Annotated in this window: 58 protein-coding genes and 1 pseudogene (2 of these 59 only partly in view); 30 read left to right on the forward strand and 29 right to left on the reverse strand. The window is 69.2% G+C overall.

What is annotated here, in order from left to right; all coding sequences use genetic code 11:
* From ACIQPR_RS08820 to ACIQPR_RS08835, 4 genes are all read right to left on the reverse strand, one after another.
* Positions 1-44: the start of a sirohydrochlorin chelatase gene (locus ACIQPR_RS08820; protein ID WP_403644087.1), read on the reverse strand. Its footprint begins 880 nt before the window's first position; 44 of the gene's 924 nt are visible here — the first part of the coding sequence; its start codon is at positions 42-44; its stop codon lies beyond the left edge, outside the window.
* Positions 45-139: 95 nt separating this feature from the next.
* Positions 140-1,168: an N-acetylglucosamine kinase gene (locus ACIQPR_RS08825; protein ID WP_403644090.1), complete on the reverse strand. Its 1,029-nt coding sequence runs from the start codon at positions 1,166-1,168 to the stop codon at positions 140-142.
* 83 nt (positions 1,169-1,251) lie between these two features.
* Complete coding sequence (locus ACIQPR_RS08830) at positions 1,252-1,929, reverse strand: uracil-DNA glycosylase (RefSeq protein WP_403644092.1); 678 nt, start codon at positions 1,927-1,929, stop codon at positions 1,252-1,254.
* Between the two features lie 175 nt (positions 1,930-2,104).
* Positions 2,105-3,220, reverse strand: a complete 1,116-nt coding sequence (locus tag ACIQPR_RS08835; protein ID WP_403644095.1) for a WD40/YVTN/BNR-like repeat-containing protein — start codon at positions 3,218-3,220, stop codon at positions 2,105-2,107.
* 250 nt (positions 3,221-3,470) lie between these two features.
* Here ACIQPR_RS08835 and ACIQPR_RS08840 point away from each other — a divergent pair, with 250 nt between their 5' ends.
* Positions 3,471-4,055: a hypothetical protein gene (locus tag ACIQPR_RS08840; protein ID WP_403644098.1), complete on the forward strand. Its 585-nt coding sequence runs from the start codon at positions 3,471-3,473 to the stop codon at positions 4,053-4,055.
* Between the two features lie 98 nt (positions 4,056-4,153).
* Here ACIQPR_RS08840 and ACIQPR_RS08845 read toward each other — a convergent pair whose 3' ends face one another.
* Both ACIQPR_RS08845 and ACIQPR_RS08850 read right to left on the reverse strand, forming a co-directional pair.
* A complete protein-coding gene (locus tag ACIQPR_RS08845) occupies positions 4,154-6,196 on the reverse strand; it encodes a HEAT repeat domain-containing protein (protein WP_403644101.1) in 2,043 nt (680 codons plus the stop codon).
* 86 nt (positions 6,197-6,282) lie between these two features.
* Complete coding sequence (locus ACIQPR_RS08850; protein WP_403644104.1) at positions 6,283-7,950, reverse strand: acyl-CoA dehydrogenase family protein; 1,668 nt, start codon at positions 7,948-7,950, stop codon at positions 6,283-6,285.
* Positions 7,951-8,023: 73 nt separating this feature from the next.
* Here ACIQPR_RS08850 and ACIQPR_RS08855 point away from each other — a divergent pair, with 73 nt between their 5' ends.
* The gene (locus tag ACIQPR_RS08855) at positions 8,024-8,779 is read left to right on the forward strand and encodes a PaaX family transcriptional regulator C-terminal domain-containing protein (protein ID WP_403644107.1); all 756 of its coding nucleotides are present in this window, start codon (positions 8,024-8,026) and stop codon (positions 8,777-8,779) included.
* Between the two features lie 40 nt (positions 8,780-8,819).
* Here the strand turns inward: ACIQPR_RS08855 and ACIQPR_RS08860 are convergent, their stop codons facing one another.
* On the reverse strand, positions 8,820-9,614 hold the full coding sequence (locus ACIQPR_RS08860; RefSeq protein ID WP_403644109.1) for a pectate lyase: 795 nt from the start codon (positions 9,612-9,614) through the stop codon (positions 8,820-8,822).
* Between the two features lie 32 nt (positions 9,615-9,646).
* On the reverse strand, positions 9,647-10,612 hold the full coding sequence (locus ACIQPR_RS08865) for a polysaccharide lyase family 1 protein (RefSeq protein WP_403644112.1): 966 nt from the start codon (positions 10,610-10,612) through the stop codon (positions 9,647-9,649).
* A 248-nt stretch (positions 10,613-10,860) separates the two neighbouring features.
* Here ACIQPR_RS08865 and ACIQPR_RS08870 point away from each other — a divergent pair, with 248 nt between their 5' ends.
* The gene (locus tag ACIQPR_RS08870; RefSeq protein ID WP_403644114.1) at positions 10,861-12,186 is read left to right on the forward strand and encodes a PHB depolymerase family esterase; all 1,326 of its coding nucleotides are present in this window, start codon (positions 10,861-10,863) and stop codon (positions 12,184-12,186) included.
* A 53-nt stretch (positions 12,187-12,239) separates the two neighbouring features.
* A complete protein-coding gene (locus ACIQPR_RS08875; protein ID WP_403644117.1) occupies positions 12,240-13,538 on the forward strand; it encodes an SGNH/GDSL hydrolase family protein in 1,299 nt (432 codons plus the stop codon).
* On the opposite strand, the pseudogene ACIQPR_RS08880 reads toward ACIQPR_RS08875, so the two are convergent.
* From ACIQPR_RS08880 to ACIQPR_RS08890, 3 genes and pseudogenes are all read right to left on the reverse strand, one after another.
* Positions 13,535-14,134 (reverse strand): annotated as a pseudogene (locus ACIQPR_RS08880) (solute carrier family 23 protein); the annotation flags it as partial. The gene ACIQPR_RS08875 and the pseudogene ACIQPR_RS08880 sit on opposite strands and share 4 nt — an antisense overlap.
* Entirely contained in the window at positions 14,119-16,167 is a 2,049-nt protein-coding gene (locus tag ACIQPR_RS08885) for a recombinase family protein (RefSeq protein WP_403644119.1), read from the reverse strand. The pseudogene ACIQPR_RS08880 and the gene ACIQPR_RS08885, both read right to left, overlap by 16 nt.
* Positions 16,168-16,179: 12 nt before the next feature.
* Positions 16,180-16,362, reverse strand: coding sequence for a hypothetical protein (locus tag ACIQPR_RS08890; RefSeq protein ID WP_403644121.1), 183 nt, complete (start codon positions 16,360-16,362; stop codon positions 16,180-16,182).
* 704 nt (positions 16,363-17,066) lie between these two features.
* On the opposite strand from ACIQPR_RS08890, the gene ACIQPR_RS08895 reads away from it, so the two are divergent.
* Together ACIQPR_RS08895 and ACIQPR_RS08900 are read left to right on the forward strand one after the other, a co-directional pair.
* Entirely contained in the window at positions 17,067-18,917 is a 1,851-nt protein-coding gene (locus ACIQPR_RS08895) for a transposase (protein WP_403644124.1), read from the forward strand.
* Positions 18,918-18,927: 10 nt separating this feature from the next.
* Positions 18,928-19,089: a hypothetical protein gene (locus tag ACIQPR_RS08900; RefSeq protein ID WP_403644127.1), complete on the forward strand. Its 162-nt coding sequence runs from the start codon at positions 18,928-18,930 to the stop codon at positions 19,087-19,089.
* A gap of 65 nt (positions 19,090-19,154) precedes the next feature.
* Here the strand turns inward: ACIQPR_RS08900 and ACIQPR_RS08905 are convergent, their stop codons facing one another.
* The 3 genes from ACIQPR_RS08905 to ACIQPR_RS08915 all read right to left on the reverse strand — a co-directional run bounded on the left by ACIQPR_RS08905 (position 19,155) and on the right by ACIQPR_RS08915 (position 20,632).
* On the reverse strand, positions 19,155-19,640 hold the full coding sequence (locus ACIQPR_RS08905; RefSeq protein WP_403644130.1) for a hypothetical protein: 486 nt from the start codon (positions 19,638-19,640) through the stop codon (positions 19,155-19,157).
* Between the two features lie 65 nt (positions 19,641-19,705).
* The gene (locus ACIQPR_RS08910; protein WP_403644132.1) at positions 19,706-19,885 is read right to left on the reverse strand and encodes a hypothetical protein; all 180 of its coding nucleotides are present in this window, start codon (positions 19,883-19,885) and stop codon (positions 19,706-19,708) included.
* Positions 19,886-19,951: 66 nt separating this feature from the next.
* On the reverse strand, positions 19,952-20,632 hold the full coding sequence (locus tag ACIQPR_RS08915; RefSeq protein WP_403644134.1) for a SpoIIE family protein phosphatase: 681 nt from the start codon (positions 20,630-20,632) through the stop codon (positions 19,952-19,954).
* Between the two features lie 46 nt (positions 20,633-20,678).
* Here ACIQPR_RS08915 and ACIQPR_RS08920 point away from each other — a divergent pair, with 46 nt between their 5' ends.
* From ACIQPR_RS08920 to ACIQPR_RS08970, 11 genes are all read left to right on the forward strand, one after another.
* The gene (locus ACIQPR_RS08920; RefSeq protein WP_403644136.1) at positions 20,679-20,861 is read left to right on the forward strand and encodes a hypothetical protein; all 183 of its coding nucleotides are present in this window, start codon (positions 20,679-20,681) and stop codon (positions 20,859-20,861) included.
* Positions 20,861-21,184 (forward strand): hypothetical protein, encoded by a 324-nt coding sequence (locus ACIQPR_RS08925; protein WP_403644139.1) that lies wholly within the window; start codon positions 20,861-20,863, stop codon positions 21,182-21,184. The genes ACIQPR_RS08920 and ACIQPR_RS08925 overlap by 1 nt, the downstream gene beginning before the upstream one ends.
* Positions 21,165-22,010 (forward strand): hypothetical protein, encoded by an 846-nt coding sequence (locus ACIQPR_RS08930; protein ID WP_403644142.1) that lies wholly within the window; start codon positions 21,165-21,167, stop codon positions 22,008-22,010. Before ACIQPR_RS08925 ends, ACIQPR_RS08930 begins: the two co-directional genes overlap by 20 nt.
* Before the next feature lie 312 nt (positions 22,011-22,322).
* The gene (locus ACIQPR_RS08935; protein ID WP_403644144.1) at positions 22,323-23,621 is read left to right on the forward strand and encodes a helix-turn-helix domain-containing protein; all 1,299 of its coding nucleotides are present in this window, start codon (positions 22,323-22,325) and stop codon (positions 23,619-23,621) included.
* 636 nt (positions 23,622-24,257) lie between these two features.
* Entirely contained in the window at positions 24,258-24,989 is a 732-nt protein-coding gene (locus tag ACIQPR_RS08940) for a hypothetical protein (protein ID WP_403644147.1), read from the forward strand.
* A 322-nt stretch (positions 24,990-25,311) separates the two neighbouring features.
* A complete protein-coding gene (locus ACIQPR_RS08945) occupies positions 25,312-25,494 on the forward strand; it encodes a hypothetical protein (protein ID WP_403644149.1) in 183 nt (60 codons plus the stop codon).
* Positions 25,484-25,993: an RNA polymerase sigma factor gene (locus ACIQPR_RS08950; protein ID WP_403644152.1), complete on the forward strand. Its 510-nt coding sequence runs from the start codon at positions 25,484-25,486 to the stop codon at positions 25,991-25,993. Before ACIQPR_RS08945 ends, ACIQPR_RS08950 begins: the two co-directional genes overlap by 11 nt.
* Complete coding sequence (locus ACIQPR_RS08955; protein WP_403644155.1) at positions 25,965-26,474, forward strand: DUF742 domain-containing protein; 510 nt, start codon at positions 25,965-25,967, stop codon at positions 26,472-26,474. The genes ACIQPR_RS08950 and ACIQPR_RS08955 overlap by 29 nt, the downstream gene beginning before the upstream one ends.
* Before the next feature lie 71 nt (positions 26,475-26,545).
* Positions 26,546-26,953, forward strand: a complete 408-nt coding sequence (locus tag ACIQPR_RS08960) for a hypothetical protein (RefSeq protein ID WP_403644158.1) — start codon at positions 26,546-26,548, stop codon at positions 26,951-26,953.
* A gap of 269 nt (positions 26,954-27,222) precedes the next feature.
* On the forward strand, positions 27,223-27,762 hold the full coding sequence (locus tag ACIQPR_RS08965; protein ID WP_403644160.1) for a hypothetical protein: 540 nt from the start codon (positions 27,223-27,225) through the stop codon (positions 27,760-27,762).
* Positions 27,763-27,897: 135 nt separating this feature from the next.
* On the forward strand, positions 27,898-29,301 hold the full coding sequence (locus ACIQPR_RS08970; protein ID WP_403644163.1) for a hypothetical protein: 1,404 nt from the start codon (positions 27,898-27,900) through the stop codon (positions 29,299-29,301).
* Positions 29,302-29,420: 119 nt separating this feature from the next.
* On the opposite strand, the gene ACIQPR_RS08975 is transcribed toward ACIQPR_RS08970, so the two are convergent.
* Positions 29,421-30,482, reverse strand: a complete 1,062-nt coding sequence (locus ACIQPR_RS08975; RefSeq protein ID WP_403644165.1) for a hypothetical protein — start codon at positions 30,480-30,482, stop codon at positions 29,421-29,423.
* Positions 30,483-30,721: 239 nt separating this feature from the next.
* Between ACIQPR_RS08975 and ACIQPR_RS08980 the strand changes: the two genes are divergently transcribed.
* The 4 genes from ACIQPR_RS08980 to ACIQPR_RS08995 all read left to right on the forward strand — a co-directional run bounded on the left by ACIQPR_RS08980 (position 30,722) and on the right by ACIQPR_RS08995 (position 33,390).
* Positions 30,722-31,558 (forward strand): hypothetical protein, encoded by an 837-nt coding sequence (locus ACIQPR_RS08980; protein WP_403644167.1) that lies wholly within the window; start codon positions 30,722-30,724, stop codon positions 31,556-31,558.
* 372 nt (positions 31,559-31,930) lie between these two features.
* Positions 31,931-32,287 carry a hypothetical protein gene (locus ACIQPR_RS08985; RefSeq protein ID WP_403644170.1) on the forward strand — a complete coding sequence of 119 codons (357 nt, stop codon included), beginning with the start codon at positions 31,931-31,933 and terminating at the stop codon, positions 32,285-32,287.
* Positions 32,288-32,290: 3 nt separating this feature from the next.
* Entirely contained in the window at positions 32,291-32,425 is a 135-nt protein-coding gene (locus ACIQPR_RS08990) for a hypothetical protein (protein WP_403644173.1), read from the forward strand.
* Positions 32,426-32,451: 26 nt separating this feature from the next.
* Positions 32,452-33,390 carry a hypothetical protein gene (locus ACIQPR_RS08995; RefSeq protein WP_403644176.1) on the forward strand — a complete coding sequence of 313 codons (939 nt, stop codon included), beginning with the start codon at positions 32,452-32,454 and terminating at the stop codon, positions 33,388-33,390.
* Positions 33,391-33,439: 49 nt separating this feature from the next.
* Here ACIQPR_RS08995 and ACIQPR_RS09000 read toward each other — a convergent pair whose 3' ends face one another.
* Positions 33,440-33,823 carry a hypothetical protein gene (locus ACIQPR_RS09000; RefSeq protein ID WP_403644178.1) on the reverse strand — a complete coding sequence of 128 codons (384 nt, stop codon included), beginning with the start codon at positions 33,821-33,823 and terminating at the stop codon, positions 33,440-33,442.
* A gap of 334 nt (positions 33,824-34,157) precedes the next feature.
* Here ACIQPR_RS09000 and ACIQPR_RS09005 point away from each other — a divergent pair, with 334 nt between their 5' ends.
* Positions 34,158-34,793, forward strand: coding sequence for a hypothetical protein (locus ACIQPR_RS09005; protein ID WP_403644181.1), 636 nt, complete (start codon positions 34,158-34,160; stop codon positions 34,791-34,793).
* Between the two features lie 531 nt (positions 34,794-35,324).
* On the opposite strand, the gene ACIQPR_RS09010 is transcribed toward ACIQPR_RS09005, so the two are convergent.
* Complete coding sequence (locus tag ACIQPR_RS09010; RefSeq protein ID WP_403644184.1) at positions 35,325-36,095, reverse strand: IS5 family transposase; 771 nt, start codon at positions 36,093-36,095, stop codon at positions 35,325-35,327.
* 136 nt (positions 36,096-36,231) lie between these two features.
* Complete coding sequence (locus ACIQPR_RS09015; RefSeq protein WP_403644779.1) at positions 36,232-36,558, reverse strand: hypothetical protein; 327 nt, start codon at positions 36,556-36,558, stop codon at positions 36,232-36,234.
* Positions 36,559-37,148: 590 nt separating this feature from the next.
* Here ACIQPR_RS09015 and ACIQPR_RS09020 point away from each other — a divergent pair.
* Positions 37,149-39,293 (forward strand): hypothetical protein, encoded by a 2,145-nt coding sequence (locus ACIQPR_RS09020; RefSeq protein ID WP_403644186.1) that lies wholly within the window; start codon positions 37,149-37,151, stop codon positions 39,291-39,293.
* A 291-nt stretch (positions 39,294-39,584) separates the two neighbouring features.
* Positions 39,585-39,842 carry a PhzF family phenazine biosynthesis protein gene (locus ACIQPR_RS09025; protein WP_403644188.1) on the forward strand — a complete coding sequence of 86 codons (258 nt, stop codon included), beginning with the start codon at positions 39,585-39,587 and terminating at the stop codon, positions 39,840-39,842.
* 58 nt (positions 39,843-39,900) lie between these two features.
* Here ACIQPR_RS09025 and ACIQPR_RS09030 read toward each other — a convergent pair whose 3' ends face one another.
* From ACIQPR_RS09030 to ACIQPR_RS09045, 4 genes are all read right to left on the reverse strand, one after another.
* Positions 39,901-40,035 (reverse strand): hypothetical protein, encoded by a 135-nt coding sequence (locus tag ACIQPR_RS09030; RefSeq protein ID WP_403644190.1) that lies wholly within the window; start codon positions 40,033-40,035, stop codon positions 39,901-39,903.
* 53 nt (positions 40,036-40,088) lie between these two features.
* A complete protein-coding gene (locus tag ACIQPR_RS09035; protein WP_403644193.1) occupies positions 40,089-40,625 on the reverse strand; it encodes a hypothetical protein in 537 nt (178 codons plus the stop codon).
* A 336-nt stretch (positions 40,626-40,961) separates the two neighbouring features.
* Entirely contained in the window at positions 40,962-41,258 is a 297-nt protein-coding gene (locus ACIQPR_RS09040) for a hypothetical protein (RefSeq protein ID WP_403644196.1), read from the reverse strand.
* Positions 41,259-41,288: 30 nt separating this feature from the next.
* A complete protein-coding gene (locus ACIQPR_RS09045) occupies positions 41,289-42,047 on the reverse strand; it encodes a hypothetical protein (protein WP_403644198.1) in 759 nt (252 codons plus the stop codon).
* Positions 42,048-42,357: 310 nt separating this feature from the next.
* On the opposite strand from ACIQPR_RS09045, the gene ACIQPR_RS09050 reads away from it, so the two are divergent.
* From ACIQPR_RS09050 to ACIQPR_RS09060, 3 genes are all read left to right on the forward strand, one after another.
* A complete protein-coding gene (locus tag ACIQPR_RS09050) occupies positions 42,358-43,092 on the forward strand; it encodes a DUF6417 family protein (protein WP_403644201.1) in 735 nt (244 codons plus the stop codon).
* A 776-nt stretch (positions 43,093-43,868) separates the two neighbouring features.
* Positions 43,869-44,291: a hypothetical protein gene (locus tag ACIQPR_RS09055; protein ID WP_403644202.1), complete on the forward strand. Its 423-nt coding sequence runs from the start codon at positions 43,869-43,871 to the stop codon at positions 44,289-44,291.
* Positions 44,292-44,412: 121 nt separating this feature from the next.
* Positions 44,413-44,559 carry a hypothetical protein gene (locus ACIQPR_RS09060; RefSeq protein WP_403644205.1) on the forward strand — a complete coding sequence of 49 codons (147 nt, stop codon included), beginning with the start codon at positions 44,413-44,415 and terminating at the stop codon, positions 44,557-44,559.
* A 305-nt stretch (positions 44,560-44,864) separates the two neighbouring features.
* On the opposite strand, the gene ACIQPR_RS09065 is transcribed toward ACIQPR_RS09060, so the two are convergent.
* Positions 44,865-46,682, reverse strand: coding sequence for an RNA-binding domain-containing protein (locus ACIQPR_RS09065; protein WP_403644208.1), 1,818 nt, complete (start codon positions 46,680-46,682; stop codon positions 44,865-44,867).
* A 470-nt stretch (positions 46,683-47,152) separates the two neighbouring features.
* Complete coding sequence (locus ACIQPR_RS09070) at positions 47,153-48,553, reverse strand: serine/threonine protein kinase (protein ID WP_403644210.1); 1,401 nt, start codon at positions 48,551-48,553, stop codon at positions 47,153-47,155.
* A gap of 708 nt (positions 48,554-49,261) precedes the next feature.
* Between ACIQPR_RS09070 and ACIQPR_RS09075 the strand changes: the two genes are divergently transcribed.
* Entirely contained in the window at positions 49,262-49,537 is a 276-nt protein-coding gene (locus ACIQPR_RS09075) for a hypothetical protein (RefSeq protein ID WP_403644213.1), read from the forward strand.
* Between the two features lie 69 nt (positions 49,538-49,606).
* On the opposite strand, the gene ACIQPR_RS09080 is transcribed toward ACIQPR_RS09075, so the two are convergent.
* On the reverse strand, positions 49,607-50,182 hold the full coding sequence (locus tag ACIQPR_RS09080; RefSeq protein ID WP_403644215.1) for a hypothetical protein: 576 nt from the start codon (positions 50,180-50,182) through the stop codon (positions 49,607-49,609).
* Positions 50,183-50,463: 281 nt separating this feature from the next.
* On the opposite strand from ACIQPR_RS09080, the gene ACIQPR_RS09085 reads away from it, so the two are divergent.
* Together ACIQPR_RS09085 and ACIQPR_RS09090 are read left to right on the forward strand one after the other, a co-directional pair.
* Positions 50,464-50,634, forward strand: coding sequence for a hypothetical protein (locus ACIQPR_RS09085; protein ID WP_403644218.1), 171 nt, complete (start codon positions 50,464-50,466; stop codon positions 50,632-50,634).
* A gap of 242 nt (positions 50,635-50,876) precedes the next feature.
* The gene (locus ACIQPR_RS09090; RefSeq protein ID WP_403644221.1) at positions 50,877-52,040 is read left to right on the forward strand and encodes a hypothetical protein; all 1,164 of its coding nucleotides are present in this window, start codon (positions 50,877-50,879) and stop codon (positions 52,038-52,040) included.
* 60 nt (positions 52,041-52,100) lie between these two features.
* Here the strand turns inward: ACIQPR_RS09090 and ACIQPR_RS09095 are convergent, their stop codons facing one another.
* From ACIQPR_RS09095 to ACIQPR_RS09110, 4 genes are all read right to left on the reverse strand, one after another.
* Positions 52,101-52,412 carry a hypothetical protein gene (locus ACIQPR_RS09095; protein ID WP_403644224.1) on the reverse strand — a complete coding sequence of 104 codons (312 nt, stop codon included), beginning with the start codon at positions 52,410-52,412 and terminating at the stop codon, positions 52,101-52,103.
* 77 nt (positions 52,413-52,489) lie between these two features.
* Positions 52,490-52,846: a hypothetical protein gene (locus ACIQPR_RS09100; RefSeq protein ID WP_403644226.1), complete on the reverse strand. Its 357-nt coding sequence runs from the start codon at positions 52,844-52,846 to the stop codon at positions 52,490-52,492.
* A 200-nt stretch (positions 52,847-53,046) separates the two neighbouring features.
* A complete protein-coding gene (locus ACIQPR_RS09105; RefSeq protein WP_403644229.1) occupies positions 53,047-53,739 on the reverse strand; it encodes a hypothetical protein in 693 nt (230 codons plus the stop codon).
* Between the two features lie 1,244 nt (positions 53,740-54,983).
* On the reverse strand, positions 54,984-55,573 hold the end of the coding sequence (locus ACIQPR_RS09110) for a HEAT repeat domain-containing protein (protein WP_403644231.1). It continues 1,231 nt past the right edge of the window; the window shows 590 of its 1,821 coding nt (coding positions 1,232-1,821); the start codon falls outside the window, past its right edge — the gene reads right to left on this strand; the stop codon is at positions 54,984-54,986.

Raw genomic sequence — 55,573 nt, forward strand, 5'->3', positions numbered from 1 at the left:
ATTCGTACTGGCAGGCCGGACGCGGGCCCAGTGGGGGAGCTCATGGCGACGCATGTTACTGGCTTCTTGGGCTCCCCTGTTCGGGGAGGGTGCAGGTGAGCGGTATCCGTCCTGTTTTGTCTGATGAGTTACGTACGGATCAGAAGTGATCACCTGGCCCCGTCGAGCCCACCACGTGCATCATCACGCCGTCGGCCGGCAGAGCGAGCGCCCCCGCCGCGAGGTCGCGCGCGATCCGCACCGCACCGTCGAGCGGATCGCCCGCCGCCGTGACCAGGCGGGCCTGCGGCAGCCGTTCGGCCAACTCCTCGTACACCGGTACCAGGAGCGGGTCGCCCATCCGCAACAGCCCACCGGTGAGGGCGATCTGAGGCTCGCCGGTCGCCGGACAGACCGCGGCGGCCGACTCGGCCAGGTGCCGGGCCGCGGCACGCAGAATGCCCGCCGCCACCGGATCGTCCGGGGCGCACTCGCCGACGCGGGGCGCGAAGGAGGCGAGCACGGCGGGACGGTCCGGCCGTGGATACAGCTTGCCGGGCAGCCCCGGCATCGGCCCGAACTGCGCCTCGGCGCACGCCAGCAGCGCCCCGGAACCGCCGTCCCGCCCGTCATGGGCCCGCAGCGCCGCCTCCAGCCCCGCCCGCCCGATCCACGCCCCGCCGCCGCAGTCGCCCAGCAGATGTCCCCAACCGTCCGCCCGCCGCCACCCGGTGAGGTCGGTGCCGATCGCGATGAGTCCCGTACCGGCCGCCACCACCGCACCGGGCCGCGCCCCGAGAGCACCGACATAGGCGGTGACGGCATCGGCGACGAGCGCGACCGTCCGCACCCCGAACTCCCTTGCCAGCGCACCCGGCAACTCGTCCCGCAACCCGTCCCCGAGCGTCGCGAGCCCGGCCGCCCCGACCACGGCCGTACCCCACTCGCCGCCCCCGGCCTCCTCGGCCAACGCCCGCACCATGGGCACCAGTTGCTCCATGAAATGCCCGGCGTCGATCCCCCGGACCCCGGTCCGAACCGGCTCCTTGCACTCCAGAGGCGCGGACGCCCGACGCCCCACTTCCCCTACGACGACCCGCAGCCCGGACCCTCCGGAGTCCACGGCGAGGAACCCGAGTCCGGCCTCCCGCGCGGCGGGTGTCGTGGAGGGAACCGGCCGACGGAGCACACCCGGCACTTCCGCCGCCGTGCCCGGACCGTCGTCCCCCGGCCCTGGCTCCAGCCCTGGCTTGGGTCGCGGCCCCGGACCGGTCACGGCAGGCGCCAGTCCACCGGTTGTCCCCCCTGCTTGACCAGCAGGTCGTTGGCGCGGCTGAAGGGGCGGGAGCCGAAGAAGCCGCGGTCGGCCGACATCGGGGACGGGTGGGAGGACTCCACGGCCGGCAGGTCGCCCAGGAGAGGGCGCAGATTGCGGGCGTCGCGGCCCCACAGGATCGACACCAGCGGCTTGCCGCGTCCGGCCAGCGCCCGTATCGCCTGCTCGGTGACCTCCTCCCAGCCCTTGCCGCGATGCGCGGCCGGACTGCGCGGAGCGGTGGTCAGCGCCCTGTTGAGCAACAGCACCCCTTGCCGGCTCCACGGCGTCAGATCGCCGTTGGACGGCTGGGGCAGCCCCAGGTCGGTGTTCAGCTCCCGGTAGATGTTGAGCAGGCTCGGCGGGAGTGGACGCACCTCGGGGGCCACCGAGAACGACAGTCCCACGGCATGTCCCGGGGTCGGGTACGGATCCTGTCCGACGATCAGGACGCGGACGTCGTCGAAGGGCTGCTGGAAGGCCCGCAGGACATTCGGCCCGGCCGGTAGATAGGTGCGCCCGGCGGCGATCTCCGCGCGCAGGAACTCCCCCATTCCGGCGACGCGTCCGGCCACGGGTTCCAGGGCTTTCGCCCAGCCCGGTTCGACAATCTCGTGCAACGGTCGTGGTGCCACGGGCGTCACCCTACTGCCGTACACGGCTCGACGATCAACCGGTGGCCCGAGCCCGACCGAGAACGACCGGACTGTGCGCCCGCGTGAACGAAGCCTCCCCACAAGGCAGTTGCCCGCGGAGCGGTCCAGGGCCCCTGGGCCGCCGTCGCCGGCGGGCGCGACGGAGTCGTCGTCCTCACGCGACCACCGCCGCGCGCACGCACAGCACATCGGGGAGATGGGACGCCAACTGCCGCCAGCTGTCCCCGTCGTCGTCCGACGCGTACACCTCGCCGTTGCGATTGCCGAAGTACACGCCCGCCGGGTCCGCGCCGTCCGTGCACATCGCGTCGCGCAACACCGTGCCGTAGTGGTCCCCGGCCGGCAGCCCCGCCGACAGCGGCTCCCAGCTTCGGCCCGCGTCGGCCGTGCGGAAGACCCGGCACCGGCGCCCGGCCGGCACCCGGTCCGCGTCCGCGTTGATCGGGAACACATAGGCGGTGTCGCCGCGATGGGGATGGGCGACCGCCGCGAAGCCGAACGTGGACGGCAGCCCCTCGCCGATGTCCGTCCAGTGCGCGCCCGCGTCGTCGCTGCGGTACACCCCCCAGTGGTTCTGCAAGTACAGCCGGTCCGGGGTCGCCGCGTCCTGCGCGATCTTGTGCACGCACTGGCCGAACTCCGGGTTCGGATCCGGCAGGAACACCGCGGACACACCGGAGTTGGACGGCTCCCAGCTCGCGCCCCCGTCCCCGGTGCGGAACACCCCGGCCGTGGAGACGGCGACCGTCACGGCCTTCGGATCGCGCTCGTCGGTCAGGACGGTGTGCAGGCCCTCCCCGCCGCCGCCCGGCACCCAGCGCGAGCGGGTGGGATGCTCCCAGAGGGGACGGACGAGGTCGAAGCTCTCGCCGCGGTCCTCGGAGCGGTACAGCGCCGCCGGTTCCGTACCCGCGTACACCACCTCCGGTTCCGCAGCGGCCGGGTGCAGCTGCCACACCCGCTCCAGCGAAGCCCCCGTGTCCTTGGGGAACTTGACGGCCGGCCGCTCCGGCTCGACCCAGGTGCGCCCGAGGTCGTCGGAGTGGAAGACGGACGGACCCCAGTGGGCGCTGTCGCCACCGGCCAGCAGTCTCGGCATGTGGCCACGTGTGTCGACGGCGACCGAATACAGCGCCTGCGCGTTGAAGTACGGGCTCTCGTCGAACTCCCAGACACCACCCCGCCTGCGCCCGATGAACAGGCCTTTTCGCGTGCCCACCGCGAGCAGCACCTCGGTCATGACGATCACCTCCACCGCGATTTTGGCCATTTCGCCCCTTCACCCGCCAGTCTGCACCCCGCCACTGACAGTCACCCCTGGAATGCGCGTCGCCGCAGGTCAGGCCCATGATCCAGGCCCGTTGAGCAGATCTCTGGGACGCCTCTCGCGAAAAGCCCGCGAACACCTCCTCAGCCATGGGACCGTCGAGTCGGGGTATTCGTCGTGAGCATCGAGGAGGCGTCTCCCGTATGGGAGGGCGGTTCGGCATGTCAGTGCGTTCATGAGGAGGATGCCTTCGATGGCGTTCCGAGGTCCGAAGGTGTGGCTGTGGCGGTGGCGGCGCAATCCGCTCAAGCGCCGCGCCGATGCGGTGGAGTCGTGGATCGTGCTCGGTGCCTGGCTGATCACCGTCCTGGCAGGCGTGCTGGCCGGTCTGACGGCGACCCGGTCCGTCGAACACGAACTGGCCCAGGAGCGCGTGGAGTGGAAACCGGTGGTGGCACTGGTGACCCAGGACGCGCCCGGCCCCGCCCAGACGAACGCCGGCAGAACGAACAGCGAGCTCGTCTGGGCCAAGGTCCGCTGGACGGCCGTGGACGGCTCCTCGCACACCGGCCAGATCCGCGTCCCCTCCGGCAGCGGCATCGGCACTCCGGTGACCATCTGGACCGACCCGCAGGGCCATCTGGTCACCAAGCCCGCCACCGCGTCCCAGGCGCAGTTGCGGGCCGCGCTGATCGGCATCCTGCTGGGAACGGGCGCGGCGGCCGTCCCCTTCATCAGCGCCCGCGCCCTCCGCATCCGGCTGGAACGCCGACGCATGGAACAGTGGGACGTGGAGTGGGCCCGGTTCGGCCCGCTGTGGAGCCGTAAGACGGGCTGAGCGGACGGGCCGACCGGCCCGGCACGACATGAGGGCCGTCGGCACGACGTGAGCGCCCCCCCGGCACGCAGGCCGCTGCGGGGGCGCTGGTCCTGCCGTCACCTCTCCTCGTCGCCCGTGGCACCACCACCCGCCGTCTCCCCGCCACAGGTGTCACCGCCGCCCGCCAGCACCTCCCGGCACACCGCCAACAACTGCTCGTCCGCCAGTACGTCCCGGCTCCCGTGTCCGCCGCTCCGCGCCAAGTGGCGTCGCGGGGCGGCGAGTTCGGTCTCCACCAGGTCGCGCAGGGATGCCCCGGCGGTCCCCATGTCGACCAGGCACGCGGCGACCGCGCCCCGTACGCGCGGCTGCCCGGTCCACGCGGACCGCAGCACCGGAAGCACCCTCGGCACATCCCCGGTGACCCGCCACAGCGCCCGCGCCCCCGCGACCCGCTCCTGGGCGCACTCCGCCCCCGCCATGCGCGCCAGCCCGTCCGACGCGACCCGCGCGGGCGCCCCCACCCGCGCCAGCACGTCCGCCGCGACCTGGCGAAGTCGCCCGTCCGGACTCTCCAACTCCCGCAGCAGGGACGGCAGTACGGCCGACGCGTCCCCCTCCACCGACCACAGGGCACCCGCCGCGACACCCGCGTAGTCGGACTCCAACAACCCCCGCAGCACCGGTACGACCCCTTCCGCGTCGACCCCGAACACGTCGAGCGCCCGTAGCGCCGACTCCACGACCCGCTGCCCGGACCGCGTCCCGTCCGGCATCCCGCGCACCAGCCGCAGCACCTCCGGCACCGCCTCCCGGTCCCCGAGCGCGGACAGGGCGGACAGCAGGGGTACGGCACGGTCGGCCGTCCCGGGGGAGTTGAGGGGCACACGGCCGAGCCGGTACCGCAACGCCGGGGCGAGCGGTGCGGCCGAGCGGCCCAGGTGGACGATCACCCGTCCCAGGTCGTCGGGTACGACGGGCCGCGCGAGCACGTCGGCCAGTACCGGTGCCGCCCGTGGATCACCGCTGTGGGCAAGGGCCTTGAGCGCGCTCCCCAGGGTCGGTGCGCCGCGCTCCCAGCGCTGTGTCCACAGGTCGGAACGCGTGATCACCAGCGCGTACAGGTGATCGGCGGCCGGTGCGGCCAGGTGGAAGAGTTCCCCCAGGACCGATGACGCGGCGTCGCGCAACCGGCCGGAGTCCGTGCCCAGTTGCTCGCCGACCAGCGCGACGAGCGCCGTGTGGTCGCCCCGCCACTCGCGGAACAGTCCGGCCGCCATCCACACCCCGTTGCACCGGTCGGTGGCGTCCGGACAGGTCAACTGCCCTTCCAGCAGGGTGATCCGCTCGCTCGGCCGGCCGCCGAGCGCGGTGTGCAGGGTGCGCACCAGCCGCGCGCCCTCCTCGTCCGAGGGGCGCAGTCGCCGTAACCGCCCGGTGAGCGTGTCCGGGCAGTCGACGCCGTCCCGCGCGCGGACGTCCGACCGGCGCCGCTCGGACCGCTCCCCGAGCAGTCCGACGACGGTGGGGACCAGGTCGGCGGGGAGCAGCTCCGGTGCGCAGCCGGCGAGTTGACCGAGTGCGGCGAGCCGCAGCCCCGGGTCGTACGGCGGAGTGCCCAGCGTCAGCAGGAGGTCCAGTGCCTCGGTGGAGTGGTCCGGGTGCCAGCGGACGAACAGGCCGAGGCCCTCGGTGAGGGCGAGCAGCACCCGGTCGTCGCGCTCCACCGCGATCCGCTGCCGCAGCAGCCGCGACACGCGCGCGGGTGGGCCGAGGAAGAGGACCGCAGCCTCGGCCGCGGCCCGGCGTACGTCGCGGTCCTGGTCCCCGACGAGCGCGGCGAACACCTCGGCCCCGGCACGCACCGCCGCTTCCCCGGGGCCGCCGTCCCGGCCGACGCTGATCAGCAGCTCCAGCAGTCCGCCGCGCTCGGCCACCTCCTCGCGGGCCGCCAGCGCGAGCAGAAACGGAACGCAGGCGAGTGTCGCGTCGTACACCCGCCCCTGGTGGTGCACCGCGCCGTACATCCCGTCGAGCGCGCCCGCCCGCACGGCGGGGTCTTCGGCGGCCAGTCCCCTGAGCAGTTCCGGCACGTCCGCCGCACTGCCGTACGCATGGCGCAGTGAGGCCCAGTCGACCTCGTCGATCCCCGTGAACACGTTGCCCTCCCCAGACGAAGTGCCAACCGATCGCGAGTCTGCACCACGCCACTGACAACGAAGCGGAATCGGGAGGTGACCGAGGGTCAGCCCTCGGCGGGCAGGGCGCGGGAGAGGATCGCGCCGAGGTCGGCGGAGTCGGGGAGGGTGCCGAAGGCGTGCCCCCAGTCGCCGCCCAGCCGGGTCGCGCAGAAGGCGTCGGCGACGGCGGCCGGGGCGTGCCGTACCAGGAGGGACGCCTGGAGGGTGAGCGCCATCTGCTCGACGAGACGGCGCGCGCCCGTCTCCGTCGCCTCGCTCAACGTCTTCTTCAGCCGGTTCACCGCCGCGTCCAGGCGGGCGTCCGCGCCCCGCGCCAGGGCGAGTTCGGCGAACAACGCCTGGGCCGGGCCGGGGTCGCGGCCCAACGCCCGCAGTACGTCGAGGGCGTTGACGTTGCCCGAGCCCTCCCAGATGGAGAGGAGGGGGGCCTCGCGATAGTGCCGGGGCATGCCCGAGTCCTCGACGTAGCCGTTGCCGCCGAAGCACTCCAGGGCCTCCGCCGTGAAGGCCGGACCGCGCTTGGTCACCCAGTACTTGCCGACTGCGGTGGCGATCCGACGGAACGCCACCTCGGCGTCGTCCCCGCGCACCGCGCGGTCCGCCGCGCCCGCCAGCCGCAGGGTGAGGGTCGTCGCGGCCTCCGACTCCAGGGCGAGATCGGCCAACACGTTCCGCATCAGCGGCTGTTCGAGCAGCCGCGCGCCGAACGCGCCGCGGTGGCGCGCATGGTGGCCCGCCTCGACGAGCGTCTTGCGCATCAGCGTGGCCGACATCATCACGCAGTCCAGACGCGTGCAGTTGACCATCTCGATGATGGTCTTGACGCCCCGCCCCTCGGGCCCGACCAGCCAGGCCACGGTCTGGTCGAACTCCGGTTCCGAGGACGCGTTGGAGCGGTTGCCCAGCTTGTCCTTCAGCCGCTGGATCCGGAACACGTTGCGGCTGCCGTCGGGCAGTACGCGGGGCACCAGGAAGCAGGACAGGCCGCCCGGAGCCTGGGCCAGCACGAGGAACACGTCGCACATCGGCGCCGACGTGAACCACTTGTGGCCGCGCAGTGTGTACACGCCCGGTTCGGCGGTGGGGGTGGCCGCCGTGGTGTTCGTGCGGACGTCCGAGCCGCCCTGCTTCTCGGTCATCCCCATTCCGGCCAGCAGCCCGCGCTTCCCGGTCGGCACGCGCAGGACCGGGTCGTAGACCCGGCTGGTGAGCAACGGCTCGTAGACCGCGGCCAGTTCGGGCTGGGCGCGCAGGGCGGGGACGGCGGCGTACGTCATCGACGTCGGACAGCCGTGCCCGGCGTCGGTGTGTCCCCACGCCAACCCCTTTGCCGTACGGGCCACATGGGCGCCGGGGCGCTCGTCCGCCCAGGGCGCGCCGGCCAGCCCCTCGGCGACGGCGGTGTCCATCAGCCGGTGCCAGCTCGGGTGGAACTCGACCTCGTCGATCCGGTTGCCGTAGCGGTCGTGCGTGCGCAGCTCCGGCTCGTGCCGGTTGGCCAGTTCGCCCCACTCCTGTGCCTCCGCGCCACCGGCCGCCCGGCCGAGCCGCCGTACGTCCTCCTCGGCCCAGCCGGCGCCCTCCCTGCGCAGCCCCTCCAGCAGGGCCGTGTCCTCGGAGGCGTCGTACGGGATCAGGGGCGGGGGCTGGTTGGTGACGTCGTGCGTGGCGTTCCGCGGCGGCTGCGGTATGTGCGCGAGTGTCTGGGCCATACGAGCAGTGTTGCACTATTCCTGCGGTCGCATCAATGATGTAACACGAGGATGGTGCGTAGAGTACGAGGTCATGCGGACGAACGTGTCGGAAGGGCCCGGTGAGGTGGATCTGCGCCCGTTGTCCGCGCGGTCGGTCGTCCTCAGTCTGCTGCTGGGCGCGCAGCCGCCCGAGCTGCCCGTACGGGATCTGCTGCGGGCCGTGGAACCGCTCGGCGTAGCCGGATCCACCCTGCGGGCCGCGCTCAGCCGGATGGTCGCGGCCGGAGATCTGCGCAGCGCGGACGCCGTCTACCGGCTCAGCGACCGGCTGCTGGAACGCCGGCGCCGCCAGGACGCCGCCGTCCACCCCGAGACCCGGCCCTGGGACGGCGACTGGGAGATGACCGTCGTCACCGCCACCGGCCGCGGCCCCGCCGAACGCGCCGAACTGCGCGCCGAGTTGACCGCGCTACGGCTCGCCGAACTCCGCGAGGGGGTCTGGCTCCGCCCGGCCAATCTGCTACGGCCCCGACCGGACGAACTCGGCGCGGTCGCCCGGCACTTCATCACCCGCCCGGAGGAGCCCGCCCGCCGACTGGCCGCCGAACTCTGGCCACTTGGGACCTGGGCCGGGACGGCCGAGGCGCTGCTCGCCCGGATCGCCGCCACCGCCGACCGCCCGGCCGAGCGCTTCACCGTACTGGCCGCCGTCGTACGCCACTTGCTCGCCGACCCGGTGCTGCCGCCCGAACTCCTGCCCGCCGACTGGCCGGGACCCGTCCTGCGCGCCGCGTACACCCGCCACCGCGCGGAGTTGGTCGCGGCCGTGCTGGGCAACCCGGCGTGACCCGAGGAGACCCGGCACGGTCGCCCTCACCGTCGGCGGCTCACTTGTAGGTGATGTCCGATGACGAGTACTTGCAGTAAGTGCCGTCCGCGCCTGTGCCGTTGGTGGTCGGCTCCGCGCCCGTGTTGTTCCCGATGTACTTCTGGCAGGGGATCATCTTCTTGCCGGTGTCCCCGACGATCGTGATCGCCTTCAGGGTCGCGCTGTCGCCGTAGTTGGTGTTGATGCCGACGATCCGGCTGCCCTTGTAGGTCGCCTCGATGGTGTTGAGGTTGATCGTGCGCTTGTACTGCGTCTTGCAGTTGCCGCACGAGCGGACGAACGTGCCGAAAGTCTGCGCCGCGAAGTTGGAGACGTTGAGCGTGCCGGCGCCGTTGAACTGGAACACCTTGTCGCTGGCCTCCTTCGCGCCGCCGCCGTTCACGGTGTACACGTTGGACGACGAGGAGCCCAGGAAGGTCGCCGCGTCCTCGCCGACGTCCTCCCACCACACGTTCTGAAGCGTGCAGGCGCCCAGGCAGTGGATGCCGTCGGCGGCGGGCGAGCCGATGATGACGTTCTTGACCACCGCGCCCGGGGCCAGTTCCAGGATGGGGCCCTGGTCCTCGTCCTGGCTGCCGGTGCCCAGGTCTCCGCTGCCGTACAGCCGCAGCATCCCGTAGTCCTTGGTGCCCGAGACCGAGATGGTCGAGGTGACGGCCTTGCTGCCGCTCGCGGTGGGCCAGGTGGCGGCACTCGCCGGTGAGAGCGCACCTGTTGCCATGATCATGCCAAGCGAGAGTCCGAAGGCCGTCGCCGCGCCGGTGAGCACGCGTGGCCGTAGGGAAGAAGTCATGTCCCGATTCCTTCTCCGAGGTGGGGGAGTGGTCAGAGCTTTCCGGTGCCCGCGCCCGCGGTCACCGAGGCGACGACGGTCGAGGCGGGCTCGGCGGTGTAGCTGTACGGCGGGCTGGTGAACGTGCCGACCCGGGAGATCTCGGTGGCGGCTCCGCCGAGGTCGTTTCCGCTGAGGTTGGCGTAGCCGTCCACGTCGCTGTCCCGGTTCGTCGTGACGGCGACCTCCGTGTCCCGGAAGACGTTGTTCTGGACGAACATCTGGGCGCCCATGCGCGAGTGCACGGCGGTCTCGGCGCCGACGACGTAGTTGTCGTAGAAGTGCCCGGTGCCGAAACGCAGGCTGGGGATACGGGAGTTGACCTGGTCGAACCAGTTGTGGTGGTACGTCACCCGCAGATGTCCGGTGTCCTCGCTCGCGTTGTTGTCGCTGTGGCCGACGAGCGAGCCCTTGTAGTGGTTCTTGAAGGTGTTCCAGGAGACGGTGACGTAGTCGGAGGCGTGGCTGATGTCGAGCAGGCCGTCGTAGTAGTCCTTTCCGTGGTCGAGGTCGGACGAGAAGGCGTTGTGGTCGATCCACACCTTCGTCGACGCCTGCACGGTGATGCCGTCGGCGGGTGCGACCGGCTTGCTGATGTTCAGGTTGCGGACGACGACGTTCGTCACCTTCTTCAGGCGCAGCCCGCCGCCGGTGAACCCGGACGCCGAACCCACGCCCAGGACCGTCGTGTTGGACCCGATGTCCACCTGACCGCTCAGCGAGATCAGGCCGTTGACCTTGATCACCTTCGAACCGCTGCCGGTGACGGCCGACTTGAAGGCGTCCAGCGTCGACACCGTGACCGCCGCGGCGCTGCCGCCGCCGGTGGTCCCGGCGCCGAAACCGACCGGCGAGGCGTCGGCCGCCGAGGCGGACTGAGGAAGAGCGAACACGGTGACGGCGGCGAACGCGGCGAACGCGGCGGCCGTCAGGGCCGGCCTTCGGAGGCGTGTACGCATGCGGGTGCATCCCTTCAGTGGGGGCGGATGATCGCGTACGTGAACGTGGTGTGCCACGAGGAGCGTCGCGGTCACACATCTGAACGGAACGTAGGGTGAAAGCGCTTTCTGGTCAACGCTCCGCGCGAAACTATTCGGAGCGTGGGAGCGCTTCCATGGGACTCATGTCCATGTCACGATGCCGATGGTTCTTCCCTCGAACGACGCCGCACGAGCCGCACGAGCCGCGATCACGAAGGGACGATGACGTGCTCCCCACAGCCGACAACACCCTCAAGTCCGCCCGGACGAAACCGCGTTCGGTACGCGTCGCGCTCTTCGCGGCGCTGGTGCCGCTGCTCGCGGCCCTGACCCTGCTGGCACCCCCGGCCGCCGCCCGCGCCGAGGCCGTCCCCACCGCGCCCCTCACCGAGGTCACCGGCTTCGGCAGCAACCCCAGCAACCTCCAGATGTACGTGTACGTACCGGCCGCCGTCACCGCCCACCCGGCGGTCGTCGTGGCGGTGCACTACTGCGGCGGCTCGGGCCCCGCGATGTACTCCGGCACCGAATACGCCTCGCTGGCCGACCAGTTGGGCTTCATCGTCGTCTATCCGTCGGTCACCCGGGCCAGCAAGTGCTTCGACGTCTCCTCGCCCCAGGCCCTGCACCGCGACGGCGGCAGCGACCCGGTCGGCATCAAGTCCATGGTCGACTGGGTGAAGAGCACCTACTCCGCCGACCCGGGCCGCGTCTTCGCCCTGGGCATCTCCTCCGGCGCGATGATGACGAACGTCCTGCTCGGCGACTACCCGGACGTCTTCGCGGCCGGCGCGGCCTTCGCCGGTGTGCCGTTCGGCTGCTTCGCCACCACCGACGGCTCGGAGTGGAACACCGCCTGCGCCAACGGCACCGTCACCCACACCCCCCAGGAATGGGGCGACCTGGTGCGCGGCGCCGACCCGGGCTACACCGGACCCCGCCCCCGGATGCAGCTCTGGCACGGCACCGCCGACGACACCCTGCGCTACCCCAACTTCGGCGAGGAGATCAAACAGTGGACCGATGTGCAGGGCGTCGGCCAGACCCCGGCCGCCACCGACACCCCGGCCACCGGCTGGACCCGCACCCGCTACGGCGCCCCCGGTGACCAGGCCCCCGTCGAGGCCATCAGCCTCCAAGGCGTCACCCACAACCTCTACACCTACGGCATGGGCGCCCGCGTCCTCACTTTCTTCGGCCTGTCCGGCGGCGGCACCACACCCCCGCCCTCGACCGGACCCTGCAAGGTGACGGCCACGACCAACGCCTGGAACACCGGCCTCACCGCCTCCGTGACGATCACCAACACCGGTACCGGCACGGTCGAGGGCTGGCAGCTAGGCTTCACCCTCCCCACCGGCCAGACCATCACCAACGGCTGGGGCGCCACCTACACACCGGCCTCCGGCACGGTGACGGCCACCAACGCCTCGTACGACGGCACGATCGCCCCGAACGCGAGCGTGACCATCGGCTACCAGGCGAACCACACCGGCAACAGCACGGCACCCACCGCCTACACGCTCAACGGGACCGCCTGCACGGTGGGTTGACCCGCGCCGAGTGCCCTTCGCCCCCCGACTCCTTCCCGAGGAAGGTGGATCGCGTGCAGCCCACCAGACGGACCGCGCTCGCCGCCACGGCCACGGCGCTGCCCGCCCTGTCACCCCTTCCGAGCCTCGTGGCCGCCAACTCTGCGCACGCCGAGGGAGGTTCGACGAGCGCCGGCTCGCACTGGGTGAACACCTGGACGGCGATGCCCCAGCTCACCGAGCCGGGCAATCTGCCGCCCGCGCCCTTCACCGGCACCAGGTCGGTCCTGGTCGACACCACGCTGCGCCAGACGCTGCGTGTCACCGCCGGGGGCCGGACGCTGCGGCTGCGCTTCTCCAACGCCTACGGCGACACGCCGTTGCCGCTCACCGCGGTGACGCTGGCGCTCCCGCTGGAGGGCAGGGCGGGTGCGCGCGCGATCGTGCCCGGCAGCGGCAGACCGGTCACCTTCGCCGGACGCGCGTCGGCGACCGTCCCGGTCGGCGCCCAACTGGTCTCGGACCCGGTGGACTTGGACCTGTCCGCCGCGTCCGTGCTGACCGTGACGACCTATCTCGCGACCGGCCAGCCCTCGCTCGCGCTCACCTCGCACCCGGGCTCGCGCACGACGTCGTATCTGCTGGCCGGAGATCACAGTGGGGACGAGGACCTGCCCGGTGCGACCCCGGTCGACCACTGGTATCTGCTCAGCGACATCGAGGTCCTGGCGCCGCGCGCGACCACGGCCGTGGCGATCCTGGGCGACTCGCTCACCGACGGCCGGGGCTCCACGACCAACGGCAACGACCGCTGGCCCGACCAGCTCCACGACCGCCTCCGCGCCCACCCCGCCACCGCCGCCGTAGCGATCCTGAACCAGGCGGCGGGCGGGAACCGGGTCCTCAACGACGGCCTCGGACCCAACGTCCTGGCCCGCCTGGACCGCGACGTCCTCTCCCGCAGCGGAGTCACCCGGCTCATCGTCTTCGAGGGCGTCAACGACATCGGCACCGCCGACCCGACACCCACCGCCCAACGCCAGGTCACCGAGGACCTGTTGGCGGCCTACGACCAGATCGTCGTCCGCGCCCACGCCCAGGGCATCCGGGTCTACGGCGCGACCCTGCTGCCGTTCGGCGGCAACACCTACGACGACCCGGCGGGCGAGCGGGAGTTCTCCCGCCGGGCGGTCAACACCTGGATCAGGACGAGCGGTCACTTCGACGCGGTCCTCGACTTCGACCGCGCCGTACGCGATCCGGCCGACCCGCGCCGCCTGTTGGAGTCCCTCCAGGTGGGCGACTGGCTGCATCTCAACCCGGCGGGGTACGGCGTGCTGGCCGCGACGGTCCCCGCCCGGCTGCTGCGCTAGGCCACCTGCTCCTTCGCCCCCGCCGGGACGGCGGACGAACCACCCTTCACTGGAAGGTGGTTGAAGACCAGGTTCAGCACGATCGCCGTCAGGCAGCCCGCGCTGATCCCGCTGTTCATCACCGTCTGGAACCAGTCCGGGAACCGCGCGTACACCGTCGGCACGCCGACCGGCAGCAGGCCCACGGCCACCGAGACGGCGACGACGGTGAGGTTGTGGTTGTCCTTGAAGTCGACCTGGGTCAGGGTGCGGATGCCGCTCGCGGCGACCGTGCCGAACATGACCAGGCCCGCGCCGCCGAGGACCGGCGCGGGGATCGCCGCGACCACCGCGCCCAGCTTGGGCAGCAGGCCGAGGACGACGAGCATGCCACCGGCGACGGCGACGACCCAGCGGCTGCGGACCCGGGTCATGCCGACCAGGCCGACGTTCTGGGCGTACGCGGTGTACGGGAAGGTGTTGAAGACACCGCCGAGGACGGTGGACAGGCCGTCGGCGCGCAGGCCGTCCGCGAGGGAGCGCGGTTCTATCCGGCGGCCGGTCAGCTCGCCCACGGCTATCAGGTCACCGGTCGTCTCGGTCATCGTCGCGAGTGCTTGCCTGAATCAAGATCCATAACGTTGCCACCATCGAGCAGGATGACCAGGTTGGGGTCCAGCTCGCCCTGGACCTTCAAGGGCGGAAGCATCGGGCGCTCGAAGCGTTGCATCTCGGGGGAGAAGAGCGGCTCCATCATCTGCGCCCAAGCGCCGGAGGAGATCCACTTCTTCACCCGGGCCCGGACCGAGAAGCCGGCCGGGAACCTTTCGGGCAGGGACTCCCAGCCCGTGCCCGTGTGCATTTTGTACAGCGTTGCATCCACGACTTCCCGTGGGTCCAGGCTGTTCTTGCGGACCTGGTACGGCGGGATGCGCTGGACGACTTCCTCCCAGAGGTCGTCCGTCAGGCGCAGGACGCCGTGCTCCTGCTCGGCGAACCAGGCTTCGATGAAGCAGCTCCGCCCGCCCTGACGGACCGGCACGGGCCCGGCCACGGTGGCCTTGATGCCCATGAACTCGATGATGTCCGCTCGACGTTCGCCCTTGATCAGCCTCAGGTTCCTCTTCGCCAGCTCGATCAGGGAAGCGATGTCGGCGGCCCTCGTAGCCGCCCCCTCGGCGTCGTCCAGCATGTGCTGGGCCAGGTCCCGTTCCTTCTCCTTGTCCTTGATCTGCTTACTGAGTCCCGCCATGGCGGCGCTCACTACGGCCTGCGGGATCTCGGTGCTGCCTGTCGTGAAGGCTAGGAGCCGTTGCGCCGAGTCGTTGGTCAGCTGCTCGATCTCCTTGTCGAGCACCTCAAGCCGGGCTTGATACAGCTCACGGTGGTCGGGGGTATCCCCGATCCAGCGGTGGGCCAGCTCCTGCAACGTTCCTTCGTCCGACAGGTAGTCGGCCAGGCCCTCCCAGACGTAGTCCTCGACTTCGTCGGCGAGGATGATCGAGTCTCCGCAGCCGCGGGCCTTGCTGCCCGAGCAGCGGTAGGCCCGCTTGCCTTCCTCTTTGAGGTACTGGCCCACGTAGTGGGCCCCGCAGGCGCCCGTGAGCCGCCTTGAGAGGGCGTAGACCTGCCCTGTGACCGACTTGGGTCGGGCCCGGCGCTCCAGCGCCTTCCTGGCGGCCCTGACGCGCTCGATAGGCAGTGGCGGGGGGCAGGGAATCTCGACGGTCTGGCCGTGGGCCGGCTGACCGTCCCGCCCGAGGCGGGTGGCCCGCTTGCCGCGGGTCTTGTTGACTTTCTCGTCCGTGTTCCGGAAGACCACCACGCCATGCATGGCGGTGTTGGCGAACTTGGCCTTCAGGTTCCCGCCCTTCCAGGGCGCACCGGAACGGGTGCGGTGGCCAAGGGCGTTTAGGGCCGCCGCGGCTTCGTCGGCACTCTTGCCCTCGTCCACGATCAGCTCTGCGGCCTTCTCCAGGACGATGGCTTCGAAGGGGTTGACTTCGAGCGTCGACTGGCCCTTCTTGCCCTGGTCTTTGATCCGTAGACCGTAGGCTGGCTGACCACCGACCCAGCCGCCGTCCTCCGCCTTCTCCTGAAGGCCGTCCTGCGTCCGCTTGCGAATCTTGATGATTTCGCGGAAGGCCTCGTTGGCCTTGTCCCGCATGCGGGCCTTGCCCTCTTCGGTCGTGTTGTCGATGTCCTCTTCGACAACGGCGACGAAGACGCCGAGATCCTCCAGGGTCCAAACCCATTCCCAGAAGACCCGGTCTTCGCGGCCGATGGCCCGGGTCTCGTAGACCGTGACTACGTCGAAGGGGCGCGGTTCCTGGCGGGCCAGCGTCATCAACTTCTGCGCGTTGGTGCGCTTCTGCCAGGGCAGCGTTCCCGACTCGCCCTCGTCTCTGAAGGTGCCGATGTGGGCCCAGTGCTTGCTGCTGATGTGCCTGGCTGTCTTCTTGCCCGTGTAGGTGATGCCGTAGCCCTTGGTCTGCTCCTCGGTCGACACCCTGAGGTAGTCGACCGCCCGGAGCTGAGCCGTGATGGTCTGGCGCGCTACGTCGATGGCGTCCGTTAGAGCCTGTGTCATGTCAGTCCTTCCCGACTGGCCAGACTCCGGGGCATTCGCAGTGCCGTCGGGGTGGCCCATGTGGCGGGCATCCTATGTCTCAGGGCCATCGGGCGGGGGGGTGAACAGAGCGGCGAGGAAGCGGGCGAAGCCTGCGTCATCCGGTTCCTCGCGCTGCGTCCAGCGGATGTCAACCTTTGGCTCCGGCTTGCCCTTGAGGTTCTTGCGCAGCCACTTGCTGGCCTCTTTCGCCCGAGTGGCGTCCCCGTCCTGCATGGGTCTGATCCTCCGTGCCGCCCCAGGGGGGCGTGTTGCGCCGCGGTGCGGCAGCGGTGTGGCTGCTCACCCGACGCATGCCGGGGGCAGGAGTACTTGTACGACTCGTGACACGAGCGACAGGTGGTCGTGGCCTCGCGTGGCGATGGTGTCGAGTCGGTTTCCGGCGCATGCCAACTTCTCGGGAGTGGCGTCTCCCTGGTTCGCCTATCAAGACTTACCTGAAAAGCCTATCGACTTGTGTATCGACTAGTCAATCAAATCTATTTCTGTCCAATGTGTGCCACTACTTGCCTGGCTGCCGGTCGCCTCTCGGGCTCAGATCGATCGTGGCCGGACTGTCGTAGTTCATCGTGTATGGGACGCCTGTGGCATCTCTATCCACTTGAGCACTTCATAATTCGAGGCGCCGCTCTGCGCTGACGGCCCCGCACGCGCCAGAGTGCCGAAGCTGAGGTGAAAGGCCCGCGTCTCTCCGATGCTCTCGGTCAGACGCCCTGCCTCGGCTAAAGGCAATACCGGACTCTGTTGGCGATCTTGCGAGGGGTGCTGACGCGACGTCTGTTCTGCGGTTCGCTGGAGTGAGGCGGGGTGGTGTCTCGGGGAGGGGCCCGGGGATGTCGTTGCGGCCGAGGAGTTATCAGCGGATTCCGACGCGGACGGTGCTGACAGCGTGGGCGGCGTGTCCGAAGGGGGCGCCGGCGATGCTGATGCGGGAACGGTTGGACGTGGTGTTCGAGGACGAGGACTTCGCGGAACTGTACCCGCGTGATGGGCGCCCTGGTCTGTCGCCTGGGCAGTTGGCGCTGGTCAGTGTGTTGCAGTTCGCGGAGAACCTGTCCGACCGCGCTGCAGCAAATGCGGTCCGCACTCGGATCGACTGGAAATACGCCCTCGGCATGGAGTTGAACGATCCCGGGTTCGATCATTCGGTGCTGTGCGAGTTCCGGGCCCGGCTGACCGAGGGGGATGCGGCCGACCGGCTGCTGCAGGTGATGCTGAACCGGCTGGTCGAAGCCGGGCTGCTCAAGGCCGGAGGCCGCCAGCGCACCGATGCCGCCTACGTGCTCGCCGCCGTCCGCAGGCTCAGCCGCCTGGAGCTGGCCGGCGAGAGCCTGCGGGCTGCACTTGAGCAACTCGCCCAAGCAGCCCCGCACTGGCTGCTGCCGTTGGTGGAACCGGAGTGGGACAAGCGCTACGGGCGCAAGGTCGAGATCGGCAAGGTCCCCGGCGGGAAAGCCGGAGTCACCGCCCTGGCGGAGGCTTTCGGCCGGGACGGATGCAAAGTCCTGGCTGCAGCCTGGGCGCCCGACGCCCCGCCCGGGCTGCGCGCGTTGCCGCAGGTGGAGATCCTGCGCCGGGTGTGGGTGCACCACTACTACTGGGATGCACGCGGACGCCTGCGCTGGCGCGACGGCCACGCTCTGCCTCCGGCGTCGCTGCGGTTCGACTCCCCGTACGACACCGACGCGCACTACTGCGTCAAGCAGGACACCGCATGGTCCGGCTACCGCACCCATTTCACGGAAACGTGCACGTCAGACCTGCAGGAGGTGGTGGTGCACGTGGCCACGACGATCGCCCCGGTCCAGGACGGCGAGCTCACCGACCAGATCCACGACGACCTCGCCGCGTCCGGCCTGGCGCCGGGCGAGCACGTGGTCGATGCCGCCTACGTGACCGCGCAGCGGATCGAACGCGCCCTGCGCGTCCACCAGATCACGCTGCTCGGCTCGGTCGCTGCCGACTCCAGCCATCAGACCAAAGCACAGAACGGGTTCGACAAGGTCTCCTTCACCGTCGACTGGGACGGCCACCAGGTCGTCTGCCCCCGCGGGCAGACCAGCCGGACCTGGAAGCCACTGCGGATCTCCGGCCACGACTACATCCAGGTCCGCTGCGGCGGTGAAGGCGCGGCGATGGAGGGGCTTCTTCGCCACGGCGCTGCCCTCATTGCCGACCCGAGCACCCACTCGGCGGCATGGCTGAAGCTGCGGGCGGCTCCTCTTTGCCGCGGTGCTGATCGCGCCAGCGACCTACGGCGGACTGAGCCTGACCCGGAACCAGTCGCTCAGTCTCACGCTCCATTAGTTCCAGCAACTGCGCCTGCGGATCCGCCGTGCCGACGACTCAGCCCAGCCGCTTGCCCAGCCTGCGCCGTATGGTCGTGGCTCGACGTGCTGGGCACGAAGAGCGGCTGGTCACACAGCTCTGTCCGGGCGCTGACTACCAACGTGACGACCCCACCGGCCAGGCCCACCGCCACGACCGCCCGGACCCCTGGCTGGACTGGCAGGACCACCCGGGTCTGCTGCGCCATCGACCAGTGGGGCTGCATCGACCAGTACGCCTCGATGCACGTCTCGTCCCTATCGGTCCTCGTCCAGAGGCTAACGACCATGATCGAGAGCGACTTCGTCCCAGCTGTTGCTCCTGATCCCATGCCGAGGCCAGCTCGGCGACCGGCTCATCACCCTGAAGTGGAAGCCGCGATCTTCGCCCGGGCCGACGAGCTCAACGCCCGCAGCGCCGAGATCCTCAAGTGGGACAGCTAGGCTCGTAGGTATGGGAATCGACTGGGAGAACATGCTCGGCACAAGCGGCAACGGCCTCAACGATGCCTACGACAGCGCGGTCTCCGCAGTCATCTACAGCGAGGACCTGAGGGACGACCGTCGGCCACTCCCAGTCGGCGAAGAGTGCGACGACACGGACGGCCTGCGCTGACCTGAGTGCAGCGCGCAGTCCGAACCCGTGACGGGGCGTTATCGGGTCGTCACGCTCGAATGCATTCAACGGTTGTGCACGTAGGCCGAGCCCGCGATTCGGAGCGCCGTGTGGGCGCTGCGACACCGTTCCCGAGCAGCCTCTAGAGCCGCCTCCGCCTCCGGTGAGAACTGCCCGTCGACTGCGGGGCCGAGGATCACGTTGGGCAGTTCCACTGTCGTCCGCCATGCGGTCTCCATGGCACCCAGGAGCGAGGGCTCCGAGTCGACCAGCAGTCCGATCCGGTCGCGGGCAACTGTCGCTGCACTGCGGGTGGTTGCCCGGGCTGTGCGCGCCTCGGCGGTTTCGTCGGCGCCGGCGCGCAGGGACTCGACGAACAGCCAGTGCACTTCCCGGTGGCGGACGATCGCCTCCAGGAGATCGGCGACGGCGTGCGCCACCTCTTGGCGGTGTGCGTGTTCCCGGGCCTGCCGATCACCGGAGCGCTGCGCGTACCCCGCGAGGGCGGCGCCGGCGAGGGTGCCGAGGACAGCGACGATCGCGGACCACATCGAGAGCCAACTCCTTGAACATCCGGTGAGACCTGTCATCGCGCGCCTGCAGTACGACCGCGCGGTTAGTCGTCGTCCTCGGCGAGGGCGACGGTGAGTTCCTTGGTCTTGCCGCTGTACGACAACGCGGCACGGACGGTGCGGTCGCCGGGTACGACGGCCTGTCGTGCGTCCTCGACGAACTGGGCGCTCTCACCGAGGGACCTGTCCTTGGCTTCACCGGTGGCTCGGATGATGATCGGCATGGGGACAGGATGACGCACGAAGGCCCCGCCGCGAGAGGGATCCGCGACGGGGCCCAGGCAACTGGATCAGCTGACGCATAGGACGATGGTGGTCGCGTCGTCGCGGTAGCCGTGCTCGTTCTCAAGCGCCGCCGCGACCAGCGCGTCGGCGAGGACCTGCGGTTCGTCGGCGTGCTCGCGCACCAGCGCGGTGAAGTCGACGGGGTTGATCTGGTCGTGCACGCCGTCCGAGGTGAGGATGACGAGCCTGTCCTGGATGCCGGCGGTGTAGACCGTGCCCACCGTGGCGCGGGCGAGGGTGCTGCGCAGCCAGTTGTCGTGCTCTCGGGCGAGTTCGAGCGCGACGCCGTTGGTGCGGAGCTGCGCTCCGACCGTGTGGTCGTCGGTGTACAGCTCCAGTCGCTCGCCGTTCCAGCCGTACGCGCGGCAGTCGCCCGTCCAGTTGATGACGATGACGTCGTCGCCGGGGATGGCGCGGGCCGCGACCGCGACCGCATCGGCCTCTTCGCCGTCGTTGTCGGCGATGAGTTCGGAGGCGGTGAGGAGTCCGGCGAGCGGTCCGCGACGGGCGGAGATGCGGGCGGCGACCTCGGCGAGCAGCGGAGCGGTGGCGGCGGTGACGGGGCCGTGGCCGATGCCGTCGATGACGGCGGCCCCGACGATGCCGTCGGCGAGGCGGTAGACGCGTGCGGCGTCTGCGTTGTCCTCGGCGGTGCCCTCGCGGCTGGCGTATCCGGTAGTGATCATCGGGTGGTGTCCTTCTGGTTGTGTGGTGAACGAGGAGGAGTGCACGGTGGGTTCAGGGGTTGGGCGGTCCGGGGTGGGTGCGGGCGATCTGGTCGAGGACGCGCGCGAGGGCGTCGGTGTCTCCGCGGAGGCCGTGGATCGTGAGTCCCGTGTCGGTGTGCTCTGCATGGAACCGCTCCCCTTCGGCACCACCTGGCCGCGCTCCAGCTGCCGGTCAGCCTGGCGATGATGACGCCGATCGTGCAGACCCTTGACGGCCGGGGCCCGCTCCCGGCCGCCGCGGACGCGGGGCTGCGGGTGATGGCCTCCGCGCCGCTGCACGGAGGCGAGCTGACCGGCATGGTCGACCAGGAGCTCGCCGACCTCATCCGGCCGGGCCTGACTCCCGCACAGGCGTGCGTCCTGGCGGTCGCGTCATGCCCAGGAGTGACGGACGTCCTTGTGGCCGCCTCCGGTACGTCACACTGGAGGGAGGCGGCCGACGCCGTCGCTCAACCCTCCCTGACCGCCGCCAAGTTGCGGGAGATCACTGGTGTACTCGCCTCCGCCTGACCTGGACACCGAACAGCGCATGCGCGCCCACCACGCCAGCGCCGCCCAGGCCCTGGACGTCCGGATGGAGCCGGGCTCGGAGTTCTGGGGATGGGCGGGGCGCACCCTGGGTGCCCCGGCCCGCACCGCCACGGGCGCGCCCGCCTGGCTGCGCCTGGTGTCCGCACCGGAGGACAAGGCGTCGGGGAAACTCTGGGACGGCGCCCTTGATGCCCAGCACGTCTTCGGCGACCTGGACGGGCACCGTCCTGCCCTCCTGGCCGTCCACGACGCCATCGACGACACCACCGCCTACCGGGCGGAACTGTCGGTGCGCGTTGACGACCCGGTGCTGTCCGACGACCCGGTCCTCCAGCGCGGGCTCCAGCTGCCGGACTCCTGGTGGAACGACCTCGCCGGGACGTTGGAGAAGGTGTCGGCCACAGGCACCGGCCGCGTCGCGGTACGGCAGCAGTACATGGAGCGGGCCATCCCCGAGTTCGTGGGCATCCCGGCCCTGGCAGTCTCCTGCTGGACCACCGCCCACGCGGATGTGCACTGGGCGAACCTCACCGCACCGCTGCGCCTGCTGGACTGGGAAGGGTGGGGGCAGGCCCCGGAGGGCTTCGACGCCGCCACGCTCTACGCCTACTCCCTGCTCCAACCGGACACCGCCGCCCGTGTCCGCGCCGCCTTCCCCGTCCTGGGCAGCCCGGCCGGCCTCGCCGCCGAAGCGACCGTGTGCTCCCAGCTGCTCCAGACCGTGAGCCGCGGTGACAACCCCACCCTCGCCGCCCCACTTCGGGACTGGTCCGTGGAACTGCGCCGCCGCTGCCCGAGCACGTAGGTCTCCGGGATGTCATGCAGCAGAGGGGGCGCGGGAGACCGTACCGCCGTCCTGGATCGCCGCCGCCCTTTCTCTTCACCCGTAGGACACGGCTATGGTCACGGGCCACGAACTCTGCGCAGGCGCCAGATCGTGACTGAGACGGTGCGGACCGGAGTGCTCAGCCACACGTGACCCGGCCCGCGCGGAGCACGGGCAGCCTCTCCTGCGCGGTCCTCGCTGCCACCACACACTTCGGAGAGCAGTGCGGCGTTGTCAGTGGGACCCCGCATCCTGGAGGTCCAACTGACGACGGAGGATCCCAGAACGATCATGACCCTGAACTTCGACACAGATCAGCCAGTAGTCGGGCTGGGAAGACAACGAGCCCTGATCCAGGCCGTCCTTGAGGCGAGTAGTGCTGACGAGACGCGGTGGCTGGAGTGGAAGTCCCGGCTGGACGTTTCGAAGTCCGAAGGAGCCTTTGCCGTCTCGAAGGCGATCCTCGGGTTCGCCAACAGGATGCCCGACGCGGCAGCGCAGTGGGCCGAGGGCCACGCCTACCTCCTTGTCGGAGTCGAGGAAAAGGTCCTGCACGGTGTCCCGACACACGATGTGGAGAAGGTCGACTCCTGGCTGCGGCGCTACATCGGTGGATTCGACCGCTACCAGTTCACCTATGTCCCTTTCGACAACGGTGAGGGAACACGGCACGTCATGCTGGTCGACGTCTTCCCACCGCGCTGGGGCGATCCCATCCACACGCTCCGCAAGAACTACGACAAGTACTTCCCGGGCGCGATCTTCCACAGGAACGCCGGGAAGACCGAGTACGCCGGTCCGGCAGAGATCGAAGCGCTGACCGAGCGTGCCCGCCGCGTGGGCCAGCGTCTCGATGTCGGCGTCGATCCGGCCGGGGCCACGGTGGCGGTCCTCAAGGAGTTTGACGCGGTGCGAGAGCGGCTCTTGCACACACGCCGGGAGGAACTCCGGAGGCAGCTCGCTCGACCTGCCGCCCGGCCCCACCAGTTTGCTTCCTTGATGGGCCAGTGGCCCGATACCCGCTCTCCGCAGGAGTTCCTTGACGAGGTGGAGGAGTATCTCCGCGACGTGAGGGTCGCCTTGAAGCAGGCTGCGGCACACATGCTCCGTGAGGTCGGAGCCCCGTTGAGGTTGAAGGTCGTCAATCCCGGCGAGACCTTCCTGGCTCAGGTCGAAGTCGTCCTGAGCCTGCCCCACACGGTAGAGGCGCATCTCGTGGACGACGACCAGGAGGTCGACTGGCCACAGCCGCCCGCCACTTTTGGAGCGATGAAGACCATGCCCATCGCGGGCCTGATCTCGCCCATGCGGCCACAGATCTACAGGCCAGCGACCGTTCGCTACCCCGAGATCGAGTACGAGGACGGGCGCACGATCATTCGCTATCCACCGGTGGACCTCCGGCCCAACGAGACAGCCCGTCTTGACCCGATCGCCCTTCTCAGCGCCCGAGAAGAGCGCGAGGCGATCGTGTGTGAGTGGCGCGCAACGGCCACGAACGTGAGCGGGCGCGTCCAGCGCACCATGTCCCTCCCGGCGCAGGCACTGGAGATTGACATTCAGGTGCCCGAGAACGCCGTCATTGACTGAGGCCGCGAGCCTTGGTTGATCGGCCAGCCGGTTTCGCGCGCGCTGGTACGTGCTCTTCCTGAAGACCGTCCTCCTGACCGTTCCCAGTTCAGCCGAGCTTCCTGGCTCAGCCCGGCCGGGGAGGTGCGGCGGGCCCGTGGTCGGGGGTGCAACTTCTCCTGCGCTATCTGCTGGGACTTCTCCTGCGCACGCCGGATTCCGCGACCTGCTGTTGTCCCTTGTCAGCTGCCGTGGTCGGGGTTTCCAGTTGAGCTGACATCCCCTCTACGCCACCCACGCCCGCCCAAGACACCAGGAGGAAGGGGAGGTGGGGCGGGAGCGTGGGCGGCGAACGAGGGGGCCGAAGCGCCGGGCTGGTGTTCCGCAGGGCTCGCGCCGTGCGGCCCGGCTTCCGCGGCACGTGCCCGGGGGAGAAGAATGCACCCGGGCCCGGCTCGTGGGACAAAAAGGCAGGGCACCGCGTTCGGGGTACACCGGGAAAATCCAGGCGCGGCTCGCCTCCTTGGAGTGAGTATGTGGGGCATGAATACCACCACGGCTTGGGCGGTCGACTGGTCACCCGCAGATCATCCGTACGCGATCGGGGTGTCGGAAGCCCGCTGGGCATGCGCAGACATCGATCTGAGTGTCCGGCGCATGCACGCCCGTTCGGAGCCACTCGCCTGGTGCGACTCCCGCCAGATCGACGCCCGGCATCTGTGCACCGCCCTGCGGCAGCTGCTGACGGCGGCGACGCTGGAGCGTGAGGCGCTGGAGGAGCTGGCCATCGACCCGGCCGTGGTACGAGAACTGACCGAGGCCTGCGAGCGGTTCGAGGGGAAACTGCCCGGTGCGAAAGTCATGCGTGACGGTCTGACCCACTTCGAGGACTGGTCCCGAGGTACCGGGCGCGGCCCGCAGAAGGAACGTCTCAAGACAGGGCAGACCCATCGCGAAGTGGCCCGCCATTTCTGGGGCTTCGGCTACGACCCGGCCGCCGACACCGTCACCATGGGGCCCTACAGCTTCAACGCCACCGAAGCGGCCCGGGCCGCCGGACAACTGTTCAACGCGATCTACAAGGCCGCCCGCGAGGTCGACCGGTGCAACACGGCCCGACGACGTGCCGCCGTACTCAACGCACTCAGCGCGGCCGGCATCACCAGCGGACCGGGAGAAGCCGTGCTCGTCTCCAACGGGGACGATACGAAGGTGTGGCTGTCCATGGCACGGCAGACGGATCTTGACGAACACGCGCGTGAAGACCTGACACGCCGTGCCGTCACCGCGCTCACCAGGGCGGACCTGACCCTCACCGCCGTGTGCCAGGACCACAACGCGCCCCTGGCACAACGGCTTGCCCAAGGCGAAACACTCCTGATCGAGTGACCGCGCGGCACCCGGCGGCCTTCGCCACGACTACACATCGGTCCAGCCAGGGCGCTCGCCCGGACTCCGGCGCACCAAGCGCAGGGAGGGGACCGAGGCCGGGCCCGGGCACGCCGCCCCGGGCGCGCGATTCCGAGTGGTGACCGGTGTCACATTTCATGCGGGCGGGGTCGGTGGGCTCTAGAAGGGCATGACGGACAACAGCGCGCGGCTTCCAGGGCAGCCTGATTCCACTCCCGGATCCGAGGCCGGGGTACCGGGGCGGCCGGTCGTGCCGGGGGCGGAAGAACGCGGTCCGGGACGGAATGAGACAGCGGGTCTGGTGCTGCTGGTCAACTCCGTTCTCGGGGGCCTGGGCACCTTCTACGTGACCACCAAGTCGGCTACCGTCACGCTCGGTTCGGCCGTGCTGGTCCTGCTGATCATCATCGTGGTTCTTGTCGTGGGGCTCAGGAGCGGACACGGGGCCCGCCCGGGCCGGAAGGACGATCGGAGTGGACAGTGAGTCCGACGGATACACGGCGTTCTTCCAGCGTCAGTACCCCCGGGTAGTAGCGATGCTGATCGCCTACCGCGGTTTCACCCCGGAGATCGCGGAGGACGCGGCGGCCGAGGCCATGACGCGGCTTCTCCTTCACTGGCACAAGGTGTCCACGCCGCAGGCCTGGGTGCGGACCGTCGCGTTACGTCATGCCTGCCTCCTGAAGAGGAAGCAGCAGACCGTGCTGTCCGATCGGGAAGCCGCCGATCACAGGGCCGTGGACGACCTGGCCGCGGTGGAACTGGCGTTGGTCACGGGTTCCGCGGTCGCGGCTCTGCCTCCGCGGCAGCGGGAAGTCATGACACTGACGCTCGTCGACATGACGCCGTCGGAGATCGCCGACGTTCTCGGGTGCACCCCGGAACAGGCGCGGGGCAACCTCGCGCACGCACGGCGGGCAGTCAGCAGCGTGATCCACAGGAAGGAGGCCGGCGATGGACCCGATGCGCAGCGCCCTCGATGAGCCCGAGTTGGCTGACACCGACACCACCTACACCCGACTCGTTGACCAGTACTCCAGGCCGGAGACGGTCGCGGCCGCGCTCGGACGCGTAAAAGTACAGGCTTGCCGGCGGGCGACGGTCGCGGAGCATGAGCTTGCGCGCGGGGATGCCATGGGCGGTCTGGATCCTGAGAGCAGATCGGCCCGGGGACGCCGCAGGCTCGCCGTGGAGGCGCTGGTGCACAGCACGGCGGACCGCTCCCGGATACACGGACATCTGCCCGAGCACGTGCGGATCTGGGAGCTCTGCCGAGAGATCAAGTCGGTTGCCGAGATCTCAGCGCTTCTCCGTGTGCCTCTCGGTATCGCACGCATGCTCATCACCGACATGGCGGCGGCGGGACTGGTGACCGTTCATCAGCCTGACGGAGCCGAGGCCATCCACGGCCGGCTTGACGTGGGACTGCTGGAGAGAGTGCTCAGCGGCCTCCGCAAGCTCTGACTGCCGAGGCGGTCCGCAGGCTGAGGCACGGCGGCAAGACGGCCATCACCCGGACGGGAAGCGGGAGCACCATGGACCCACGCGGCGGGAACCACGAGCAGCAGGCACGCTACTTCGCGGGCAGGGCCGTGGTGGACGGCACGGCGCTCACCCAGGCGCAGGAAGCCCTGGCACGGGGGGTACTGGAAGTCGTGCTGCTGGCAGGCCTGCCGCCGTACGACATCGAGGCGGCAGCAGACGGTGAGGAGACCGGGGTGGGCCTGGCCGCGGTCCCGGGCCGTCGGCATGCGCTGCGGGTGCTGTGGCGGCAGGACGCTACAGCTTCCCTCCACGTGGCCGCCGAGCTGTCCAACGCCCAGCAGGCCGCCATGCACCAGGCTCTGCGCGCGATCCTGTCCGCCCACCAGCTCTGGGTCGAAGACGGCCCGCTGGGAGAAGCTCCGGTCGTGCTCGGGCTCACCCGTCCCGGCGCCACGTGAGGCTGCGGCAGAACGCCTTGTGCCCTGCCCGCTGCCCAGGAACCGCGCCCGCCTCGTGCAGGCCCTCTACACGCGGCTGGACCGCCTCACCGAAGCCATCCCTGCCTCCCCCTAGCCGTGGCCCTGCCGTCACCGCTTCTCGTCGAAGGCCAGCGCACCGCTGTGCTGACGCTTTCGCCCCGGTGCTCCGCGATCTCAACGTCATACATCCAGGCGGTGGCTGAACCGAGCGGGGAACACCGCCGTCAAACTGCTGTACACATGGCGACATGAAGCTCGCCGACCTCAGCTCTCTGATGGCACGCCGTGAAGATGGCGGCCTCAGCTTCGACCGTTTTCGCGTCGACCCGGTGCTGGCCTTGCTTCAGTGGCCAGACGACGTTCTTGAGCAGTTCCTCTTCGATCACGGTGACAACGGCGCCTTCGTGCGCGACTACGGCGGCATCGACCTACGCAAGATCACCTGGCGGCTCGAAACGATCCCGGTCGCAGACTTCAACGAGATGCCGACCGGTGAGTCCGATGCCGGCTGTATCGAGGGATTTGCCGAGGACCCGGTGCACTGGGTGGAAATTCGTCCTCCGGAGGTCGGCCGCCACTGGGAAGAGCACGGGACGTGGATGCGCCCGCCGATCCTGATCGACCGACGACTGCTGGTTGTCTCGGACAGCGGCCTTCAGGTCTTGGAGGGCAGAACGCGTGTCGGTGTCCTCCGGGGCAGGCTGCGCGACGGACTACACGTTGCAACTCGTCACCGAGCCTGGGTCGGACACGCCCACACAGCATCAATGAGGCCCGCGGCAGAGTGACGGCACCCGCGGGTCACCGGTGCTGAGCCAGGTCCGGATAGGTCACACGCTGTTTGAACGATGGCCGGTCGCTAGTGGTTCCGCCGCTGGAAAACTGCTGCCCGCATGGGACTGAGGCCGCTACGTTCAGGCCGTATGAGCAAGCATCTCTCCCTGCGTGAGGCCGTGTTGGCGTGGCTTGAGTACGCGGGCGGTCTGTCCCCGACCCCCCAGTCCGTCGTGACACTGACGCTCCAGCCCCACTGGGAGGACGTGGAGAATGCGGTGGTCGCCGCAGCGCCCAGGGAAGAGCACCCCGACCTCTACGCCAAGGTCGACGGAGACTGGGTCCCGAGCTCCCGAACGCTGTTGGATGAGTCGGGACTGGGTGAGGCGGCACGTCTGCTTGCCCAGGGCGTGCCGGTTCCCGTCTCCGAGATCGCGGACAGTTTCGTCACCTTCTGTACTGGCCCGGCACCGGTCCCCGAGCGATGGCTGCTCCTCAACGCCGCCTTCCCCCAGGGGACGCAGATTCCGCTGGGGCGGTACACCTTGCAGACCTTCACTGCGGAAGAGCTTCGTCAGATGGTCCCGATGCCGGCACTGAACGTCCTGGAGCGCCGGAGCCGTGATCTCGACCTGATCACCGGCGCACCGTTTCTCCGTGTTCCTGATCCTGGCCGCCCGGTCACGCGTCGTCCGATCTGGTTCGACTTCACAGGCCCGCGTGCGGAAGCCGAGCACTGGCGAGCACTCCTTCCCCTGATGCTGTGGGACAGCGAACTTCTCCGGGTGGACTCGGTCTTCACGGTCGCGCGCGGACGCCGCTTCGATCTGGACCCCAGACGCGTGCCGACCACCATCAAGATCTATGAAGGCCGGGACGGGAGTGAGGAGGAGGCTGAGGTCCGCGAGACCGGATTCTTCGATGTCCCGGCCGCATGTCTTCCGGCTCTGGCTGACTTCTGTGCCGTGATCTCGGCGAAGATCGACGCGGTGATGGCAGGCGCGACCCACGAACGACGCATTCTCAAGGGGCGCGCCCGGCGACTCGAACGTGCAGCCCGGCACCTCCTGGCCGCCTACCAGCGCACCTACAACGACGACGGCGTCTGGGAGGTGGAGGTCGACGAACTGCGCCTCAACTACGTCATCGCCCTGGAAGCCCTGCTGAACAGCCCCAACGACACAAGCGGGCGCATCACCGCCAACATCCTCTCCCGCGCGTCTGCACTGTTTCTCGGCCTGGACCACCAAAAGGAGATCAAGGCCATCGTCAAACGTGCCTACAAGGCCCGATCCACCTACGTGCACGGCGACGTGATCAAGGATCAGACAGAAGAGAAGACGCTGGAAGAGCTGCGAACTCTCCGGCTCCTCACACTGCAGGTCATCCTGCGCTGGCTCGTCTTGACCCCTTCCGACACCGAAGACCTCACGCACCTGCTCGATGCCGCCGTCAAGGACCCAGACTGCGAAAACCGCATCGGCCAGTCACTGCGCGACTTCTTCACCACCACCCCGCCACGCAACCGGCTCGCCGACATCACCACCACCTGACTTCCGCGAGTGGCCCGCCAGCAGCAGAGATACTCGACCAGGTCCTCGGCGCCTTCCTCCAGGCTCCGGCCACCACACGGTTCGGCCCAGCATGCGCGCGCCGTGTGTTCAGCGACGCCCTACGTCGGAGGCGGCGTCACCAGCTTCGTAGCGCTGGGGTCAACGTCCGCTGCACAGGACAGGGTCGGCAGGTCGTGGTCGAGCAGGCCGTTCATCTCAATGGCCGCCTGGCTGAGGAGGTGGGCGGCCTGGACCGACTGGCCGTCGGCGATGGAGGCATAGAACCGGGCGGCATAGGTGATGGCGTCGATGTCGCCAATGCTGTCGGACATACCGATGGCGAACGGTACGGAGTCGACCAGCTTCCCGGTCTGCGAGGCGGAGTGACACGAGTTGAGCAGGACCAGCAGCGGTTTGTCGTCCACGGCGCCGATGGCGCGGGCGAAGCCGGTGGCGCTGACGATGGCACTTTCGTGGAAGCCGTCCTCGCCCCTCTCGAAAGAGATCAGATCCTGTGTGCTGTGGCCGGAGAAGTGCACGACGTGCGGACGGAAGCGGGTCAGCGCGTCCAGGAAGACGTCCGCGGTCGCGGCGGGGTGGACATCCAGTTCGACAAGGTCACGGTGGGTTGCGCTCTGCACCGCCGCACGAATCCTCTGCTGCTCCTGGCCGACTCGCAGGTCACCGGCGGAAGCAGCTGCCAACAACAGCACCCGCAGTTTCTCCGGCTTCGGGGCCCGCAGTTCCTTCAGCACGGTAAGGACCTGCCCCTCCGTCGTGGAGAGACGGCTCTCGATCCTGCGCTGACTGACGACGGCACGCCGCTGGACCCGCTCCTGCTCACGCTGACGAACCTTTTCCGCAACTGCTCGCTCAGCCTGCTCCTCCTTGGCCACCTTCGCCGACAGGTCCGCCGCCTCCTTGCCCAGCTTGGCCACGGTGGTACTCCAAGTGCCGGCATCCCGGGCGGCCTTGTTGGCGTCGTCCTCGTAACGCTGCGCGGTACGCAGCTTGCTCTGCCGGGTGCTGAGGCTGCTGGCTTTCTCCGCGGCCACCCGCTCCTTCGTAGCCTTCCCCCGTTTGTCTGCCTCCTTGCGGCGGAACTCGCCGACCTTCTTCTCCGCGTCGGCGCGAGCTTTGTTCTTCCGGTCCAACTGGCCCCGGTAGTAGCTGGAGTTCATGCGCGTGTCTCTCCTTGCAGATCCCGTCCCTTCCACCTCTCAGGTTATGCCGCTCCACTGACAACGGGGCGGCGCGCAGAGGCGGACAAACGTCACCGCCGCTGCCGGTCACCACGCGTCCGAGGCCGTGTCGGGAGAAGACCGGTTCCTACGCGGCGAGGGCCCGCACGAGCGGGGCCACTGTCAGTTGCAGAGGAAATCCCTTCGGAGCGGCGAGGAATGCGGCGTACGGTCGTTTTGTGAAGCAGAAGAAGCCGGTTGCCCCGGCCCCGGATGAGCTCCGGGCGGAGGCAGCCGTCAACGAGATCCTGGGAACGCGGCGGGATGGCCACGACGATCAGACCGAGAACGGCATGGTCGATTTCCTGCTTGAACCCGCCGTCGACGGAGAGGGACCGAGAATCGCTCTGGAGGTGTCCTCCACGATCGACCCGGACCGCCAGCATCTGTGGGCCGGTTTGAACCGCCAGTACGACCAGCCGGTTCCCGGACTGGACGGTGACTGGATCGTTGAGTTCACCTCCCAGGCTCACCTCAAGAAGATCTCTGCGCCCCTGGCGGCTCTCCTGCGACGCCAAGAGCAGGCGAACCTGGACACGATCGGCCTGGACGGTTGGGACGACAGCACCCCGGACGATCGGTTGCCCACCCCACAGCACGCGGCCGACCTTCAAGAGCTCGCACAGCTCCAGGTCGTGCGGGCGGTCCGGATCCGCAGTGACAAGGCTTCGGGCCGGATCTTTCCCACCCAGTCGAACTTCTCCGTGGCCAGTAGCACCGTCGACACCATCTCGCCCTACGTCGACGCGTTCCTCGCCTCGAAGGGCAAGAACAAGGTGGAGAAGCTGGCCCGGCATCCCGACCGGGAGGGGCATCTCTTCCTGTGGGCCGATCCCGCCCACATGGACATCACCATGTCGCTGTCCCGCGGGTTCGTGCCCGCGGACAGCCCCAGTGTTCCGGCAGAGGTGCACACCATCTGGCTTGGCTCCTTCCACGCCGACCGAGCAGTGTTCCGATGGACCCGCTCGGGATGGTCGATTCTTGAAGTGACCGCGTGGAGCGGACAGGCGTAGGCCATATCCGTTCGTCGACTGCCCACCCCTGCAAGTGGTAGCCCGCTGCAAGCAACACCGGTCCCCACGCCTTTCGAGGCGCAGAGGGCGTTTCAGTAGTCGTCCCGCTCGGAGGGCGGTCCGTACTGCTCGATGAGGTCGCAGGTGCAGGTGCCGCCCTCGTACACCGTCTTGTCGCACTCGTCATAGTGGTGTCGTACTGGCGGCTGCTTCGGCGGGGCGGGCGGCTGGCCTGCTGCGGCACGGGCGGCGGGCGAGGGGATCGGGCGCCGCTGGTGTTCTGCGCGCGACGGAGGGGCCGCGCGCGATACCGGACGGGAACGGGCGAGGGCGGGATTCTTCCGGCTCGCCTCTGGCGGCGCAATGTCCGTCGTGACGAACCTCATCATTGACCAGCTCAGGCAGTGGCAGGCCGACGGAGGCCCTGAGACGTGGTGCGCCGCGTGGACCCGGGCGATCGCGGTGACCGAAGAGATCTGGACGGGCCGGGACATCACCTGGGACGGCATGCAGCTGGCCGAGGGGACCGCGGCGCTGGCCACCGGTATCTACCTCATCGCCGCCCGGGATGGCCTGGGCGTCGACGAGGTGACCCGGGATCAGGTCAAGGCCTTGGCGCCCCCGCGCTCGGTCATGCGCCCGTGGGACATCGTCCAGATGTGGGAGCAGCGCCTCACCGAGCTCGGGCACGACCTTCAGGATCCTGCGGATCCGGTCGCGGTGCGCTAGCAGATGCTCCGCAGAGACGACACCCCGCCCCCGGAAGTCCAGAACAGCGATTTCGGGCACAGCGAGTACCGGTGGGGGCCCGCACTGGTCAACCCGCTGGACGCCTTGTTGGCACCGCGGTTCTCCCTGGCGTTCTGAGCTGAGCCCGGTGTGATGATGACGGCATGAACGATGTGCCGCAGGACCGGCCGCCTGCCCGATCCGGAGCTGCTGCCGGCGTCCCCGGCGACATGGTGGCGGAAGTGCTGAAGCTCGCTGCTCCGCGCCTGCTCACCGTGGACGATCACATGTTCCATGCGGGGCGCACGTCGTTTCGGCTTCAGCTGTTCACCGCGCCGGGGCGGCGGGCGGTGGCGGTGGCGACCCAGGCCGAGGACGAAGCCCCGAGTCTGACCAACGTGGCCGAGTCGTGCGTGGCCGCGGTGTGGGAGCAGCACTGTCGCGACCAGGAGCTGCCGCCGGTGTGGATCGAGCGGCAGCTCCGGGGCGCTTTCGGCAGGGAGCCGGACTTCCAGCTGGTCACCTATGGTGAAGCCGCGCCGCTCTGGTCCACGATCAGCGCGGAACAGGTCGCGCACCTGGTGGGCGGTCCGGTCGCCGAAGACCGCGGCGAGGGCTACGTGCCGCCCGAGCCGGAAGCAGAGCCGGAGCTGTTGTTCGAGGCGATCGAGCTGTCGCGCCTGGCGCAGGCCCGCCCATTCCGCGGAGAATGCATGTCCGGTAGCCCGGACGCCGCATCCCGGTCGCGGAACTGGGCGGACCGTCTCTTGCGGCGGTCCTGCTGCTGGTACCACGAGGGTGACTGGCACCGGGTCAACGACATGGCGCTCACCGTCCTCGCGCGCGCACGAGAGGAGGACGTGAAACCGGAAGACATGAAGCGCTACGCCGATGAGTACGCTGCCGCGGCCGGCGCGAGCAAATGGGAACGAGCGGCGCTCTATTCCTTGTACTGCCCGCCCGTCGCCATCCAGCCTTCTGGCGACGCCTACATCAGCGACGCCTTCATCAACGGCCAGCACCGGGTTCAGGCGATGCGTGACGCCGGAGTGCGCAGGACTGTGGTCCTGCGCCTCGTGTGGCCGCAGAGCCCCGCTGACTGAGAACCGCTGTGGTGCCGCGCTGATCGACGAACGGGTTGTCCTTCGCGGCTCACATCTCGCGGGAGAGCATCAAGGTCAGGATGGGCTCGCCCGGACCGCGGGGTTCGGTGATGGCGATGAGCTGGTCCTCTTCGCCGGTGGTTTCCTGGCCGGAGGGCAGTTCCCCGGCCGGGACGACGAAGCACACCTCGTTCGCCGGCGACTGCGCGATGGCCCTTGCCACGGCGGCCAGTACGGTCCGCAGCTGCCTGCCGTCGTCACCTTCGTTGCCCGCCACGAACTCCTTGTGTGCGTCCGCGGCGATGATGGTCGGCATCTTGATGCCGACGGCCGCGCCCGCTACGGGCGGGACCTTGATGAAGCTGCCGTCCGCGTAGGACTCTTCCCGTGTGCGCACGAAGACCAGGGGACCGTAGTCCTCGTCGTCGTTCATACCGCGCCCCGAGAGGGTAGAACGTCTCGGCGCTGGACCGGATGGTGTCCGGCTACCCGACCACACTTGCCTCGACGGGGGCGATACGGCTCGCCGAGGTTTGCACGAGGAAGGACCGTTCGACCTGCCGGACTTCCTCGGTGGCGACGAGGTGTTCCTGTTCTGCCGTCCGGCTGAGGTGGTGCCGGACACGGCGTTCCCGAGACGTCCGGCAGGCAGAAGACATTACTGTCGGGGAGCAGTTGGCGCCGACTGTCCGTACCATCTCTACGCCGGGGCATTGGGCCGCCGTGCAAGGCTTGTCACAGCCGTAGCTCGAGGAAAGGCCAGCACCATGCCCGAGAGTACGAGTCCCACCACCGACTTGACATCTCAGTACATCGCGCAGGTCACCGGCGACCTCGAACGCAACCTCAAGGAGCAGGAGCGGGTCGGTGCGGAAATCACTGTCCTGCAGGCGCAACTGGCCGACCTGGAACAGGATCATGCCGTGCTTGTGAACATGCGGCAGGCCCTCGGCGTTTCCGACGTACCGAACGGGCCTTCGGCTGCACCCGCGAGCCCCGCAGCATCTGCTCCCCAGCAGCCAGCCAAGGCCAAGCCCCGTGGCCGGCAGCGGACACAGAAGACCACCGCGCCATCGGGCACAACAGCCAAGAGGAAGCCCGCCACTGCGGTCGCAGCCACTGCGAAGACACTCCAGCCCACACTGGTTGCACTTATCCGCCAGCACCTCATCGATCAGAGCGAACCCCGCTCAGCCGCAGAAATCTCCATGGCGCTCAGTCAGGCCCACCCTGACCGCGACATCAAGACCAAGGTCGTGCGCCTCACGCTCGAAGGACTCGTGGCCAAGAGCCAGGCCCAGCGCACCAAGCAGGGCAACTCCGTGTTCTACACCAGGCTCGACGAACCGGAACAGGCGAGCGTGGTCCCGGCCGAGGCCCAGCCCGAAGACACTGAAAACTGAAGCCTGCCGCGAGTAGGAACCTGGAGCTGATGCCGGCTGGGGATCGCACACGGTCACCGGCATGTTGGGGCATACGAGGAACTGGCGACAGTTGAATAGGCGAGCCCACCAGTATTGAGGCCGTCTCCCAACGCGCCCAGCGTGCAGGGCATGAGCCTTGGCCGACTTCTCCTACGACAAACGGCATCACGACACGACTCACCAGCAGAGCCCCGGTGCCCGGCTGCCCGCTCCGGGCGCGGCGCACGCCCCGATGACCAGGAGGGTAGAGGGATCTTGCCCGCAGTGCCCGCCCTTTCGGACAGCCTCCGCCCCCACTCGGCACGGTCGACCTGCCCGGCCACGAGGGCCAGGCGATCACCCAGGAGGGGAACACATGGACAAGCCCATGCCCATCACCTGCAGGCTCGCCCACGCCGCGCTCTTCAGCCTCGTCAACGGAGCCGCCTGGGTGGCGGGTTCGGAATGCGTGACATGCCTTGTGCGGTGGGTTCAGAACCGGTAGCCGCCCCGAGGCGCACGGAGCCGTTTTCAACCTTGGTCTGAGCAGGTCATGTGGAGGGTGAGGACGGCCTGAACAAGGCTGGTGATGCGGGTGGTGCTGCATCGCAGCTTGCGCAGCAGTCGCCAGGTCTTGAGCGTGGCAATGGCCTGCTCGCCCAGCGCCCGGATTTTGGCATGGGCCCGGTTGACTGCCTGCTGACCGGCGGAGAGTTTCTCCCAGCGACCGCGGTAGGGCACACGGACGGTTCCGCCGGCTCCTTGGTATCCCTTGTCGGCCCAGCAGCGTGTGCCGGCCGCGGCCAGAGAGTCGAGAATGCCGTGTTCGCGGGCCGTACGAAGGTCGTGAACGGCTCCGGGCAGCGCGGGTGAGGCCCACAGCAGTCTCCCTGCCGGGTCGGCCAGGACTTGCACGTTCATGCCGTGCTTCTTGTGTTTGCCGGAATAGAAGGGCTGGTCAGCAGCGATGCGGTCGATCGGCAGGAGAGTTCCGTCCAGGATCACGAAGGCTTTGCGGGAGGCGGCGCGTACGGCTTGGGCGAGGTCGGGAGCGAGGGCGGCCAGCAGTTCGACGGCCTCGCTCACGTACCGGTAGACGGTGCTGAGGCTGATCCCGAACCCGGTGGCCAGCTGGGCGTAGGTGTGTCCGCATCGCAGGTGGGCGAGGACCAGCAGGACCTGCCGGTCCGTTCCGAGCCTGCGCCACCGCGTTCCGCGTTCACGGCGCAAGGCAGTCAGCTTCCTGGCCAGGAACCGCAGGGCTGAACTGGACAGATCGAGTCCCGATGGGTAGACAAGCATGCGAAGCTCCGGGCGGACAGGTTGATCTTGGTCAACAACTCGTCTACCAGGAGCTTCACTTCGTCACGCACTCGGTGCCCCGCTGCCGTGCGGCCTGAGGTGACCTGGACAGGGGGCGGAGGCTCCGCACCGGTCTTCAGAGCACAGGCAGCGGAAGCGCCACCCGTCGTCCCAGACCGAACTCCCCGGCCTCGTCGTTACTCACGACCGCAACGGTTCCCGCAGGGACCCCAGGCAGCGTGGCCACGCGGGACGCCGCCGCCAGAAGATCTCCCTCACCGGCTCCGGTGACGAAGAAGACGTAGACGTCCCCGTCCTCCTCTCCCTCATCGAAGACTTCCACGTCACCTTGGTCTTCGAGACCGGACAGGAAGTCCTCGACCTCCTCGATCCAGGGAAACGGGTAGGAGCCGTTTGGCAGGCCTGGCGTCGGCAGCAACGGCACGTGGATCTCAACAACCATGGTGGGCACGAAGGCATCCTGCCCTCAGAGTCCCCGCCCGGCTCAACCGGGGGCCAGCCGCGTCAGCAGCCCTGCCGAGCTTGAAAAGGGCTCATTGCTCGCCAGCCGTTTTCCGGCTATTCAGTCCGTCAAGGTGAAACGCTGCCGCAGTTGCCACAACACTGCTACTGAATGCTTGTGACTGCAGGTTGTCGGCAGAGTGTCCACGCGGGATGGGAGCCAACGATCACTGGCGTCCGCGTACGGCACTGATGACAGCCGCAGCCGCAGTGAGGACAGCGGCGCGGTGGTGGGAGTCCGTACCACGCATGGACAGCCAGACCACCAATACGGCTGCGGCGGCCAGGGAAGTGAAAATCCCCAGAGTCGCGATCATCCCGATCATGATGGGGTCCATCGGCTTGAGCCTCCCAGGTTCTGCCCGCGGCCAGCCGGGCGACTGGAGCCAGTCCACCGCGTCTGGGCAGTCGGACACTCGGTCGTCGGACGTCCGAGACAGATTGCGGGTCCGGGCGGACTCGTTCAGGCAGTCTGGATTCTTCGGATCTCCTGCACTGCTCCGACGGAAGCGGACATCATGGACGTCCATCGTGGATCAGTTCGGTACCGAGGGGGCGCCCATGGAGACGTGGCGGGATTTCAGGGCGGCGCTTGTCCGGCTCATGGAGGATGGTGCCGTCGCGGTTGGCCAACTGGTGCGGATCTCTGATCCGGCGCTTCAGCGTGCGAGCGGCCCGGCGTTACGGCCGATCAAGCGCGCCACTGTGTACGACTACCGCAAAGACGTCAACGCTCGTGTCGGCAGTGGTAACTGGGACCCCATCCGAAACCTTCTAGAGGCGATTGGATACGTAGCGGCGAAGAACAACCGTCCGGTGGACATCGATCTCCGCCACTGGGAGAGCTCCTGGCAGCGACTGGAAGACCGGAACGTCTCGAGGCGTCCCGGAGCGCGCTTAGACGAGGAGTTTCTACCCCGTCCGCCGCATGATGCACAAGACAGTTGGATCGGCGGCTGGGACGGAGCGGCTGACGCCGTGCTTGCCCATACCTCCGCACGAGAGTTTTCAGCATGGCCACCTGGGCAAGCCCGCCTTGACTCACTGTCTCAGGCGGTTGCAAGGCTCAGCGCAGCATACGAGCCTGAACTAGCCAAGGACGCCGCTCAGCGACTCGTCGACGGCGCCATAGCAGAGTTCGGCGAAAGTAATGTAAGGACGCTCGCTGCCCGGCACGCACTCGCATTTTGGACTGGACATACGGGTAACGTCCAGCAGGCCTTAGAGTTCACAATCCAGCTGAACGCTGACTGTAAACACCATTTGGGTACGGACCATATCCTGACACGAATGGCCCGGCTGCGCAGAGCTCTATGGCTTAGCCACATGGGCCAGTGGCGGGAGGCAAATCGGGTCTATATCGACGCCGTCCGCGACGAGGACACCCAACCCGACCGTGACCAGCACCTCTGGCTGCTCGCCCGTTGGGGCATGGCACGGACTGGTGGACGCTCAGGTAACTGGCCACACGCTGCCGCCGAACTGAAGGCTTTGCTGCCTGAAGTCATAGAGTTGTACGGGTCTGACCACCCAACAGCACTGGACGCCCGCAACTCTCACGCTGCGGCCGTTGGCCGGGCTGGCGACGCTGTGCGCGCAAGTACCTTGTTGAGCGCACTTGCCGATCACGCAGATTCTGTTCTCCAACCGAGTCATCCAACAGCGCTACGCATCCGCATAGCCCTGGCGTTCTGGACGCGTCGCGCCACCTCTGCGGCTGAATCGCTGCATCTAGCAAGGGCCGTGCGGCAGCAGTGCGAATCCCTGTTGGGCTCAGACCATCCGCTGAGCATCATGGCTGTCGAGAACGAGGCGATCTCTGAACTCGGCCTTGATCAAGACAAGGCGCTCAGCATGTTCCGGCTTGTATGGGAGCGCCGTGAGCGGCGCTTCGGGAACGGGCACCCACTCACGTTACAGACCCAGCTTAATTACGCAGCCGCCAGAGCGACGGTGCAGGGGCCAGGGCCTGTCGTGACAGTGTTCCGCGACCTTGCTCGGGAACTCGGCAATGTCCTTGGCAACGACCACCCAGAGACACTTCGCGCTCAAGTGAACTTGGCCATCAGCACCTTGGGAACCGAAGGCGCCCGGGCTGCTATGCCTCTGGCAGTCCGGACGGTCCACTCGCTCACGATGGTATTGGGGGACGACCACCCCGAGACCGTCGCTGCCGCCAAGTTACTGGAAAACATTAAATTGAGGCTTCAGGATAAACGGCCGCCGAATTCAACAGAGTCATCCAACCATAGCTACAACACCTTCTATGGCGATGAGGCGAGCAGTGATCGCAGATTGAAGCGCCAAGTTGCGCAAATTTCCTGGAGAAATCTATCAGACAGCGCAGCTGAGGAACCCCAGACAGTAGAGGCCATTCCCGGGGACTCTCGGCCACAGGCACTCGACGGCTACGACGTCTTGCGGGCCGTCGTTTCCCTGCCGGTCAGCACATGGAGCTATCGTGGCGACGGCGACGTACGCCATCTTGGTCCCATGGCGCAGGACTGGCACGCAGCGCTGGGCCTTGGCCCTGATGACCAGACCATCCACATGGTGGACGTTAACGGTGTCTCCGTGGTGGCCTTACAAGCGTTGTACCGGATGGTGCAAGGGCTTCAGGCCGAGGTGAGTGAGCTGCGGCATCGGTCCAGCGGCGAGAGGGTAGACAGCGACTGACTCGGCCGCTGATCTCCTGGTCGACCGGGCGGAAACAAGGGCACCCTCGAAGGCCGCAAACAAGCCCGTGAGCGCCGCCGACATGTTGAGTGATTCCCGCCTCTGAGCCTCGCAGGGTAACCGCGCCTCAAGGGTGCTTTGGTTGCACTGAGTAACAAGCGAAGTGAATGGACGACCCGAGTCGGCTGTCGGTACCGACTGGGGTGTGCGGGCTGCGGGTGAGCGTGGCTGTATCTAGAACGGACAACGGACAGGAACGAAGGACCCCATAATCTCCGCGTCAACCGAGCCATGCCCGAGGACCCGGCCTGCAGCTCTGCAGCCGGACCGCTCGCCGCGCATCTCGTACGCCACGGCCTGCTCGCCTCCGGAACCGAACTCACCATCAGCCAGGGCGAATCCGTAGGCAGACCGTCCACCCTGCACGCCACCGCGGACGCCGACGCCGACGAAATTCGCGCGATCACCGTCGGCGGCGGCATGTGTCTCATCGGCTCAGGGCGACTGGACCTCCCTCCCGACCCCGAGGTCAGAACAGTCCCCGTGTGATCGGCAGCTGGTGGCGACCATCGCGTGATCGGCACGGCCCACCGGGGAGGGAACGGCGCTACAGCCCCATCAACTGGCGCAGGGCGGCGGTGACGGCCGTCCCGTCCGCTCGTGCCGGGCCAAGTCCCTCCCTGCTCCAGGTGCTGTGCCCCATCACGAACGCCCGCTGCTCGCCGGGCATACGGTCCAGCACGGTACACAGCGGGCCGCGGCGCGGCAGGTCCGGGAGCTGGCCCCGCACGGAAGTCAGGCGGGAGCCACTGCCCGCAGGATCACACCTAGGGTGGCCCAGTCGACCAGCGCGTCGCGGACCGGACGGGCAGAGAGCAGGTCGGCGACGCGGTGGACCTCCACTGCCCCAGCTACGGCTCTGCCATCGCGAGCCTCACACCGGGCCTTGAGTTCCTCGCACTCCGCGTCTGTCAACTGCAGGCAGAAGGTGCGGCGCCGGGCGGCAAGGAGTCCGGACTCAGGCAGGTTGCCCAGAGATCGGATCCGGGCCCTGCCGGTGACGAGGCCGGCTTCACAGAGCAGCGCCGATACGCCCTCGTCTGGGTACTTCCCTCGGAGGTGGCGAGGACCGCCGAAGTCCACGGTCGGCAGACGCAAGGGGAACAGTGTCGGCGCGGTGATGGGCGGTGGGGCGCCGACACTGAGGGGGTGGCGCAGGAGGACGACTTCGCTGTCGGTCCATACCGGCCGCCGCCGGAAGGCGATGAGGCTGAGCACGTCGTGGCGTCCGACGACCAACTCCTCGGTGACGAGATCATCGGGATCCCTCACCTGTGCGGTGATCGCCCACCAGGAGGCTTCCCCGGGACGGGAGGTATCCGGCGGCGCCCAGTCGATGGTCGCGCCATCGAGAACCCGGCCGGCCTGGCGCAGGGCGTCCCGCCATTGGTGGTAGCCGTAGTTGCGTACGAGGGGAAGCGGTACCTGCCGCTCGCCTCCCTGGCGGCGCCAGCCGCGGCCAAGGCGCTTGAGGACCGCGGCGGCAGCGTCGGCCGGATTCGGCGCGACGGGAACGGTGTGCTCGCCTGCCCACTGGCGGGTCGCCTCGTCGGGTGTGGGGATCTGCAGGATGAGACGGTCGCGCGCCCCTTCGAGATCACATACCGGTCAGGGCGCGTGAGGAGTGCCGGGTCCGGCGACCGGTGCGCGCGTGCTGATGATCTCGTCGGCCCAGGTGTAGGCATCACGTAGCCACGAGCCCAGTTCGCCGACGGGGGACGGGAGGAGCACGGCGAGGCGCCCGTTCACCACCGGCCAGCCGTCCTCCAGCGCCGTGATCACGCTGTGCTGCCAGGACGCATCGGGCTCCGGGCCGTCCAGCAGCACGCAGGCGGCCCACTCCATGGGCATGGGCTGGCCCGCGTGCACCACGGCGCAGCGGCGGTCCCATTGAGGCAGTGGCATCACATCGGCCGGGGCGATATCTGCCGTGCCTCACCGGTCATCGAACGTGATCGTGAACGAGACCGGCGGCTCGCAACACGCCTGCCGTTCCTCGTCAATGCTCCAGGTGACCGCCTTCAGTACACCGCTGCGCCCTGCGTGCACACCGCGCTTCACCAGCACCTCACGGTGCAGGGGCAGCGCGCCGATGGCCGGCAGGAGCAGTCTGTCGAGGAACTGGATGAGGCGCTCGACGCTGCGTTCGAACACGGTCCTGCCCGACGCCCTGTATCCCCCGTCGCGGCCCGTCTCGTCGTGGACCGCGAGTTCCTCCGACGTGAGAGTGTCCTCGTAGCGGATGCCGTAGGGTGCCTGCAGGGCGGCCCACAGGCGCCAGATCCGACCCTCCAACGGGGCGGGTGCCCCAAAAGCGCCACGACCACGGACGACAGCCTCGATCTCCGGCGCGAGCAGGTCAGCCAGCCACGAGCGGCCGGTGAAGGTGCCGTGCTCGTCGACGAGGTCGTCGATCCGCAGCCATGTCAGCTCCTGCCGCCCCTCCGCCACCGTGGTGGCGACATGGTCGAGGGGGCCGGGCAGCAGCACGGACAGTGCCTGGCGCACCTGCTGGGGCTCGCCGAGCCGGTAGCGTACGGACCACAGTGAAACGTCCTGGACGGCGACGCCGTCCTCAACGGCCACGAGCGCGAAGATCAACGCGAGGACATCCCACTCGCTGCCGCTCAGCGCGTGCTGCTCCCGGGCTCGCGCAACCGCCGCTTCCCAGTGCGATACAAGGCTGTTGGACATGCCGAGATCCTATCCAGCAGGCAATCGCCCGTAACCATGGCCGTGTTGAGCCTGCGGCTCACACCGTGCGGTGGCCGCTGTCCGTACTGAAAGCAGTTGGGTGCGCCTTGTTCCGGTGAGAGCTGGGACGGGTTGGCGCTGGAGACGGTGGAAACCGCCCGAGCGGCCCGTGGGAACCGGCAGCGCAGGCACCCGACCAGGTGCACGGACGCACTCCGCCGCCCGAACCGCTCCGAACACCGCGACAGCCCGATCCGCCGGGCCCGACAATGACGGCCAGTTGGCGGACCGGAACGGAACGAGGCTGTGCATGAGGAACAGGGACAAGCGTCTCGCCGCGCTGGAGCTGCTCGATGCCGGCGAGCGGGCAACTCGCCACGGCTGGGTCCTGGACGCCCAGGCAACTGCCGCAGTCCAGAACAGTGTTGAGCGGGTGGCGGGAGAAGGTCTCGCTGAACTGGCCAACCGGGAGACCCGTGCCGAGCTCTCCGCTCTCCATTCGCGACCGGTCCGATGGGCCGCACGGCTGAGCCCGCACGGCCGCGACGCCCTGCTCTACGCGCGTGCCGCGCCGCTCACGGTCCCGGCCCCGAATCAACCGGCCCCCGGCGAACAGCACGTGCACCTCCGCCCGGCGCAGATGGACGCCGTCCGCCGGTTCGTCGCCCTCGCCTCCGACCTGGCCACGCCGCCCGCCGACGGACTCGCCGAACGCGTCCGCGCCGCGGACTTCAGCCGCACGGACAACCGCTGGCAGCTGTGCCTGACGCCGCAGCAGATCGCCTCCGTCGCCTACGGCCTCTATCTGTACCGCCTCACCTGCTCCGAGGCGGAGGCCAACCGGTTCGCCCGCGATTACAACGTCATCTACCGGCAACACCCGGACACAGGTGTGCCGACAGCGCTGAGTCTCCCCTCGCCGCCTGGTCCGGCCCGCGTCCCGGACGTGCGGACGGTGCAGATCAGCTCAAGGCGAGAAAGCCACCGGGAGACCGGCGAAGACACCGGCGAGACAGCCGATCTGCCGGGGAGGCTGGATGACTGACGTCCCGTCCAGCTCGGGAATTGAGTGCGCCGTCAGTCCTCGTGAGCGGGCCGTCTGCCAAGCACAGATTGGACGATCGAACAGGTCAAGGGCCTCAGGCGGGCGAACCCAGGAGACATGCTCCTCGGCAACCGCTTGGGCACCGGGACGCACTGTGTTCTTGGACGATGCGAATCACACCGAATCTCCTGCCACGGCCCCCTCTTGACGCAGGGCGCCGGTGACGCCGTCCTCGCCTGGGGCCGGCCAGGGGTACAGGAGGCAGTTCATCGTCCACCACGCGGAGCGCCGGTACTCCCTCCTGGCGACTACCGCTCGATGGTGGGCATGCCATGGGCCCGTATGGTCGCGGTGATGGCTTCTTGCATGATCCGAGCCTCCGACGCTGCCCATCGCGGCTCCTCGACGCCCAAGCGCCAGGTATGGCCGCACGGGCACAAGACGTCAGCCGGGCCGTTTCAGGTTCCGCGCAGGTGGAGTTCGGCAGTGTTGCCGCACTGCGGACACGCCAGCTTCTCGAAGTGGGCCACGGAGGAGCAGCAGTGGGGGGACTCGCAGTGTCTGTCTGGGGCGCCTCCTTCGAGTTTGATCTCTCCGAAGGGCACGTCCCAGACCTGGTTCACCTCCACGCCTTCCGGCCGGTGTCCGGCGCCGAGCCGCTGGTCGCCGCGGCACGGGCTTAGAAGCTGCGTTCCCAGCAGATCTCCGCCTTCATCGAGGCCGTCCTCATCGACTGGAGCCACACGTACGAGGAGGACCCTTCGCTGCGCATCGTCTTGGACCTGCCCTCCGACCTGGCACTCCGCTTCGGCTTCCTGACCTCGCAGCAGCAGCACGCCGTCATGGCCGAGGCCCGCGCCGCGACCCTGGAGCAGATGGACGAGACCATCGAGGCCTTCCGCGACGACGGCCTCGCCGACCCCGAACTCCAGGAACTGCGCCAACTGCGCGGCAACGCGCGGGCGTTCCGGCGCCGGGACACCCGCCACAGCAAGTTCATCGCCTCGAAGTTCCGTGTGCGGCGGCCGTCATGCCCCTGGCCCGGCCCCTCGGTGGCCCGGTACCTCCTCACCGGCCCGCGGAAGGATCTCGTCCAGGACCTCGCCGCCCAGGCCTACCGCGGCGGCTCCCGGCTGCTCGAAGCGTCGATGGAGGAGGCCTGGCAGCGGGCGTTCGACCGCTATGGCCGACGGGTGTGACACCCACCGATACATCAAGCTCATCTGCCTCCGCTCAACTTGGTGTGTGCCGGACCGAAAAAGACGTCCGGCCGCACATCCCGCGCACCGCACGGTGCGCCGCCCGGAGGGGGAATCCCGTATGATCACCGCACCACTGCCACTGGTCCCGTCGGCCGCGGCCGGCCTGGGCGGCATCACATCGGCTCTGGCCGGCGCCCCGTGGTGGCTGACCGCGGTCCTCTTCGCCCCCCTGGTCCTCGGCCTGATCGCCGTCGCCGTCCTGTAGGCACTCCTGCCGCAGGAGTCCGCCCACCGCCTGGCCTGGTGGCGCGACCGCCGCCGCCACCAGCAGCTGCGCCGGACCCGACCACCGCGCTCGGTCGGATCGTGAGGCGTCCGGCAGCTCCGCGCCCGAGCGGTGAAGCGGAAGCCCGCGCCGGCCGGGCCACCGCCCGCAGGCCGGGACATGCCTCCATGCTCGTGTTGTGGCGCAGACCGCTCGGCATACCGGCCGGTGAAGCGGTCAGATCATCAGCCGCTGGGCGGGGCAGCGACCCGGGCGGGGCCCCGCCGACCGAGACCCTCGCCGTACTACAGCAGGTCCACCTCCGCGTCGACGTACCCGAATGCGGAGGCCATGTGTACCAGTGCCTCCCGCAGCAGCCGCGTGCGTTCGGAGCGGCCCATGGCCGGTGCGGCCGTGACGGTGACCGCCATCTGTGATCGGGGACCGCGGTCGGTGATACCGAACGGCGTCAGGTCGATGAGGGTGTCCAGGACCGGCAGGACGCCGTTGCCGGCGGGCTGTTCGCAGGTGATGCGCAGTTCGGTGGTGGGTGGTGCGGCCCACAGCAGCCCGGCCGGGGCGCCGACCACGTCGGGCAGCAGCTCGGCGGCACTCTCCCACGCGCTCACCAGGACGGCCTGGACATCGTCGAGGTCCAGCCGGGTGTCCGCGCCGGGACCGAGTGCTGCTGCCCAGGCCGCCGGGTCCTCGATCAGGACGTCCGCGCAGGCGACCACGGCGGACTGCATCACGGAGGGCAGGACGAGCATGACCGCGGCCGTCAGGGCCGTGCTGCCGTCCGGTGCGGCGATCGTGCAGGAGTATCCGAGGGAGCGGCCCGAGTTGTAGAAGGGCCCCCGCTGCCAGAAAGCGGCGGGCAGCTGCCCGCCGCGGCGCCGGGACAGTGCCGTCACCGCCCCGGCCACCGCGCTGTGCGGCAGCTGCTGTTCGAGCAGAGTGCGCCGAGGTCTGCTGATCTCCAGACGGTCCGTGCCGGCCCAGGGCAGGTTCACCAGGGCACGCAGACGCAGCGCCGGCGTCTGCCCGCCCGTCCCGATCTCGGCCGACCCGCCCTGGTCGAGGCTGAAACGGGGGAGCGGCTGCCACCGCCACACGCCGCGCCCCGAACACGTCAGGCGGCCCGCCCCCCACGTTCCTCCGTCGAGGTCCACGCTGCGGGTGTCGGCCGTGATCACCCACGGCGCGTCCGTGTCCTGGGGCGGGCGGGGGAGCCCGGTGGCGGCGAGCGGGTCGGGGCCCGCTGCGTACCGGCCGGCGTCGGCGATCGCCTGCCAGACGGGTGCGGCAACGACGACCGCAGGACGCCCGGCCACCACACACAGCACCCAGCCCGGCTCGCCGTCCCGCGCGTGGTGCAGATCCTGCAGCGCGGCCGTCCCCTGCGCCCATGCCTCGCCGGCCGGCTGGCCCAGCCCCGCCTCTGCCAGCTGCTCGTAGGCCGCGCGCATCTCCCGCTCGCGGCCGGGCAGGCCCTGCCCGACCCGCGTCCCGCCGTCCGGCGCGGCTTCGGACACGGCCTGCCGCACGAGTTCGGTCAGGGCCTGGGCGGTGGGCATGCCGGAGGCCCGGACCCCGGCGGCCAGCAACTGCTGGATCTCGGTCCGCTGCAGCCAGTGGGTGCTGTCGCCGTCCCGCATCGGCACGGCGACCGTGTCGGGGCGCGGCGAACCGGGCCTGCCCACCGGCGCCGGCACGACGAGGAGCGTGTCGACGGCCTGAGCGGGAATGTCGATGAACACCACCCGCCGCCCGCCGTCGGCACCGGACCATCCCACGCGCACGCCCCGCGGAGCCGGGGTGATCCGCTCGCGCAGCAGCTTGCGGATCTGGTCCAGGTTCACCCCGGCCGGGTCGACGCCGAGAATATGGTCCAGGACCTCTTCATCATGCTCGGGGCGGGTGGCGATGCCCATGACGATGACCCCGCCGCCGCCGTTGGCGAACGCCGTGACGTCCTTGACGAGTTCCTCGGCCGCCTTGGGGTCGGCCAGCTGGTACGGGACCGCCTTCGCGTCGAGCCACTGTGTCTCGCGCAGCCCGAGCAGCAGGCCCGGCTCATGGGCATTCAGCGCGGCCAGCGCGCTCTTGAGGTCTGTCGGCACCCCGGCAGTATCCACCGGCGTTTCGGCCCTGCACGCTTTCCCGGCCCGCAGACGCCTCATCGGGCCGGGGATGTCCGAGTGGTTCCCGCGACGGCCGCAGATGTCGCAGCAGACAGCCCTGCGCACGAGGCGCTCTGCATCCCCGGCACACCTCAGAGCCTGTGATCTGGGCCTGGGGTGCGGGGGACAGGGCTGGGTTCCACGGACCCCGCATCACAGGACGGTGTTCTGCCCATACCGTTCGTGCGACCTCCTGACGAAGCACGCCCAGCGGCTGCCGTCCCGAGCCACCTGCACGCTCCCACCGAGGCCCTCACCCGCCCCATCGGCCCGCCATCCCCCGCAGGCCGTCCGATGGATCCTCACGGAGGAGGGGCCAGAGGCCTGTTCGGGCGTTCCCACAGCGGTCTATCCCTTCATGGACGGCGTCTCCACCAAGGGAAACCGCACGGCCGTCCGGAAGGTTCCGCTCACAGCGATCCTGGGGCTCCCGGTGCGGGGTGGGATATCCAGGCGAGGACCGTGTCCGTCAGCTGCTGGACCTGATCGGCGGTCCGTGGCATCCGCGCACGATGCCACGGAGTGTGTCCCCACTGCTGTTCCAGAGCCCACGGCGGTCCGCTGCGCTGCGCTTCGGCGATAAAGCACACGCTGTCGTCGAGGAGTGCGTCCAGGACGATGCGCTGTCCGTCGTGGAGGTCGGTGGCCATCCAGATGAAGCCGCCGTCGGGGATGAAGCCTTCCTCGCAGTTGTCGACAAGGCCGTATTCGCCGAGGGTACGATCGCCGTTGTCGTGGTCGATGCCCTCTCTCCAGGCGTCCGGGTCGCCGGTCAGGGCTTCGGCGATGCGCCGGATACAGGGCAGCATCATCGCCCGTGTCGCCTCGACATCGCGGCGGTTTCGGTCCGCATGCGGGTCCCAGCCGCCCATGAAGGGGCGGCCGAAGGGGTGGAAGCCGGCTGCCCGGGCAGCGTGACGGTCGAGCCAGGCCGCCAGTTCGGCATGGAAGTCGGCCATGGTCAGCCGGTCCTGCACGCGGTGCTGGGTGGCGGCCTCCAGGACGTGTTCCAGGGCGGTCATGGCGTTCCCGCCGCCGTGGGAGGACAGGCTGAACTCCTCCGCGCCCACCCGGTGTGTTCCCTCGGGCGGGTACGGGCCGCGACGGGGGTGGGCCAGGACGAAGAGGGTCTTGGCGAGGGAGTAGACATCGGCCCGCTCGCCGCGGTCCTTGCCGTCGGCGCTGCGCATCTCAGGGGCTATGAAGTTGGCGGGGCCGACCTTTTCCCCGACCCGGGTCAGGCCGGCGGGCAGGTGGGCGAAGGCCGCGATCCCGAAGTCCGCCAGGACCGGCGCCCCGTCGTACCAGAACAGGTTGTCGGGCTTGATGTCCCGGTGGTAGATGCCCTGCCCGGCGAGCACCGCGAGGGTGCGGGCCAGGGCGGCGGTGTGCGTGACCACGTCGAGGACGGTCGTGGTGTCGTCGACGGTGTCGGCCAGCGGCCGGGCCCGGGGCATGGCGTACCAGCGGGGCGCGCTGCCGTGAGCGTCGTCGATGTCCCAGATGGGCAGGATGCCCGGGCTTCCGTTCACCTGCCGCATGAAGAGCGCCTCGTCGTAGAAGCGCCGGCGACGGACCTGCCGCCCCTTGTCCACGTAGCCCTCGCCCGGCACGGGCGGGTTGGACATGTGCTTGAGGACGCCCTCGCGTCCGCTGCTCGCCTCGGTGGCTCTGCGCACGAACTTCTTCCGTGGGTCGGAGCCGAGTGGGCCGTCGTCGCGCCACCGCGGAACGTTGTAGTCGCCGCTGATGTGGTTCGGCTGGGGCTTACGCGGGTGCTGCGGAGGGCGGGGAGCGGGTTTTCCTGGCATGCCCGAACGGTAGCGTTCCTGTGTCCCGCTCCGGACCAAACGGCATGGTCTGCCTGAGAGTTGGGACGGGTAAGGGATCCTGCTGCGCTCGGTGGCACTGGTTGCCGGCCGTCCCCGCGAGCTGGTGTCCTGCACGGCTGACTCTCCGCCGGCGCACACGGTCCGGCAGCCGGGTGAGGCGGCTTGTCCGGACGCTGATCGCGCGCCAGGTGACCGTGTACACCGGCCGGCGCTCGGCGCGTTCGACGGTCAGGTCGTGTACCGCAAGCGCGGATCCCTTGCGGTCACAGGACATCGGTGTGGCGTCACAGCGGTGCAGCCGCCGGTGCGGTGGGCGGTCGATGCGCCGTTGCGGGGGCGTCGGTGAACTCGGCGGTGACGGCGGGGGCCAGGAGCGCGGCTGCGGGGCTGATTTCCCAGGTCATGGAGTGTTCCTGGGGCAGCGGGCCGGGCGGGTCACTGGGATGGCGGGGCCGGTTGCGGACGAGGCCGTAGCGGACGGCGGTGCGGTGCAGGATGAGGGTTCCGTTGGCGGTGGACGGCCGCGCTCCCGACGGTCAGCGGCGGCGCAGTTCCTCGGACCAGGCCCGGAACGGCGCACACTGGCTGCTACGTGTGCGCCGTGGGGAGAGCGTTCGGCGAACCGGCCCCCGTGACCGTGGACAGGGTCTGGTCACCTAACCGCCAGCTGGAGCAGGGGGATTGCTGATGGACCAGCCCTGGGACCGACATGCCGACGCCGCACTTCAGGCCTACAACTGGGCGAAGGTCGCGGGGAGTCCGGAGCGTGCGTGGAAGGAACAGGACCAGGCGAGGACGCTGAGTAACGCTTCCCCTGGCGAGCTGAGCGAGTGGCAGCGGTGGCTTCTGGACCATCTCAAGGACCAGCAGCTGGGCTTTGAGCGGGCAATCGCCTTGGCGGAGATGTGGGCCAAGGTCGCTGCGGTGCAGCTGGACGCGGAGCCCGGCCCGGAAGACAGCTGAGGCGGTCCACTTCAGGGCCGGGGGCCCAACGGTACTTGGTCGAGGACGTCCCACACGATCTCGCGGCGGTCATGCCATTCGGCCACCAACCTGAGGGCCGTGACCGGCACCGTGACCGGACTGCCCGGCAGGTCGGACAGCAGCACCGTAAGCGCGCCACGGTTTGCCAGGCGACCCTCCGCACCGGCGTAGGCGTGGGAGAGATGGGGAGGGATAGGAGACCGCCGGGATGCGCGGCCACCGGTCGCCGACCGCCCTGCAGTGCGCCTGCCAGGTCATCTCCCACAGCTCTCGGTGGGGCCGGCCGGGGTAGCCCTTGCTCTCTATGGCCACGGTGCCTATGTCCGGGCGGGACAGCGTCATCTCGTACGGGTCGGTGTCGGCGGCCCGGCGGGTCACCTCCCGGATGATCTGGTCGACTTCCCTGGTGCTCGCGCTGTCCTGCGGTCCGGCGTGCAGCACGGTGCAGTGCATCCACTGCGGCTGGACGGAGTGCAGGCCGGGCTGCTCGGACAGCACGCGGTAGGGCTCGTACAGGCGCTTGCGGGCGAAGTCCTCGCCGGGAACGATCAGCCAGTGCAGGTCTTTGCGGCCCGGCGGCCACGCGTGGGTGCGTCCTTCGACCCCGGCAAAGAAGTCTTCCATGGACCCGCCCCTCGTTGGCAATCCGCGCACACGCGCCGGATGCGGATCTTTCCCAGCGTGGTTCCGAACAACCGTCCGCAGGCTCGGTCACACCGCCTCGTCGGCCGCCGCATCGTGATTTACAACCGGGAGTACGACACCGGACGACGGCTGTGGAAGCTCCATCTCCACCACCAGGCCTGGGGCACGGTCGACCTCACCAAGCACCCCCCCGCTACGAAGCCCGACGGCACGCGGCCGCACGGGCCTGGCTGGACGCGCAGGTGTGGGAGGAGTGCGCGATGGAGCAGTACGCCGCCTTCTTCGGCGGCTGGCACGACTACTTCGGCAGCTACAACTGGCAGAAGCTGGGCGGTGGGCACCGCGCCCTGGGCGACACAGAGGCCGTCTTCCGGCGGCTGGAGGAAATGGCCAAAGGCCGTGAGTTCGAGTTTTCCGAAGGGGGTTTGTAACCGAACTCGCGGGTGGTGCGTCCAGAACGGTACCGGAGCGGGCCCGGGTTCGGCCGAGCCTGCTGAACCGAGGGCACCGGTGTCGGCGCTACCGGAACCACGACCGAGCTAGCGGGATCCCGCCCGGGCGTGGCTGTGCCCGAGGACCGCTGAAATCAGAGGCTGCGAGCGTAATGGGCCGCATAGTCTCGTGATTCGCCCATCACGCGGCGACCCCGATACCCCGATTCGAGGAGGCAGGCATGGCTGCCGGCAGCCCACCGCCGTGGGATGAGCTGCTGACCGGGTGGGATGAGCTGCTGGCCGGACCGTTCAACATCCACTTGGTCACGACCCACAACAGCGTCCTCCTCGCTGCGATGCGGGACACGTTGAATCTGACCGACCGGGAGTTCCACCACATGATGCGCGCCGATCACTTTCGGCTCACCCGGAACCTCGACGAGTTGGGCATCACCTACAGCAGCCTTGCCAAGGCGCTGGTACCGGATCACCGCCGCAGGGAGATCGCTCTCCTCTTCGACTCCGCGGTGGCGTCCCTGGGCTCTAACGGCTTTTACGGCATAGACGTGGCGGAGGCGTGGATAGCCGGTCTGCCGCGACCGCGGAAGGGAGTCCCGGTCAACTCGATTTTGCGCGGCGACATCCTCCACGACTCCGCCGACGAGGTGCAGGCGGCCATGGACAAGAGCGTCGTCTATCAGCAGCCGTTCTCAGTCATCCACCCCTCGCAGGTGTACTGCGTATACGTCACGAACCTGTCCAAAGAGCAGGCTGACACGCTCACCGCCAGCGCTGCTGGGCACCCCGCCTATGTCGGGCACGCCGACTGCACCGACCGCAGCGCCCTTAAGGAGCTCCTGGGTCTGTCCCTGGTGAACTCTGGCCTTCGCGTGGGCGACATGATCCTGGAAGGCGTGGCCGAAGAAGGCGGTACGCCAAACGGTGCGGGGCTGCCGTTTGAGGTACTCGGCTTCACGCCTACGGCAGTGATCGACAGTCTTTTCCTGCCGTTCCTCGGGTACCGGATCAACAGCCACCTCACCGGCCAGAACAGCGAGGACAACTGCTTGGCGCTCGCCACACTCAACCCTGACGCCGCATACCTGGAGTCACCCGACATCTGGATGACCCCAGGCCGGTACGGGTACCTTCAGGACGGCAAGCACCGGGACTCCGTGGAGCAAGCGGGCCTGCTCCACCTGAATCAGCCCGCATTGGAGGTCGCGGTCAGTAAACTGGTGGCGCAGGGGCACCTGTACAACCTGCGCCTCGACGCGTACGGGAACCTGCTCTACACAGCGCTGGTTGACGTGGAGGTAGAGGATGGCCAGTACCGAACCTTCACGATCGGACTCCGGTTCAATCCAGAGGACAAGCGCGTCGAGTTGACGACGTTCTTCTGACTCCATCCCGCTGGGCATGCTCGGCATCAATGCTGTCGGGTGTGGCTACTCGGGCCCTAGTCACGGTGCGGGCCCCGCGTTGCGGAGGCCGTGTTCGACGAGGCCAGGTTGGTCGATGGTGCCGGTGTAGCGCAGGGCCGCGCCGACGGACAGTCCGAACAGGTCGCAGATGCGGCGGGGGTCGCCGCCGGTGGCCTCGGCCTCGTGGAGGAGGCAGTCCTCCCGGAGCCGGCTGGTGGGCATGCCGAGCACGTCGTTGATCCAGACGTGGCTGACCGGCTCCACGCCGCAGCCGGTGGTCTGGGAGACGAACAGGTGCAGGTTGGCGGTGCGAGGCCAGCGGTGGTTCTGGTAGTCCAGGTAGGCCGCCAAGCGGGTACGTACGGGGGCGGCGAGCAGGACAGTCCGGTTGGGCAGGAACAGGCGTCCGTCGCGCAGGTCGGTGGTCTTCAGGCTGCGTAGTTGCCCGGAGGTGAGCGCGTGGAAGATGGCCAGGGCGGCCAGGGCGGCCCGCGCGGGGGAGGGGACGGAGTGCTGGCGCCCACGCCGCGGTCCCGGCGCAGCAGCAGGTCGGCGGCGCGGCGCAGCAGGGCGTTCTCCTGGGCGGTCGCGCCGCCGTGAGCGGCGGCTTCCGCGTGGGTGAGGTGATGGCGCAGTTCGCTGGTGCTGTGCTCGCTCTCAACGGCCGTGCGCAGCGCGTCTTGGAGCGGCGGCGCGACTGCAAGTGCTGTGGCCCTATTACGGCGGGCTGTACATGCGGGGCGGGAAAGCGGCGGTTTCTGCCAGGTCTCAATACGCAGGCGCACGAAGGTGAAAGATGAAGCGCTGCGAAGCCGCTGTACGTGCCGCATCCGCCGGGGGCGGGAGCCCTGGCGGGGAAAGGCCGCGTCACTGTCGCGCGGGAAACGGTGCGGGCGGCAAGACGGCGATGTCTCCGGGGTCCGGCCGGACCCCGGAGACATGCCCATGCTCCGCAGTCCCGTCCAACGAGCGATGGGAGCTGCGGTCACGCCCGGGCGGCCGGCTTCGTCAGCGCCGCGAGCGGGGAGCGCCGGCCCTTGGGCACCGTGCGCAGCTGCTGCCAGTCGATTTCGGGGTGGGCTGCGGGAAGGGCGTCGATGGCGGCGGTGCGGAAGAGGGGGACGAGGACGGCTCCGGCGCGGGAGGTGCCGAAGCGGACTTCGCGCCGTTCGGCGGGCGCGACCCAAGCGAGGTCGCACATGTAGTCGAAGTCGGTCCGGCGTACGCCGAGTCGGGCGGCGGCCTGGTCCGGACCGAGCGGTGCTTCGCCCGCGAGGCGTTGGGCCAGGCCGCTGATGCTGGCGCAGATCTCCATCACCTGGTCGGGGTTGAGCAGTACGGCTTCCGGGTTTGCCGTCAGGTCGGTGAGCAGTCCGTCGGCGATGAGACGGCGTACCGCGAAGGCGCTCACGACCGGCGTTTCGCCGGCGGGCGGGTTCGGGGTGCCGAGGGTTTCGGCGATCCGGTCGGCGGCCGCGGCGGCGGAGATCGGGCCGTGGGGGAGAGCGGCCCGGATCGCGGCCGGGTCCATCGTCTCCACGGCGGCACGCGACCACTGCCAGCAGGAGGCGTCGGGGGCGGGGACGAGGCCGGTGTGCCGCGCCCACCGGAAGGCGGCTACGGGGACGCGCAGGCGCCCGGCTGCCTGGCCTTCGTCGTACTCGGTGCGTCGTGCCATGGGGATCGTCCTCTCTCGTGGTCCGCCCGTCGCGGGCGGATAGGACCATGACGGAACATCTGAAAACCTGTCAAGAGCTTTTAAAACATTACAAGTTGGACCTATTCGGTTAGATCTGCGCCCGTGTGCGTGAGGGGAATTCCCCGAGGCGGGCCTTCGCCGCGCCGCTCGTTCTGCCCTCGGCTCGTTCGGCGTTCGGCGCCCGCCGGCGGGCGCGTGGTGTCCGGCCCGGGGGCGGCGTCGGCGACCAGCGAGCCGCACGGGGTTCCCGGACGGAGAGGTGGTACGGCGGAAGGATCGTTGCTGCTACGTGTCCAGCCACCGTGCGGGTGCCGGCAGAGGCCGTTGCGGCTGTGCGCGATTCCGGTCGTGCATGAGCCTGGCGTGGCCTTGGCGGACTGCAGCGCGCGGCGGCCTGTCGCGCCCTTCCAGGCGCCGCGCTGTCCGTCCGGCACCGGAGTTCGGCAAGGATCACCGGCGATGCCCTGGATCACGCGTACCTCGACGAGCCGGTGCTCATCCGCAGACCAGACAGCCGCCAGCGGACGGACCGGCTGACCGTCGAGGGGCCGGTCCGGGGGCGTCGTGGGCGGCGGAACCCGGTCGACGCCAGAGGGGCCCAGGGTCACCTGGGCCCCTCTGGGGCTACTCGCTGGGCAGCGAGCAGCATCGGCTGGTCCATCGTATGAGGCCAGCGGGCGATGCCGTTGCTTGACACCCGCTCTGCACGCTCCCGAACCGCCGATGGCGGTCACTGCGATCGCGGAGGTCTGGGCGGCGGGCTCACTGTGCAGGAGGCGCCAGCGCGCCGGGCGGGCGTCTCGTGCCCCGGCCGTGTGCGTCAGATCAGGGTCCCTGGCCGCGGTGTTGGGCGGGGCGTGGGGCGCGTCGTGAGCGGCGGGGCCGGCGGGCAGGTGTCTCGGCGCCGCCCGGAATCGACCACCGCCGGCACACGGCGGACGACGGCACCTGCATCGTCTCCATGCTCTCTACGCGGACGGGTCGTGGGCCCGCGCCACGGCGGCGGAAGCGGAACACGAGGCCACCCGACCGTGTACCAGGCCGGACCGCGGCGGCTGCGGGCCAGCTGGACCGTATTTGTATCTGGCTCGCCGTCGACGGCGACCTCTCCGTCAGGGGCGCCGCGGTGACCCTCACCCGCGACGGGGCGGTCACGCTGTCCCGCCGGGGGGATGGTCACTTGCCTGAGCAGTGACCGGTGCGGCGGCTTCCGCGCTGGTGTTTCAGAGGGCGGTGCCTGGTGGCGTGCCGTTCTGCTCTCCCCATCGCAGTTCGACGGCGATGATGTCCCGGACCTGTTGCTCGCGATCCTGGGCAAGCGCATCAAGAGCGTTCCGGGCCGCAGCGTCTTCGCTCCATCCGAAGCACAGCGCGACGCCCGCTCGGGTACGGACGTGCGGGCTGGGGTCGTCGACGCGCCGTAGTACGGCATCGCGTGCCACGGAGTCCCCTGCCCACCCGTCGCTGAGCATGTCCATGGCCTGGGCGCGGAATTGTGCCGCACGCTCGGCTGCGTGCTGGGGATCGGGGGCGGGGACCGGCGCGTCGGGCCCGGTGGCCAGTGCGTTCAGTACCGCCGTGTCGTCGGTTTCCGACAGACGGATCACCAAGTCCCGGGTCACCGGTTCGCCACGCCAGCTCTCGGTGACGTACTGCTGGGCTTGGCCGAAGACCCGTTCTACGGGCGACAGCCGCAGAACAACATTGCGTGCCAGGGGATCGTGCAGCCAGTGGGCAAGGATGCCGGAGAGTGCTTCTGACGTGGGCGCTGATTGCGAGTCGTGGTCGGTGGCGATGCGCAGAAAGGCGTCAC

It is taken from the genome of Streptomyces sp. NPDC091280, from assembly GCF_044768565.1.
In the GTDB taxonomy this organism is placed as follows: domain Bacteria; phylum Actinomycetota; class Actinomycetes; order Streptomycetales; family Streptomycetaceae; genus Streptomyces.

Coding starts and splice junctions, on each gene's coding strand:
- ACIQPR_RS08835 (WP_403644095.1), bottom strand. CDS start 3,220: ATGGCCAAAATCGCGGTGGAGGTGATCGTCATGACCGAGGTGCTGCTC.
- ACIQPR_RS08840 (WP_403644098.1), top strand. CDS start 3,471: ATGGCGTTCCGAGGTCCGAAGGTGTGGCTGTGGCGGTGGCGGCGCAAT.
- ACIQPR_RS08850 (WP_403644104.1), bottom strand. CDS start 7,950: ATGGCCCAGACACTCGCGCACATACCGCAGCCGCCGCGGAACGCCACG.
- ACIQPR_RS08855 (WP_403644107.1), top strand. CDS start 8,024: ATGCGGACGAACGTGTCGGAAGGGCCCGGTGAGGTGGATCTGCGCCCG.
- ACIQPR_RS08860 (WP_403644109.1), bottom strand. CDS start 9,614: ATGACTTCTTCCCTACGGCCACGCGTGCTCACCGGCGCGGCGACGGCC.
- ACIQPR_RS08865 (WP_403644112.1), bottom strand. CDS start 10,612: ATGCGTACACGCCTCCGAAGGCCGGCCCTGACGGCCGCCGCGTTCGCC.
- ACIQPR_RS08885 (WP_403644119.1), bottom strand. CDS start 16,167: ATGGGCCACCCCGACGGCACTGCGAATGCCCCGGAGTCTGGCCAGTCG.
- ACIQPR_RS08890 (WP_403644121.1), bottom strand. CDS start 16,362: ATGCAGGACGGGGACGCCACTCGGGCGAAAGAGGCCAGCAAGTGGCTG.
- ACIQPR_RS08895 (WP_403644124.1), top strand. CDS start 17,067: ATGCTGATGCGGGAACGGTTGGACGTGGTGTTCGAGGACGAGGACTTC.
- ACIQPR_RS08900 (WP_403644127.1), top strand. CDS start 18,928: ATGGGAATCGACTGGGAGAACATGCTCGGCACAAGCGGCAACGGCCTC.
- ACIQPR_RS08905 (WP_403644130.1), bottom strand. CDS start 19,640: ATGTGGTCCGCGATCGTCGCTGTCCTCGGCACCCTCGCCGGCGCCGCC.
- ACIQPR_RS08910 (WP_403644132.1), bottom strand. CDS start 19,885: ATGCCGATCATCATCCGAGCCACCGGTGAAGCCAAGGACAGGTCCCTC.
- ACIQPR_RS08915 (WP_403644134.1), bottom strand. CDS start 20,632: ATGATCACTACCGGATACGCCAGCCGCGAGGGCACCGCCGAGGACAAC.
- ACIQPR_RS08925 (WP_403644139.1), top strand. CDS start 20,861: ATGACGCCGATCGTGCAGACCCTTGACGGCCGGGGCCCGCTCCCGGCC.
- ACIQPR_RS08935 (WP_403644144.1), top strand. CDS start 22,323: ATGACCCTGAACTTCGACACAGATCAGCCAGTAGTCGGGCTGGGAAGA.
- ACIQPR_RS08940 (WP_403644147.1), top strand. CDS start 24,258: ATGCACGCCCGTTCGGAGCCACTCGCCTGGTGCGACTCCCGCCAGATC.
- ACIQPR_RS08955 (WP_403644155.1), top strand. CDS start 25,965: ATGGACCCGATGCGCAGCGCCCTCGATGAGCCCGAGTTGGCTGACACC.
- ACIQPR_RS08960 (WP_403644158.1), top strand. CDS start 26,546: ATGGACCCACGCGGCGGGAACCACGAGCAGCAGGCACGCTACTTCGCG.
- ACIQPR_RS08965 (WP_403644160.1), top strand. CDS start 27,223: ATGAAGCTCGCCGACCTCAGCTCTCTGATGGCACGCCGTGAAGATGGC.
- ACIQPR_RS08970 (WP_403644163.1), top strand. CDS start 27,898: ATGAGCAAGCATCTCTCCCTGCGTGAGGCCGTGTTGGCGTGGCTTGAG.
- ACIQPR_RS08975 (WP_403644165.1), bottom strand. CDS start 30,482: ATGAACTCCAGCTACTACCGGGGCCAGTTGGACCGGAAGAACAAAGCT.
- ACIQPR_RS08990 (WP_403644173.1), top strand. CDS start 32,291: ATGCTCCGCAGAGACGACACCCCGCCCCCGGAAGTCCAGAACAGCGAT.
- ACIQPR_RS08995 (WP_403644176.1), top strand. CDS start 32,452: ATGAACGATGTGCCGCAGGACCGGCCGCCTGCCCGATCCGGAGCTGCT.
- ACIQPR_RS09000 (WP_403644178.1), bottom strand. CDS start 33,823: ATGAACGACGACGAGGACTACGGTCCCCTGGTCTTCGTGCGCACACGG.
- ACIQPR_RS09005 (WP_403644181.1), top strand. CDS start 34,158: ATGCCCGAGAGTACGAGTCCCACCACCGACTTGACATCTCAGTACATC.
- ACIQPR_RS09010 (WP_403644184.1), bottom strand. CDS start 36,095: ATGCTTGTCTACCCATCGGGACTCGATCTGTCCAGTTCAGCCCTGCGG.
- ACIQPR_RS09015 (WP_403644779.1), bottom strand. CDS start 36,558: ATGGTTGTTGAGATCCACGTGCCGTTGCTGCCGACGCCAGGCCTGCCA.
- ACIQPR_RS09025 (WP_403644188.1), top strand. CDS start 39,585: ATGCCCGAGGACCCGGCCTGCAGCTCTGCAGCCGGACCGCTCGCCGCG.
- ACIQPR_RS09040 (WP_403644196.1), bottom strand. CDS start 41,258: ATGCCACTGCCTCAATGGGACCGCCGCTGCGCCGTGGTGCACGCGGGC.
- ACIQPR_RS09045 (WP_403644198.1), bottom strand. CDS start 42,047: ATGTCCAACAGCCTTGTATCGCACTGGGAAGCGGCGGTTGCGCGAGCC.
- ACIQPR_RS09050 (WP_403644201.1), top strand. CDS start 42,358: ATGAGGAACAGGGACAAGCGTCTCGCCGCGCTGGAGCTGCTCGATGCC.
- ACIQPR_RS09060 (WP_403644205.1), top strand. CDS start 44,413: ATGATCACCGCACCACTGCCACTGGTCCCGTCGGCCGCGGCCGGCCTG.
- ACIQPR_RS09070 (WP_403644210.1), bottom strand. CDS start 48,553: ATGCCAGGAAAACCCGCTCCCCGCCCTCCGCAGCACCCGCGTAAGCCC.
- ACIQPR_RS09075 (WP_403644213.1), top strand. CDS start 49,262: ATGGACCAGCCCTGGGACCGACATGCCGACGCCGCACTTCAGGCCTAC.
- ACIQPR_RS09080 (WP_403644215.1), bottom strand. CDS start 50,182: ATGGAAGACTTCTTTGCCGGGGTCGAAGGACGCACCCACGCGTGGCCG.
- ACIQPR_RS09085 (WP_403644218.1), top strand. CDS start 50,464: ATGGAGCAGTACGCCGCCTTCTTCGGCGGCTGGCACGACTACTTCGGC.
- ACIQPR_RS09090 (WP_403644221.1), top strand. CDS start 50,877: ATGGCTGCCGGCAGCCCACCGCCGTGGGATGAGCTGCTGACCGGGTGG.
- ACIQPR_RS09105 (WP_403644229.1), bottom strand. CDS start 53,739: ATGGCACGACGCACCGAGTACGACGAAGGCCAGGCAGCCGGGCGCCTG.